A 43,762-nucleotide genomic window follows, 5' to 3' on the forward strand; every position below is an offset into this window, starting at 1 on the left:
ATTCTTCTTTATTGATTCTGAATTCTGAATTCTGGCTTCTGAATTCTTCTTTATTGATTCTGAATTCTGAATTCTGGCTTCTGAATTCTTCTTTAATAGCAAGCATATTTAGCAATACCTAGTGGTAGAGGGAGTAATTTACTCCCTTTTTTCTTTGCAAAAAGTCGAGTTTGTGCTACGAACTATACTGGATTTAATCATCCTCAAAAAAAGCGGTGTGAACAATGTGCGGAATCGTTGGATATATAGGCACTCAAGCGGCGACAGACATTTTATTGGCTGGGCTGGAAAAACTAGAGTACAGGGGCTACGATTCGGCTGGAATCGCCACTATTTGGGAAGGTGAGGTTAATTGTGTCCGGGCAAAGGGCAAACTGCATAACCTGCGTTCTAAACTAGAACAAATAAAAACCCCTGGCCAAATTGGTATTGGTCACACACGCTGGGCAACTCATGGTAAACCAGAAGAATACAACGCCCATCCCCACATGGATACGGCAAAGCGAGTGGCGGTGGTGCAAAATGGCATTATCGAAAACTACCGCGAGTTGCGCGAGGAACTCAAAGGAAAAGGACACGAATTTCGTTCTGAAACCGATACCGAAGTAATTCCCCATCTGATAGCCGAATTTTTAAAGAATCTTCCCCCCTCATCTTCCTCATCTCCCTCATCTGGCTTCCTAGAGGCAATTCGCCAAACCGTTAACCACTTGCGCGGGGCATTTGCGATCGCAGTTATTTCTGCTGACTACCCCGATGAATTGATTGTTGTTCGCCAACAAGCACCCTTAGTAATTGGCTTTGGGCAAGGGGAATTATTTTGTGCATCTGACACGCCAGCGATCGCTTCCTACACCCGTGCAGTGCTACCTCTGGAAAATGGCGAAATTGCCCGCCTCACACCTTTGGGCGTTGATATTTACAATTTTGCTGGCGACAGGTTGAAAAAACAACCCCGGCTACTCAACTTCAATCCAGCAATGGTAGAAAAGCAGGGATTCAAACACTTCATGCTCAAAGAAATTCATGAGCAACCAGGGGTAGTAAGAGCTAGTTTAGAAGCATACTTTAATCCAGCCGAATCTACCGAATCGCCAATCAATCTTGGTTTACCTGCGGATTTCTACAACGATTTAGAACAAATTCAGATTGTCGCCTGTGGTACCAGTTGGCACGCAGCATTAATCGGAAAATATTTAATCGAACAACTAGCAGGAATTTCAACTCAGGTACATTACGCTTCTGAGTATCGTTATGCACCATCACCCCTGACGGCTAACACGTTGATCATTGGCGTTACCCAATCAGGTGAAACTGCTGATACCTTAGCAGCTTTGGCGATGGAAAAAGAACGTCGTCAGGGGAAAGAACCCAAATATCAAGCGCGACTACTAGGTATTACCAATCGCCCCGAAAGCAGCCTCGGTCATCTGGTATCGCATATCATTAGTACTCTAGCGGGAATTGAAATTGGGGTTGCGGCGACGAAAACTTTTACTGCCCAACTGATGGCGTTTTATGCTTTGGCATTGGATTTAGCAGCTCGTCGTCAGACAGTTTCAAAAGACACATTAGAGAAGATTATTAACGGATTGTGGCAGATTCCCAAAGAAATTGAGGCAACTTTGGAGACTCAGGAACGTTTAACTGAACAGCTAGCCCACGAATTCGCCGAAACCCAAGATTTTATTTTTGTGGGAAGGGGAATTAACTTCCCGATTGCTTTAGAAGGGGCGTTGAAATTAAAAGAAATCAGCTATATTCACGCCGAAGGGTATCCGGCTGGAGAGATGAAACATGGCCCGATCGCTCTATTAGATGCGAAAGTACCAGTAGTTGCGATCGCAATTCCTGGTAGTGTTTACGAAAAAGTTATTTCCAATGCCCAAGAAGCCAAAGCCAGAGATTCGCGGTTAATTGGCGTGACTCCCGTCAACGATGGCGAAGCTGCGGAAATGTTTAACGATCTTCTTCCTGTCTCTCATGTGGACGAGTTACTTTCTCCCCTTCTCACAGTAGTTCCTTTGCAATTGTTGGCTTATCATATTGCCGCCCGTCGCGGCTTGGATGTCGATCAGCCAAGGAATTTAGCCAAATCTGTAACGGTGGAATAGTCTATTAATCGAGGTAGTAGCGTTTTGTATAACAATAAAAAAGTCGTATAACAAATAAAAAAGTTATACAATATATAAAAAAGTTGTACAATTTATCCTGTGGGTGTATATGTAAGCATCTACAGGAGTTTTTATGGCTAGAAGCAAGCAAGATTGGACGCAAGCTAAGTTTGAGCGTTACTCGAAGGAAGGCCGTGGTAAGGGTACTGGGAAAGACTATCAACCTTGGATAAAGATTCAGGATTTTCCCTCAAAGGGTCGTGTTTCCAGACCCCCAGGTTGGAAAACGAACCGAGAACATCATCTGTTTTCTGATAACGAGAAGCGGCTGTTTTACGTCTTCGAGTGGTCAGATATGATTGTAGATATAAGAGAGCAGTTTCCTCTAATTGAGCTTGACTTAGCAATGAGTATTGCAGAGGAAATAGGTATTAACTATCCTAAAGATCCGCAAAGCAATACTCCCGGTGTTTTAACAACGGATTTTATGCTTTCTGTCAAGCAAGGCAAAACGATAGTCCAGAAAGCACGAACATTTAAGCTAACTAAAGATTTGGGCAGTAAGTCTGTAGCTGAAAAATTTGAGTTAGAAAAGCGTTACTATGCTGCCAAAGGTATTGATTGGGGCATAATTACAGAGAAAGAAGTCCCTAAGCAGTTAGCGGAAAATGTTGAGTGGGTTCATACTGCTTATAAACTAGAAGAAAATGCAGATATAAATCTTGAAGAACTACGTGACATTGCCAACATTTTAAAATCCAGACTTCAGGAAAGTGATGCAAACATTAATCGAATAACAACAGATTTAGATAAAAATATGAATATAGAGTCTGGTACATCTCTGTATCTTTTTAGGCATCTTATTGCTAAGAAGGAAATCATTATGGATATGTTAGTCACAAAAATATCTAGTTGTCCTTCTTCTAAAGCAATTAAAAAAATTATTTTTTAGACAATAATATGTGGTGCATTAAATGAGTAATGATTTATTTGTCAATGATCTGATTGAATGGATTGATGAATCAGGTAATAGCTTCATAGAAAGAGTTCTCTGGATTGATGAAGGCTATATTATAGCCTTTGTTTTTAATATAAATACTAAAACAGGATTTCCAGAGCCTAAAAAAGTTTCGGAGATTATAGAAGCTATTTCTGATGGTCGTGTATTGAAACTTAAATCAGACCCGTGGGCAAGAATAGTAACAGAGGAAGATTTGTCTGAGAAAGAAAAAGAACTTAGAGATAGAGCTTGGCAAATAATTTCATTTATTGTTATTCAAGAACCCTCGATATATTATCGGGATTATAGAGGTGCTTTAGTTCAGCAGACTATTGAAAAATATAATGCAGGCAGAAGTAAAGGTAAATTAGTAGAAATAAGTGTTTATAAATATTTAAGAAGATTTTGGCAAAGAGGTAAAAATAAAAATGCTCTTTTGCCTGATTATGTAAATTCTGGCGGTAAAGGAAAGCCTAAAGCATCTGGAGAAAAGAAGAGAGGAAGACCAAGAAAATACGCACACGATCAAGAAATTGGTGTTGGAATAAATGTTAATGAGGAGGATAAAAAGATATTTAGATTTGCAATTGCTAAGTTTTACAATAATTCCAAAGAAAATTTTTTAACAACTGCCTATGATTTAATGATAAAAAAATATTACTCCGAAGATTTTTATTACGATGAAAATGGAGTCAAAAAAAGTATTTTGATTCCTCCAGATAAACGACCTACATTTACTCAATTTAAATACTGGTATGAAGTAGAGCAAATTGATATCAGGAAGACTATCATATCTCGTAAGGGTTCAACAAAATACGCTTTAGAACATCGAGCCATTACGGGAACTTCCCAAATGGAAACTATTGGACCTGGATCTAGATATCAGATTGATGCCACAATTGCGGATGTATATTTAATATCAATGTACAATGGCAACTGGATTATTGGTAGACCTGTTATCTATGTGGTTATTGATGTTTTTAGTCGCATGATAACGGGGGTTTACGTTGGATTAGAAGGGCCATCTTGGGCAGGGGCAATGATGGCTTTAGCCAATTCAGCCACAGATAAAATAAAGTTTTGCCGAGAATATGGTATAGAGATTTCTGAAGATGAGTGGCCATGCAGGCATATTCCTGATGCTATTTTAGGCGATCGAGGTGAATTAGCAGGGATGAAGGTAGAAACATTAATCCCTAATTTAAACGTTCGCATTGAAAATGCTGCTCCTTATCGAGCAGATTGGAAAGGATTAGTTGAAAGACAATTTCGCACTATTCATGGGTATGTAAAACCATTTGTTCCTGGTTATATAGATACTGACTTTAGACAGAGAGGAGGTCATGATTATCGCCTCGATGGTAGGCTTAACATAGATGAATTTACTAAAATAGTTATCTTTTTGATTCTCCAGCACAACAATCATGATTATTTAACTAAATATGCTAGAGATGAAATGATGATTACTGATGATGTTAATCCTATACCTAGAGAGTTATGGCAATGGGGAATTGCCAATCGTTCCGGTAAGCTGAGAACTTGTGAAGAAGATATTGTCAAGCTGAATTTAATGCCAACTGGAAAAGCAACAATTACCGCTCGTGGTATTAAATTTAAGGGAATGTATTACACCTGTGAGAAAGCAAGGAAAGAATTCTGGTTTGAAAAATCTAGAAGTAGTTTACTTTCCAAATCCGAAAAATCATTGGATATATCATATGATATCCGACAATCAAAGTTTATTTATTTGCGCTCTCCAAATGGTAGAGATTTTGAAAAGTGTTTTCTTTTAGAGTCTGAACAAAGATATTTAGATAAAAATTTATATGATATTGAATATTTATTTGCATACGAAGAATTGCAAAGGCAAAAAAACCAAGGTAAACGACTACAAGAAAAAGTCGATTTGATAGCAAATATAGAAAGTATAGTTAGTAAGGCTAAAGAAGATACCGAAGCAGTTTTAGACGATAATACAAGTAATAGGCAAAAGGTTGCAGGAATACGAGATAATAGAGCCTTGGAAAAAGACAAACGACGTAAAAATGAAGGTTTTGAACTAGCAAAAGAAGAAATTACTAATAGTACCGAGGCTACGAATAATAAAGTAAACACTCAATCTGAAGATTCAGAGTCATCTAAATTATTGAAGCCTGACCATATGGATTTACTCAGACGGAAAAGACAGGAGCGAAAACGTGGAGAAGATTGAGGGTGAACTTGTTAGGATTCCTAATGGAGAATTAGCGATTGTTGCCAGATATATAGACCAAAAACTTCCAGAATACAACGCTAATCCATTAGTTCAGTCACTACCTCCTATCCTTTCATCGGAAGATTTTATAGACAAAGTAACAAGAAGCCCAGATTTTCATGAACAAGAGAGGGAGATAGAAGCTCATTATAGATTTCATTGCATTGAGAGGCTATCTAGATATTTTGATCCTCAAGATAAAACTGTTGAATTACAGAAGGTCATTTGTAACCTAATTATGAAGGGCTATTTAGCTCGGAATATTCTGAAACCTGAATATGCAACTCGCTCTAGGCAGATTTATAATGCAATAAAAGATGGAGGAGGTAAAAACTTAGAAAATTATGTTAATCTTCCTACCTCTGCTTCCGGTCTAACCCTAATCGGGCCGTCAGGGATGGGAAAGTCTACAAATTTCCAAAATATTCTTAATCTTTATCCTCAAGTAATTCTTCATCCTGAATATACCGTTTACCAAATAGTTTGGTTGAAAGTTGACTGCCCTCATGCAGGTTCTTTGAAGGGTTTGTGTATTGATATTTTTCTTGGTGTTGATAGGCTATTGGGTACTAACTACTTTAAAAAATTTGGTTCATCGCGCAACTCTGAAGATTATATGCTGGCTCAAGTTGCCCAAATCTCTCATACTCATCATTTAGGGGTTCTAGTTATAGATGAGATGCAAAATCTTGTGACAGCAAGAAGAAGTAGCTCAGATATGTTGAACTTCTTAGTAAAAATGGACAATACTGTAGGAGTTCCAGTAATTCGAGTTGGTACAAATGAGGCTTTTCCTATTCTTCAAGGAAATTTTAGAAATGCTAGGAGAGGAACGGGAGAAGGAAGTGTAATTTGGGACAGAATGGTAAATGATGATAAATGGTATTTCTTTATGGAAGGAATGTGGGAATACCAATGGACAAAAACTTTTGTTCCTTTCTCAGATGAGATAAATGAAGTTTTTTATGACGAAAGCCAGGGAATTATTGATATTGCTATCAAACTTTACAAAATGGTTCAATGGAGAGCAGTTTCAATAGGTGGGAAAGAAATTATTACTGTTGAGCTAATTCGTCAAGCAGCTAAAGACGGACTGTATTTAGTCAAGCCAATGCTAGATGCAATTAGATCAGGAGATAAGGAGTGGATGATTAAATATAAAGATATTGCTCCTCTCGATACTACAGAATATCAAAATAAATCTCTATCTGAGCTTGATTCTAAAGATTTGCAAGAGATTCGGAGATTAGCCAGAAAGCAACAGACTCATCAGAAAGTATCACCGAAGCTAAATTATGTAATTCTTGAGCTTTTGAAGTTGGAAGTAGAACCTGCTAAAGCAAAGGAATGTGCTGAACAAGTAATTGTTTCTAGTGATGAAGATGCAGATATTACATCGTTAACAAAGAAAGCATATAAGTAGGTAGGCACAAATTAACCTAACTATGTAACAAAATGTAAAACCGCCAAAGTCCTTGTGATTGCTTCGTTACACTCCGTTTCACTCGCAATGACATACTTATAAATTTTCCCACCCACCTACTTACTCTTGCTTTGCAAGGAGGACAAGTAAATGAGAGTCTTGTTAAGGCAAATACAAGCAAGGCTAAATTAAAGCCAAAGTACCAGGAAAATGATATTCGACGAATTGTTGAAAATGCCAAGAAGGAGAAAAAATCTGCATACGATGATTTGAAATTAGCTGGTATAATCAAAAATCCAGTCGAAGATTTTATAAATATTTAGCTTCCTGATGCTTAGTTTTTTCCCAACTCTGTATCCTGATGAGCTTTTGTATAGTACTTTAGCTCGATACCATATTCGGAGTGGTAATAAAAGTTTCAAACAAACTGACTTAGAGCTATTCGGTTATAGTTCTCAACAAGTATGCAAAGTTACTTTAACTAATAACCTAAATTACTTAGTTAAAAACTTCCCTTTACGTTCTCAGCAGACAGTTGATAATTTACTGCAAAATCATACTTTATATCCTTTTTACGCAACTTTCTTAATACCACAGGAAGCTTGGTTGTTAAAAGACTCAATGAGTAAAAAACTTAGTGGGTCTATTTTAGAGGTTGCTAAGGTGGCTACTGGTTCTAGTGGTGAGTCAAAAAATTTTTTAAAATTTTGTCCTGAATGTTTAGAAGAAGATACTCAGCAATATGGTGAGCCTTACTGGCATAGAACACATCAAGTACCAGGAATTTTAGTTTGTCCAACTCATGGTGTTGTTCTTTGCGATAGTTGTGTAGCAGTTGAGTCGAAAGGCATACATTATTATGCTGCGAGCGTAGATAATTGTTTAGTAATTACAGATGTCAAAAGTTTTACAAATCAGGCTTTAAGAACGCTCTTAACACTGACAAGTGATATTAATTTGCTAATTCATAGTAATTTTACTTTTAAAGGTTTAGCTTGGCTTCGCACTCAGTACCAACGTTACTTAGTTAATAAAGGACTGCTGCAAATCTTTCCTGGTGGAAAGTTTAAGTTTGATGAGTATGCTTTTTCAAAGCTTATATTTGATTTTTATGGTCAAGAATCCTTAGAAGCCCTTAATCCAAAGTTGACCCAACATCAAGGTAAATATTTTTCTCATTGCTTGCTTGGGTGTGACTTAAATCCAGCAGTTGACCGCATCACTCATATCTTAATGGTAAAATTTTTAGCAAATTCTATAGAAGTATTTTTTCAGTAGTAAGGTTTAGATCAAAAGATTGTTACCAACATTAATATAAAGCAATAATAACTTACTAAAAATTATTATGTTTGCTTGGCGCTTTAAAGTACTCTCATATTAATCACTAAGGTAGTCTAAATAATAATTAGTTGCCTCTATCGTATATCTACTTAAAGATAGGGTGGTAAAGATGATTGTTGATTGCAGCTTACCTACGCAGATTATCTCAGAGTCACCTTTAAATCTAACAAAGTCAACAGAGGTTTTAACATCTCAGTTACCATACATAGATTTAATTTTTAACCTGATTGGTGAGACAGTACCTCTCGACCACGGCTATGAGTTATTTTCTGCGATCGCCCACTTTGAACCTCAACTTCATAAGTTAAATACAGTTGGAATTCATACTATTGCAGGTATTCCCAAGGAAGGCGTAATTCAGCTAACTAAAAATTCTAGGCTTCGGATTCGGCTACCAGTAGATCAAGTGCGTTTGGTTTATCCGTTAGCAGGTAAGTCCCTGAAAATTGGCAAGCATACAATTCGCTTGGGGATTCCTGAAATTTATTTGCTTGAGCCTGCTGATAGACTGCGATCGCGTATAGCGATTATCCAGGGTTATCAAGAACCGGAGTCATTTTTAGCAGCAGCACAGCGTCAGTTAGAACAACTGGGTATCCAGGGGAAAGCCTTTATTACCAAAAATACTGATGGTAGCCCAAAACGTAGAAGTATCAAAATCAAGCGCTTTACGGTTGTGGGTTTTGGGTTAGAAATCATTAATCTCAGCAATGAAGATTCGCTAACATTGCTGAGATATGGCATTGGGGGAAAGCGTAAGATGGGCTGTGGCGTTTTTGTGCCAGTGAAGAGAAAGGGAAACGCAAGTTAAAGCTGGTTTTGACTACTACCCAATATAAGTTTGAGACTATTTCCCAGAAACAAATAAGATGTCTGTAGTAGCTAGTGTTGTCAACCCCAAAATTTACTTAAATTTGAGCGACCCAAGCATCACTTGGATACATCGTGCTGGCATAGCAGGACTGTGGATGACGCTCAAGCAACTAGAAAAGCTATACCCAATACCTGCGGAACGACCTGGTAATTTAACTTGGTTGCTGACTCCTCGTACTATTAGCCTTGAATGGCAAGGGCAGGATTTCGTAGTTTTAGACTGGCTGCTAAAGCAATCTTTTCAGATTAATGAAGAAGGTCTAATTTCGCTGACAGGCTTAAATACGCATTCAATCAATATTGAAACCCAAATTAATATTCACTTGGGAATAACAGGAACGTTTCTCCAACATAACCAGGTTTTTAAATTTGACGGCGGTAAATCCTGGTCATTCATAGTTGATGGTATAGAAATCGATGTCGAGTATAAAAAAGCAGTTTCCTATGCTCATCAACATTTTGCTAAACAACTCTGTGATAAACAAGGTCAATTATTTGAACAATCAATTGGTGTATCAGGGTGGCTGTATCCAGGATCTGTAGTTCGTCATGTCGCTTTTACAAAAAAAACTAAGTTTGAAGAGAAACCACAACTGGCTTTTGCTCTTTTATATGCTCCTGTTGCTTGCCACTACTTTGTTTTGCGATCGCATACCAAACTGGAACATACAGAATATGCCCTAGTTATACCTGAAGTGGTTGACTTAGAAATTTATGCCCAGGAATACTGGAATTTGGGAAACTTAGATTACAAGGATTTCCATGTATCTAGCTTAGGAGATGCTGGATTAAGATTTCTTACTTACGAAACAATTATAGAACTGACTACACCCGATCAAGTAAAACGATGCCAAGTCATGTTATTTGGAACGGTAATTTGGTCAAAGCAGCAGAAAACTCGCATAGAAATAGCAGTGGTAGAAGCAACTGAAATAATAGATTTTATCTATAAGCTTAGTCGGATTTATTTTCAAGAGTACCAAATTATTAAGTATAAAAATAAAAATTTGATCATTAGCAATATGTTTAGGGGAACAATTGCTGATAACTTAGTAAAGGGCTTTCCTTGGTGGGCTAATTTATATACAATCTTTAAAAATAAAAGTTTATTGAAACTCATTACTAATGATGGAGTTTATAAGATGATTCAAAACTCTGAATGGAATCTAGAAAGTCAAAAACTATTTATTAAAGCTTGCCATGAGGCATTGAAGAAAATATACGCTAAAATTTATGGGCGAACAAATGAAGGTCAATATGCTCAAATTGAGCGAGAAAACATACGTATTTTATCGCAACTAAGACGTTGTACAAATGCTGAAAACTTCCGGAAATTCATTGCGGAGTTTTGGGGAAGAGCAGGCCAACTTTCAATTCTAGAAAAACATTGGGAAGAATTACTACCATTAACTTCTGGAATAATGGATTGGAAAGTTGCCAGAGATTTAACTTTTATTGCTCTTGCTAGTTATCCAAAAAGCAATATTGGTGAGAAAAAAATATTGGGCATATCTGATTCTAATAGTGAATAATTGCATATTTTTTGGCTTAATCAAACACGAAACATGAATTTAATAGGCAATTTTAAATGTTTCATTTATTCGGTAATATTTTGACTAGCTATGGAACCGCAGCTAATAATCGTGGGGAAAATGAAGGTAATATAACTCCCTTACAAAAATTAATTTGGAAAGGTGAAGTTCATACTACTATTTCATCTGAGGCGATTCGTTGGGCATTACGGTACTACTGGCAAAATGTTGGCTATCCGGTGAATCGACGTTGGGATCAAAACGCTCAACCAGTAGCGGATCATGTTTGGCAAGACCCCAACTTTGATGATATTCGCTTCATTGATGATGATATTTTGGGATTTATGCAGGCAGAAGCAGCAAAAGCTGAAGTGCCCGAGGAGTCTGAAGGCGAGGTCGAGGAAGCATCTCAAGATGAGAACAAAAAAAGTTCTAAAGGTAAGGATAAGCAAACTTCTCCACGTAAGGGCAAGCAAAAGCCTAAAGGGAAAATAACTGCTAGACGAGGTGTATTAGAAGTTACTCGTGCAGTATCAATGATACCCTTTACGGGAGACATTACCTTTAATGCTGTCAGTGGAGCCAAAGGACGAAATTCTCTTTATGGCACAGAGATTCATGCTACTCGTTATCAATATGGTTTTGCATTGACACCCGATAGCCTCAAAGATAAATCTCGCATCCATGCTGTTCTAGATGGTTTGATTTCGATTGGTGAAGTAGCGGGAAATCATGCCCATTTTTTGTATGATTTCTCCCCTGAAAGTATTGTACTGCGGTGGACACATGATTTTTCCCCTCGTTTTCTATATTGCTTTGAGCAAGACGAACTGGGAAATTTGTCAGTATCCAACTTAGTGCGACAGATAGAGGTAGGAGATATTGATCCCAAAGAATTATGGATTGGAGGCTTAATTTCTCAAGGTTTAGAAGATTTGGGAGCAAATGTATTTCCTGGAGTGAAGTCGGCAGTCAAAGCATTAAAACAGGTCATTGCTGAAGATTTGCAGTTGTTATCGGGGAGCGATTAACATGACGACAGTTGCTTTGAAAGTTGAAGTACCTATTGCTTGTTTTCGCCAATCCCGTGCTAGAGAATACGCTGAAACGTATCCAGTGCCACCACCTTCTACAGTGTACGGGATGTTACTTTCTCTGATTGGTGAGACAGATCGTTATAAACATTGTGGAACTCAATTAGCGATCGCGCTCTTGTCTAAACCAGAAAAATCTATTGTAATTCGGACTTTTCGCAGGTTTAAAACGAAAGATATCCACCACCCTAAGAATGCTAAACCTGATTACCAAGAGTTACTAACGAACATTGAGTTTGTAGTTTGGGTGAAAACAGACAAAGCAAAGCCTACTTTACCAGAACGTTTGCAGCAGGCATTTGCGAACCCAGCTTCTATCAATCGATTTGGTGGGCTGTGTTTAGGTGAAAGTCGGGATCTAATCAATACTGTTACCCTTTTACCTGAGAAGTATCATGGTGAGTCGCTGTGGTGGTTAGTTACAGATGAAGATGGTTCGCTAACCCTACCTTATTGGGTTGATCATGTTGGGTCTAAGAGAACGCGCTGGCAGTGTTATGAGCTTCAAGAGTCCCAAGTATGGCAACCACCGAATTTATCGTGGACTACAATTCAAACTAGTTGAAAAAGGAGGATATTTAGATTTTGACAAGGATATCTGCTTGTTGCGCCGACATAAAGAGATAAAAAGTCGCTATTCTTTACTGAATCAGCAATTGAGTCTTTTCATTATGATTAAGGATGCTTGCAATTCCTCAGAAAGTTCCAACAATAAGCCTTCTGGGCGTTGCTAAACTAACCTATCTTATTAAATTTTGCAAATTTAGTACCTCCTAATGACAGGTGCTTGTAAAATTATCTAGAAGACCTGATGGATTAATATGTTTAGCCATCGCTGTTCTTTAACATTAGATGTCGTCAGACGTTGAGCAGGTGGTTAATAACTTGACCTTACCCACATTTACAAGTGTTCTTTAACATTAGATGTCGTCAGACGTTGAGCAGATTTGGATTTGAAAGCTCATCCCTAATCCTGTTTCGTTCTTTAACATTAGATGTCGTCAGACGTTGAGCAGAAACGGTAATTGTGTATGACAGTGCTGGGCGTTGTAGTTCTTTAACATTAGATGTCGTCAGACGTTGAGCAGTTACGGACTGCTTGGTACAACGGTAGGCACCAGTCGTTCTTTAACATTAGATGTCGTCAGACGTTGAGCAGCACAACACTAAATGCATAAGCTACACCGTTGACCCCGGTTCTTTAACATTAGATGTCGTCAGACGTTGAGCAGTCTTGGAGGGTAGCGAATAGCGCATGTCCAATGTGCGTTATTTAACATTAGATGTCGTCAGACGTTAAGTAAGATTCTGCTGATCGTTGCCATAGCTTATAGTTCAAAAAACTCCCTCAACCCTCCTCATGCAAAATTTTTCCACGGATTAGTTCCCATTGCTCAATCTGCTTCTGTAGTTGCAATTTGTGATCGCCCTCAACTGCACCAAGACTACTAAACAAACCCTGACCATTCAACTGATCGCTGTAAATAGCAATCAATTCGGTCAGTGCTTTTTTATGGCTTCCATTTCCTCCTCAGTGAAAGAATTTATATCTAGGCAAATCAGTCGTCTGCCAATTCTCTCCACAAGCTCCGACCTGCTTATATCAAAATTGGAGGCGATCGCATCTAATCCTTCAATACCAGTGGGAGTAAGGGCTAGGTTGACCCTTTTCTTCACCTCGTCGTACATCTCTGGTACGTCTTTTTGTCCTTTCTGCCCTTTCTTTCCCATTAGTACCCAGCTATTACACACCTCCTAAATCATAGTCAACAGCAAGGATTACGGGTAGATTCTATAAATTGCTCAAAGATATTTAGTTATTGTGTAATACCTGAATTATTGATAATATAGGCATTGTGTAATACCTAAAATTTTGATGATAGAGGACAAAAATCCTCATAATTTTGTTTGCTGTGGAGAGAAAGGTGTGGAAGGCGATCGCCACAAACTTGAAACACCCTGAAATTTACAAAAATAATTCTTTTCAGGTTTCAACATGAGAAAGAATCTATGCTTGGCTTTTTTCCAGCCCCTTATCCAGATGAAATTTTATACAGTGTCTTGGCTCGCTACCACATTAGGAGCGGTAACACAAGTCCAAAAATAACTCTAAGGGAGCTATTTAATTCTCAAGATGTAATAGCTACTGTTGACTTACCTTCTAACCTTAATTCATTGACTCAAAATCTACAATTTATCTCGAATTATCAAGTAGAAGATTTGATATATAAATATACCCTCTATCCTTTCTACAGTGTTTTTCTGCCACCGAAAAGAGCCAGTCAGGTGATGGAGTCTATGAAAGCAGATTTCGGAGGAGATATTCATACCAGAACCGGAATTATGGCAAGTTCGTTGAAAATGCAGAGGTATCTGCGATTTTGCCCAAAATGTTTGGAAGAAGATTTACAAAACTACGGAGAGTCCTACTGGCATAGACTACACCAAACACCAGGGGTTTTGGTTTGCCCAGTTCATGGTGTGACTTTGAAAGATAGCACAATTCCCATGCAAGGTTTTAACAGGCATGAATACTATGCTGTCAGCCTAGAAAACTGTCCTGTTGTACCGATACAACAGACTTACAGTCAAGAGACTTTAAAGAAGTTGCTACTGCTGGCTCAAGATATTTTATGGTTGATAAATAGTAATCTTTTCTCTAAAGAACTAGAGTGGTTTCAAAGAAAATATATAGCTTTATTGATTGAAAAAGATTTTGCAACGGCAACCGGGCGAGTAAACCAGAAGAGACTACTAGATAATTTCTTGTTCTTTTATGGTAATGAAGTGCTTGAGGCTGTTAACTCAATGGTGAATTACGAAAATGAGCAAAACTGGCTATTCAGCATTGTCAGGAAGCATAGAAAGTCATTTCATCCCATCAGACATCTACTTGTAATTAGATTTCTGACGAATTCTATCGAGGAATTTTTCAACACGGATTACGAGTATAAACCTTTTGGTGAAGGGTCTTGGCTGTGTCTAAATGCTGCCGTAGACCATTATCTCAAGCCAGTAATAACTAATCTTGTTGTCACTCACTGTTTGGATAATAAAAAGCCGTTAGGTACTTTTTCTTGTTCCTGTGGGATGGTTTATTGCAGAACTGGCCCTGATAAAACTGATGAAGATAAGCAGCGAATTGGCAAAGTCTTGACATACGGTCAATTCTGGGAGCAAAAACTAAAAGAACTGGTAGAAATCCAAAAGTTAGGTCTACGAGAGACAGCAAGACAACTCAAGGTCGATTCCAGAACAGTAAAACGCTATACTGCCATACTTAAGCTAAAAACTTTTTGGAAATCTTCAGAGAAAAATCAGCTAGTAGACTTCGAGGAAGTTTTAGACTCAAATCTAAATTTAGCCAGTGATCACAAAATCAAATACAGGGAAGTTTGGAAAGCTTTACAACAGCAGTACCCAGAAGCGCCAAAAACTACTTTGAGGGGATTAGCTAAGGGAACCTATATTTGGCTATACAGAAACGACAAAGAGTGGCTCAACAAAAATTCGCCTTCTTTAAAAGTGCCTGTCCCTTGCTCCGGTAAAGTTGACTGGGCAGAAAGAGACAAGCAAGTTCTTGAAAAGGTAAAAAATGCTGTGCTAACATTTCTGAGTGCAGAAAAACCCGCGAGAATCACTATTTGTAGGATAGGGAAAAGTATTGGCTTACTGGCACTACTCGAAAAACATTTGGCAGAAATGCCACTGACTAAGGTTTATTTAGAATCGGTCACAGAAACTGTAGAGGATTTTCAGATTCGGCGTATTAAGTGGGCAATTAAGCGGCTTGATGATTGCGGAGAGGAAATTCAGCCTTGGAAGGTGATTAGACTGGCTGCGCTACGAGAAAATTGCTCTGAGAGAGTACAAGCAGCTCTAGAAAGTGAGCTTTATAAGCAACCGAATTAAGTTAATAACACTTTCTAGATCATAGTTCTGTTGATCAAAAGCTTCAAACAAAAAAGAGACGTGTTAAATCCACGTCTCTAAGTGATGAGAAAAATATTGAGTTCTAAGCTACATCCGCGACCAGTAAGCCGTTGACAGCAATAATCAAAAGCATCGCTGAATCAGAAGTGTTACAGCAGTGTCTTTTATCGCTATTACAGGGTTGTGCTATCCATTTGCCTTCAAGATTCTGGTAAAAAGTTCCTAGAAGTTGGGAACCGTTCCAAACTCGATACAGTTCTCCCAAATCATCTGGCACTGAGTCAATTTCAATTTCTGGCGCTACTGCGTCAGCTAAGTGGTCAACATATTCCTCAAACTCTGCTTGAGCCGAGGCTTGGTTGTCAAACTCATCTTGTACAATCATCTGAGTAACCTTATTGATGAGGTTTAACAAAAGGCGATCGCAATCTTTGGACGGAGGGCGATCGCTTTTTGGATTTCACAAAATATATTAGCTACTGTAGTATCTATAAAGCAAGAAGATATCCAAAACTTTAATTAGTCACTTCTACAGTGCTAAGGAAGTCGCTCAGAGAAATATTTAATGCAGCACAAATAGCCTCTAATACTTTAATAGAAACACTTTCAGACTCACCGTACTCTAGTTTTTTGATGTTCTGATGGGAGCATTCCCCTCCTGTGGCTGCAATTTCATCAGCTAGTTTCTGCCGCGATTTTTTACCGCGCAATCGCTTTAAAAGCTCACCCCTCTCGTTATTCCAAGCAACGAATACAACATCTGCAACATAAATATACATTTTCGTTTCTTTTTTACCCTTATCACTCATATAATAGCTACAGCAGTAAACAAGCATCAGAATTTTGGGCTACTACAGTTTACAAACAATGAGGAGATTAAGATGAAAGCGATCGCGGCATAATTGATTTAGTTTTCAGAGTTTCCCATTTTTCTCACTGGTAAGTGGTTAAAACTTGCCTATGTTTACGCTGCCCAATTAGCTCAACAGAGAGAAATTAGATATAAATCGGAAGCTTTAGTTGTTCCTGACAATAGCTAGGAAAGCAAGAAGATACTCATTGACGGCTGAGACCAAAAATGTTTAGTGTTACATAACAGGCAACAAGGATTGGAGGGATGAGCAAGTTTGGAGAAACAATCAGGCAACTTCGGGAAGCTCAAAATTTGGGACTTCGGGAGACGGCTACTATGGTCGGTATCTCGCCTGCTTACCTGAGTCGCATTGAGCGGGGTAAGGAGCATCCGCCAAAGCCAGAAGTTATAAAAGCATTAGCAAAAGTTTTAGCTGCTGATCCCGATGTCCTATTTCGGCTTTGTCCTTCTACAGACCCAGATGTGGTGACTTTGCTGAAGGAAAGACCAAAAGTACTAGAATTGGTGCGTTTGGTGATGGCTCAGGAACTTTCTGATGAGCAACTTGGTAAAGTTGAGCATTTTATTAAGCGAGATATATTAGGAGAGCCATCCTCGGATACAATACTCGCTGTCTCTGAGTAATAAAAGCCCACCTCTAATAGCGGTAAGTGAGGAGGGGAATGAGGAAAATGTCATTAGCACATGAAATCAAAACAGTTACCTATTCCTGATTTAGAAGTTGATACAGAAGATTTGACTATTTCTGATGGCTATATCCTTGACTTTATTAGTGGTGAGAAAAGTCTCAAAGATACGCCAAAAGAACAGGTGCGTCAACGGATTGCACGGGCGCTGTTTCACGAGTATGGAATTTCGGTGGAAGATATGGCGGCTGATTTTCCAGTTTCTATTAATGGGAAGCGGAAAAAGCTGGATATTGCCATTTTTCACCACGACCAGGAGCATACGGTTCAAAATTTAAGTCGGGTGGTGGTTTGTCGCCAAGAACCGAAGGTCGGCAGAAATGCAGTTAGGATTCGAGATTACGACCAAGCGGCGAAGGATTTAGAAGAATTAGAAACCATCATGGAGCATATTGACTCCTGTAAATATGGTTTGTGGACGAATGGTTTAGAGTTTTTTTACTTAGAAAAGCAAAAAACGCGGTTTGAAGACCGATTTGAGCCGATAGGAGATTGGCCTCCTGCTGATGAATCTTTGGACACACAGGAAGTAGTTTCTAGTGCGCGTACCCGCAAGGCTGATCCCGAAATGCTGCGTGTGGCTTTCCGGCGCTGCCATAATTTCATTCACGGGAATGAAGGAATGCCCAAGGATGCGGCATTTTGGCAGTTTTTATACCTGATTTTCTGCAAAATGCACGATGAGCAGAAATCACCTCGCGGTCAACGGCGATTTTGGGCAGGGCCGAAGGAACAGTTTGACACTGAAGGACGCAAGGAAATCCGCAACCGACTTATACCGTTGTTTGAGGATGTGAAAAAGAATTACAGCAATCTTTTCAGGGGAAATGAGGAAATTACCCTTTCTGACCGCGCCCTTGCTTTTATGGTTTCTGAATTAGCAAAGTATGACTTTACACGCACAGATGTAGATGCTAAGGGTGGAGCTTATCAAGAAATAGTTGGTGCGAATTTGCGCGGCGATCGCGGACAATACTTTACACCACGGGGTATTATCAAGCTGGCGGTGGCAATGCTTGACCCCCAGGAAAATGAGCGGATTTTAGACCCAGCCTGTGGAACCGGGGGATTTTTGGTGGCAGTGCTGGCGCATATGATGAAGAAGTTTCGGGAAGATGCAAATGTGCAAGTAGGATTTGAGACAACAGAGGAATTTCTGTCTGTCAATGAACGTCTGCGCCAGTTTGCCGAGAAGCAAGTGTTTGGTGCGGATTTTGACCCGTTTCTAATTAAAGCTTGCCAGATGAATATGGTGATGGCAGGAGATGGCAGAGGTCATCTTTATCACATCAACTCTGTGGATTTTCCCAACGGGCATTTAGACGGTTTAGAACCAGCTAAAAAAGAAATTCCTTTTGAATCAATTGATGTGTTGTTGACTAATCCGCCATTTGGTTCTGATATTCCGATTACGGATCAAAATACACTCAAGCAGTTTGAATTAGCTTACGCTTGGGAACGCACTGAGGATGGTAGTTTTCGCAGGACTGGCAGACTTCAGGGGAGTGTTGCGCCGGAGGTTTTGTTTGTTGAACGTTGTCTGAACTGGCTAAAACCGGGGGGAAGGATGGGGATTGTTTTGCCAGATGGTATTTTGGGCAATCCTGGAACCGAATATATCCGTTGGTGGATTCTCCGTCATTCTTGGGTATTAGCTAGTGTGGATATTCCAGTTGAAGCATTTATTGTTGAGGCGAATGTAAATATTCTCACAAGTTTGCTGTTCCTGAAGAAGAAAACCAAAGAGGAAATTAGGGCTGAGGATTTGGGAGGTAAGACGGACTATCCTGTATTTATGGCAGTGGCAGAGAAGGTAGGATTTGACCGTCGAGGAAATACGCTTTATAAACGGACTCCTGATGGTGAAGAAATTGTGGTGGTGAAAGAGAAAATAGAAAGAATTCGGATTGGAGAACGTATTATTGAACGTCCTTTAAAACGAAAAGAAAAGATACTTGATGATGACCTGCCTGTAATTGCCGAAAAATATCGAGAGTTCCGTCAACAATACCCAACTCCAGGTATATGATTTCTCGAATAGAAGCTTTTAATTATCGCTGCTTTGAAAGGCTTGATATTAAACTCGGTGAATATCATGTTTTAGCTGGTGCGAATGGCACGGGTAAAAGTACGCTGCTTGATATTCCTTTATTGTTAAGCGAAATTCTATCACAGGGATTAGTACCAGCTTTTTTGGAATCTCCTTCTATTGGCGGCAGTCCGAGAGCGCAAAATTTACAAGAATTGCTGCATTATGGCAAAGGGAATTATTTTGGTTTTGCCATAGAAGCTGATTTACCTGAAGAAATTATTGTTAAATTGCTTAAATATGCACCATCCACAGTTATAGAACATAAAAATAGATATCCTCGGAGTATTAGGTATGAAATTCGGTTTCAAATTTTTAATAAGATTGAGCTTCATGTAACTGATGAATTTTTATATATTGTTCCGCAGAAAGTTTCTGAACCCAAAGAAGGCTGGGGAATAGGAGGTAAACGCCCTCGTTATTGGCAAACAATTATTGTGCGGGAATCCGGTTCAAGAACAATTTTTAAACAAGAAGACCGAAGCCGCTCTAAAATTAACTTGCGACTGGAACCTCAAGAATTAGCTTTAGCAAATTTACCCAATGATATTGATAAATTTTCTGCATCTATTTGGTTCAGAAATCTTTTAGAAAAAGGCGTAATGCGTTATGAACCAAGTTGGTCAGTGCTGCGGAAAGCTTGTCCGCCTGGTCAGCCAAAAACTTTGCGTAAAGATGGTTATAATCTGCCTTGGTTAGTGCTGAATTTGCAACAAGAACAGCCAGATTTATTTAAGTCTTGGGTAGAACACGTCAAAATGGCTTTGCCTAATGTTGTGGCAATAAAAGCCATTCAACGTGAAGAAGATTATCATGCTTACCTCAAATTAACGTATTGGGGTAATCATGTTGTTACTTCTTCAGGATTATCTTATGGAACTCTGCATATTTTGGCGTTAACTATTTTGCCATATCTGCCTCAACCGCATAGTCTAATTTTTTTGGAAGAACCAGAAAATGGTATTCATCCCAGAGCAATTGAGGTAGTATTACAATCTTTAAGTTCGGTGTATGACTCCCAAGTTTGGGTATCTACACATTCTCCTGTAGTGTTGGCATATACTGAACTAGAATCAGTGATTGTGATGCGAAGTAGTAAAGAAAATGGTGCAGAGGCAATTCCCGGAAATAAACACCCACGTTTACAAGATTGGCAGGGAAGTATTGACCTTGGCTCCCTGTTTGCAGCAGGGGTACTGGGATGAGAGATTGTATCTTCTTGCTGGCGGATAAAAATATGGAGGCAGCTTTTACGGGTTTTTTGACAAGAAAGCAGTTCCATAGAAGTTTGGGAATTCGGCAGTTTGCATTCGACCCACAACAGGACATTATTGTTGAAGCCGGTAGTGACCCAGGTGTGTATAACCGCGCCCATGAATTAATTCGCCTTTACCAAAAAACTCATCGCTATGCTGTTGTGGTGTTAGATAATGCTTGGGATGGGTCGCCTGGGGTAGAGAGAATCTCTAATAATATTATGGAAAATCTTATTGAAACTGGTTGGGATGAAGAAAATTGTGCGGTGATTGTAATTGACCCAGAACTAGAGATTTGGATACTACAGGATAATCGCAACGTAGAAGAAGCTTTCCGATTTAAACAAGATACTTCTTTAAAAAAGTGGTTAGAACAAAAAGGTTTATGGGATGCTTCGGCGTTGAAACCTGCTGACCCGAAGAAAGCTGTTGAAGATGCTTTGAAATTCTCAAGAACTCCTCGCTCATCAGCTATTTATAAAAATATAACCAGCAAAGTCTCTGTCAAAGGATGTACAGATACAGCATTTGAAATGTTGTGCATTAAAATGCAGCAATGGTTTCCATTTGAGGAGGGTCAAGAATGAAAACTACTAAGCTAGACTTTCCAGTGATGTCCTCTTGGATGGAAAATAACGGGCGGCGTTTGGATTGTAACCCGTATCTTTCAGGGGCTTTTGAAGCAAAGGTGATACTTGAAAAGCTGACAGCGAAGAAACAACCTTTACATGAAGTTACAAAAGGAGGAATGAAAGGGATTTATCATGCTGGTCGTGAGCGTCGTCAATATGTAGATGACCCGGCTTATGGTGTTCCTTTTTTGGGAAGTACAGATATCCTTGCTGCTGACCTCTCTTTTCTATCTCTTCTGTCAAAAAAGCAAGTAGCAGCTAATCCAAATTTTGCTATTCAAGAAGGATACACTCTCATAACCCGTTCTGGAACAATTGGCAGAATGGTCTATGTGCGTTCAGATATGGCGGGAATGGCTTGTACTGAACACGCTATGAGAGTTGTTCCCGACGTTGAGAAAATTTTGCCAGGTTATTTATATGCTTATCTCAGTAGTAAATTCGGAGTTCCTCTTGTTATCTCAGGAACTTACGGTTCAATTATTCAAGGTATTGAACCTCAGCATTTAGCTGATTTACCAGTGCCAAGGTTAGGCAAAGATATTCAACAAAAAGCACATTCTTTAGTTGCTCAAGCTGCAAATAACAGAGTATTAGCATCAAACTTATTAGCCGAAGCTAGTAAAGATATTATTGCTCATTTTCAATTAAATATTCCCATACCAAATTATAAATATACCAGTCCTAGCATAAATTATGCATCATCTTTTTCAATGCTGAAACGCATTGATGCTTATTACTATGCTAAGTGGAATGAAGATGCATACCAAGAATTCAGTAAGTTACCACCAGAACAACTAGCGTGTCTTGGTGATATTACAGCAGATTTATATATACCTAATATATTTAAGAGATTTTATGCTGAAGATCCTAGATTTGGTTATGCGTATCTTACTGGTGCAGATATTTATGTTCTTGCGCCTACTTCTAACCGTTATTTATCAAAAAAGTTGTTGGATATTGATAAGTTAATTCTCCATGATGGCATGATTTTAGTTCAAGATTCTGGTCAGCTTGGAGGTTTAATTGGTCGTCCTGTTGCTGTAGGTCGATATTTAGATGGCTTTGCTTGCACAAATAATATGGTGCGGATTGTTCCTCACTCAAAGATTGATCAAGGATATGTTTTTGCAGTTCTAAATACTGAATACGGTATTAGATTGCTAACAAGAGAAGCAACTGGTTCAAGTATTCCACATTTAGATGAAAAGCGCATTAAAAAAATACAAATTCCTTGGACGGATAGTGATACACGCGAATTGTTAGGCAGAAAAGTGTTACAAGCAATAGACCTTCGTGATGAAGCGTGTGATTTAGAAAATCAAGCAAGAGCAATAGTAGAGAATGCTATACGCGATGGAGGTGTTTGATGGTTGCTAAAGTCATTCGTATCGGTGAACCTGTCAACGACTCGGAACGCCAAGCAATTAAGTTGCTCCGTGATAATTTACCTGATACTTACATAATTATCCATAACTTTGAAATTCCCCAAGGCAAAGAAAAATATGAAATTGATCTAGCCATCATCGCCCCTCACAGCATTTTTATTGTTGATGGATGTTAAAGGTATTCCCGGACTGATTGATATTTATAATTCAAAATGGTATCCAGAAGGACGAGGTAATATTGGTGCGCCATTAGCAAAGTGCAGACAAAATGCTAAGGTTATCAAATCTTTAATTTGTGATACTTTTCCCACCAAAACAGACCTCAAACAAATTCACGTCCACGCTGCAATTTTAATGACAGCCCCTAACTCTCATGTTGATGCTCATGGGAGTTCTGATGAAGATGATATCACTTACCTCAATCAAAAATGCCTGACTTATTTCAAAGGTAAAGGTCATATTCCTAGCCATCGTTCACAGGATATTCGTTCCTTTCACACTAATATTGAACAAGTAATTATCGGGAAAGCCCGTCCCAAGTCTGCGCCTACTATTTACCGTGAATGGCAAATAGAAGAGGAACTGGGAGGAACCCCAGATAAATATACAGAATACCGCGCCAAGCATATTTTTCTCGGTAAACGCGGCGGAATAGCCCGACTGCGCGTTTATGAAGTTGACCCCTACCAAGAGCATACCATCCGCGATCGCCAACGCAATCTGATTAGCAATGCTTATCGCTCAATGGTGCAAATGCCTGGTCATCCGAATATATTGAAATTAACAGAATTTTTCCCTACCGAAGCAGAAGATAAATTCATTTTAGTTATAGAAGATATCCCCGGAGAACCCCTCAGCCAGCACATCAGAAAACCGAATTTAGCACTTACTTTTGACCAAAAAATTGGCATAATACGGGATACTCTCTCAGCCCTTGACCACGCTCATAAATACGAGGTTATTCACCGCAACCTAACTGTAGATGCTATCTTAGTTACTCCTGATGGGAATGCGCGGCTAACTGCTTTTGACTACGCGAGAGTGACAAAAAACCGCAGCAGTACAATTGCAGGAGATATTGTAGACGAGCTTGATTATAACTATCAAGCACCTGAATGTTACCGCGACCCCACCGAAGCCAGTATCGCCTCAGATTTATTCTCGGCTGGGTTGGTCTTTTACGAATTATTAACAGGACAAACGGCTTTTGAGAATATTTCACAGGTTTTTGACTGCGATGCTATTTTCCCAGCAAAACCATCCTCCTATAAACCAGACCTCCCAGCAGGTATGGATGAATGGTTGCAGAAACTTTGCGCTTTTGACGTTGAAGACCGCTTCATAAGTGCAGCAGTTACACTGGTGGAACTCAACAATGTCATGACACCAAAATCACCAGTGCTACCCCCAACACCCAATACAGGGGAAAACCCTAAATCTTTAGCTGAAATAGATTTGCGGGATTTACCAGCAGAATATCTTCTTGGTAATCAATTTATTATCCAAAAGCGTCTTGGCCAGGGTGGGTTTGGGGTAGCTTACAAAGTCTTTGATTCGATGGGAGATAGGGATTTAGTAATGAAACTTATCACCCGCGACAAGCAATCAATTTACCAGCGTTTAGTACGAGAATACAAAACACTCCTAAATATTCCTGAACATCCCTATATTGTCAAAGTTATTATTGCAGGTAAATTCTCAGATGATACACCCTATATCCTATTTGATTACATTGATGGTGAAGATGTAGAAAAGCTTCTAGAAACAGAAGCCCTTTCCTTGGAAGACACTATAAAAATTGCACTACAAACCGCCGCAGGGTTGGCACATCTGCATGAAAATGGTGTTTATCATCAAGATATTAAGCCTTCTAATCTGCTGCTGACAGACAAGGGAGTTCGGATCATTGACTTTAACGTTGCTGTCTCAGAACGAGATGAAAGCATGACAGGCGGCGGAACTAGGGCGTATATCCCACCAGATTTTGACCTTACTCTAGATTTAGACCAAATTGATCAAGCCCAAAAAAGCGATCGCGACATTTATGCACTGGGGATCACTTTCTATGAGTGTATTACAGGTAAATATCCCTTCGACGACCAAGACCCCAAACTAAGGCGAGATAAACTACCCCACGATCCACGAAATTTCACTGCGTCTAAGGATTTGAGTGACGAATTAGTACAATTCTTGATCAAGGCTATTTCTCCCTACAGGGTTGATAGATTTTCTTCTGCTAAGGAATTCGGCGAAGCATTGGATGTAATCAAACACCCAAGAAAGATTTCCCAACCTACTCTGCTAACAACTGAATCCTTACCATCGACCTTAACAGATACTTCTAAACCTAATTTCAATCCTTTTGTTAGCCATTTGCTTACCTTGTACAGCCAAAGTCAGCAAACCAATGCAGGAACCAGAGGATTAGATCAAATAGGCGAGTTAACTTATGTCCCTACACTGTTAGACCAAGCATTGCAACCTGCAATTTTAGCAGGTGAGTTTAGCCTAGTGATGATTTCCGGGAACGCAGGTGATGGTAAAACAGCCTTTATTCAGCAATTAGAAAAATATGCAAAAGATAAAGAAAATGTCCAATTAAAACGCGGATTAAACGGTTCCGAGTTCCAAATAAGAGGACGAACTTTCTTTACCAATTATGACGGTAGCCAAGACGAAGGCGATAAAGTTAATAACGAGGTACTTTTAGAATTTTTAGCACCTTTCCAAGGGTCAAATGCACAAACTTGGCAAACCAACGAAACGCGGTTAATTGCAATTAATGAAGGTCGCCTAGTTGACTTTTTATCTGAACATGAAAGAATCTTTCCCAAACTCGCCAAAATAGTCAAGAATGGCATAAAAGGTGCAGATCCAGAAAACGGTGTTGCAGTCATCAACCTCAATATCCGGTCAGTTATCGCCGATTTGGGTCAACAAAATCACTCAATTTTTGATAGATTAATTCGCCGCATGACTGAACCGCGCTTCTGGGAAGCTTGCGGTAGTTGCGACCTGAAAGAAAGATGTTACATTTACCACAATGCCCGCACTTTCATGGATGGGACAGCAAGCCCGAAGGTGATTGAAAGGCTTAAAACCCTATATACTATCACCCACCTACGCGGACGCTTGCATATTACCTTGCGGGATTTGCGTTCAGCCTTAGCCTTTATGCTGGCGGGAACGAGAGATTGTGAAGGCGTTCACCAATTGTATCGCCAAAGCACCCCCGAAGCACGGCAACACATCCTTGATGGATTTTACTTTAATTCTTGGATGGGAGGTATGGGGGGTTCAGGCGATCGCTTAATTTCTCTGCTGCAAGAAATTGATGTTGGAGAAACCAGCAATCCTAGCCTTGACCGCAGTTTTGCCTTTTTAGAACCAGGTGCTAGAGAAATGGGGCGGTTTAACTTTTCAGACCGCAGCTGTAATGATGACCATTTGTTACAAAAGACATTTGAAGAACTACCTCGTGACTATGGAGGTAGAACTGAAGATGATCGTCAAAAGGCATACAAAAAATATATAGCTATACTACGACGGCGGCAATACTTTGAACGCCGAGACTCAGGATGGCAAGAAATGCTACCTTATTCTTATTTTGAAGATTTTCTCAAGTTAGTAACAGCAGAGGAAGACCTAGCCAAGGAAGTGCAACCTCTCTTACGAGCTATCAACAGGGGCGAAGGGCTAAGAAATCCATCTCGTCTTGGCAATAAACTAGCCCTACGAGTTCACCAAGTCAACAACGGTACTATCCGCAGTTACCGTATATTTGATAGTAATAGTTTTAGCATTAAACTTGGTGAAGCTGGGGCAATTACTCGCTTTATAGAATTTTTGCCACAAGCATTCTATCTTCAGTATCATTCTTCAATGAGACAGGATGCAAAGTTAAGTATAAACTTGGACGTATATGAGATGCTAAAAAGACTTGATGCGGGTTATCGTCCCAGTATTGAAGAACAACAAGGGCTTTACCGAAGTTTAGCTGTATTCAAGAATATCTTGGCTTCAGCCCCTTATCAAGAGGTTTTACTCACAGAAACCGGACAAGACTTTTATAGTATCAGCCGCGATGAAGTTGGTAATTTATCGCTGACACAAGTCCAAGAGGGAATTTAATGGGACTGGATAAAAAAGACAAAGCCTTTGCACTTGGCAAAATAACTTATGTTGACTACACACATATTGAAATCGACAGGGCTTTACTCAATTTCTTTCCTAGATTGAAATTTGATGGCTATCCCGGTAAAGTTAAAAGTTCCAGCACTAGATTGACTATAGATAAATTTTTAGAAGATTTTCTCGAAGAAGAAAATCAGGATAAGTTTGTTGGCTTTGCCGATCATCAAGATATCGTTTATAAGTGGCTAGAAACTGATTTATTGGATTTAGTTAATCGAGGAAAATCAAACCAAGCTGTTGTATCGCCTCGACCACTACACGGTAATGCATACAAATATAGAAATACAAAACACGCTAGAGATTATGGTTCATCTGAGCAAATTTATTGGATGATTTATCATGCCCGTAATGATTTGGGTCAAGCTGCAAGGGATGCGTTGAAGGATTTTATTTTTGCTGGACTTAACCAACAAACTGACCGCATTTTGCTTTCAGACCAAAGAATTGATGTAGAAACTCAGGCAATTCTACATTTTGATAAGCAAGTCAAAACAGACGCTGAAGACCGTTCCAAAGAACCTGAAAAATACTCACCCCTTTGTATTGGTCAAGCAGACTTGCTAGCAGATGATATTCTTCGTTTGCTGACCTATGAAAATTATATGCCCCGATCAGTTCTGGTGGATTACCTTAAAACGCTGTTGTCGTTCCACTTAGGGCTGTACCACCTGCGCTTGATGAAACTTTTACCAGCGTTAGTAAAGCGGCGTGGAAGTGACCCAACGTGCGATCGCTGTCCAGTCAAACCCAGAACATCTTCACCGCATGGTGATTGTCCGCACCGTATCGGGTTACTAGTTGATATGGGCGATCCCACCAATCCCCACATGACTGAATTGGCTCGTCATAGTGCAGATACTCATTACCGGCGCATACCGGGTTATATTGAAGCCCATTTAATTACCAAAAAATTGGATGAAATGGCTGAATATTTAAAAACAAGAAACAAGTTATCACCTGCTGGAAATTATTTCTCTGTTGGAGAAGTTTTACAACTTTTGCATCCTTCTAACAATAAAGAACGAGAGGATTATTTTAAATCAAGGATCACACCACTTATAGAAAGATATCAGCAAGGAGGAACAGATTCTTCCATTCCTCCAGAAGTACAGCGAATTATTAATATGAGTTTGGGAGAGTTTGATACTTATATAGAAATTCTAGTGGCTCTTCGAGGCAGTTTTCATCGGGAGGCGATTATCAAATGCTTGGATGCTTTCTTGCTAAAGAATAGTGCTTCAGGTTTGCTACGTCAATCCCGTGCTAAGGGTAGCCCTCGCTGGTTTGCTTTAGGAAGTCGATTACTTGAAGTACTATTACAAATTGCTGTTTTAGAACCCAACGGAACAAGCTTTGTGACCCGTGAAATTAGGGTTGATGAACTGCTGATATTTCTGCGCGATCGCTACGGTCTTTACATTGATCGTTTACCCCCTGGTGATGGTTTTGGACAACCCAGCATTGTAGATCAGCAGGCACTGCGAAAAAATGTTACAGCTTTCAAGACTCGTCTGAGAGAAATCGGATTTTTCCAAGACCTATCGGATGCCTATGTTACTCAAACAGTGACTCCTCGTTATACTATCAATACTGAGAATTCCAGAGGTAATAAATGAGCCAAGGTTTTCAAGAGCTTCAGCATGAGGAATTAACTCAAGCTTTAGAATCATTATTGTTACCGCTCCTGAGAAATATTCTTGCTACACGCAGTAAAGGTCATTGTATCCGAGTCGCAGATTTGGACTCACATCTGATGATGGTACTGACGCGCAGCTTGCGTCGAGAAGTTCCAGAAGCGCAAGTTTTTATTTTGAATGGTAACAGACAAAATACTGACAACCTAGATTTATATATTTCGTCTACCAAGTTAATCGAACTACGTAACCCTTTACCTGATGGTTCGTTACGACCACCATTACTTATCTTTTTACCATCGAATCTGCAAACAAATGCAGAAGACTCCTTCAACGTTGCATCGTTTGAAGAAATTTCTCTGGCTGATGTTTATCAGCAACTAGTTCAGAAACTCATTCAGCAAGTTCCGACACCTTTACAAGGTTATGTTAAAGAAATTTTGAGGTATTTAACTCAAGAGAAATGGCATTGGGCTAATGCAGTAAAGCAAGCGCGTTTTTTACAAACCGCAGTTATAAATGGGATTGCTGGGGATACCCTTGGTGCTGCATTGTATGAATTGGGTTTGGTTCCAGATTTTCATTTGTTTGATGAACCTACAACTACCACTTTCAAAATTCGCAAGAATTTAGAATCGATGAAAAAGCTTACCTTAAATTTTGACAAATCAATTTTGGGTAGAGTTTTAGATTTAGAGTTAGCTGATAAATCAGTTCAAAATAGATTAAATGAATGTTTAGTTGAAGTAGGTGTAGAAGACCCATACCTGTGGACTAAGCAAGTTGTATTAAACCGCAAAAATTGGGACATATCTTTTGATAAATGGAAATTTCAGGAAGAAGTTAGTCCTGATAAAATATCAATAGAAGTTTTAGATATTGGACTGAGTTTTGTAAAAGAAGACGAAACCAATCAAAGTTTACAAAGCCTAATTGGTCAACAAGTATTAGTTCCCAAAGAGCAAAAAAAGTTCAAAGTTGAGTTTAAAGTAGACCCCCATCCTCAGCAAATAGAGGGGTTAGACCACTTTACTGTCCAAATTATGACCCAAGATGGTTGTACTGTTGGTGGTACTAAAAAAGTCAAAGCATTGAGTACCAAAAAAGCAAATAAAAGTGCCACTTTAGATAAACTCGATAAATTTGAATTTGATGAAGGCTGGCATTTTGTCAGGATTTTGCCCTGGACAGCCAATGGCGACCCAATACCTTTAGCTGAACCAGATAATAGTTCAAGTATTACCCAGCTAAAGCCTTATGAAAGTGAATTATTTTATGTACTTCCCAATGCTGAAATTGATGCAGAACCACCAGAAATAAAGTTTTCTGAAGAAATTAGCTTAGAACACGCAAAACTAAGGCTCCAGTTTAAGGCGATCGCTGAGGGGCGTGACCCCAATGTAGTTACCCTCAAAGATGTAGTTTGGGCTGAAAAAAGTAGCAAAACTCGCAGCGCCACTCAAGAAGCCTTAGAAGTAAAATTTGGTCGTGATGGCAAATTTCGTATCCCCATAGCGCAATGCTTAAAGGATTTAGAACTTGCAATATTAACGTCTCCGCAAAGTCCTGTAGGTTGGAAATTACAGGTCAAAATGGGTCAAGTTGGTTCGCCCTCAACAGATATTATTGATTTTCCGAAATCAGCAGTAGCATCAAGTTTTTTATCAACCCGTGCTGATTATTTCGCCGACATTCTTTCGGGAGATAAAAACCTTATTTCTCAGGCGGTTAATTTCATTGCTTTGAAAGACGTTGCTTATGAGTACGCTGCGGCATACCGAGAACTGTTAGTTGACTTGTGCCGTAAAGTAGAAAAAAGCAATGCTTCAGACTGGCAATCTCTCCGTGACTTGAAAAATGTATTGTTGGTAGACACAGTGCGCTTGGAGATTACAGACTTCCGTGGACAAACACGGGAAGCTATATTATTAGGAGCAACCCATCCACTACGTGCCTTATGGCTAACAACATGGAGTCAAATTGCACAATCTTGGGTTGCCGCTGCCTACAATGGACAAGAAAAATATGTGGGTTCCGCCAGAGATGGAATTTTGCAGGGGTTTCTACCTTTAAACGTACCCCCAACTTTGCCCCTAACTGACGGTAGAGTTTTTATCACCGTTGATAATATTAATCCGTTCTGGTCGCTGTATGCTCCATCAACCGAAGAAAACACACGGGGCTTACTAGGGGAAGTCTGTGCTGCTTTAGGATTAACAGAACCTACCATTGGTGCTGCGGTCAATGCTGATGTCTTAGCTTCTCGGATTGAAAGTTATTTAGCACAAAATCCATACATCCGCACGCTTAGTATTAATGCATTTAACTCAGGTCGTGCCACCGTTCTTGCAGATGCCCTTATTTTATTGCAAAAGCGGGAAGCATTTAGAGATTTACGGTATGACATTCGCTTATTTGTCCCTGATCCAGAAGCGCCTGGGGTTGGTGAAGCCATAGAACAGCTCCTTACACCAATTTCCACCATAACGTCAGAGGTAGTTGATGCTTTTTCTACATCTAGCGGAAATTACTTGTTTCCCAAATTAAATCTGGCAGTTCATTCCGTTAATGATTTTCGTAACCCAGAATCAAAAAATAAATATCAAGCTCACATCAGTATATTAGTAGATTTATTTCCCGCAAAAGAAATCGGTTCAGCACCACCCTTCCGCTCGAAAGAGATTGCATCCTTACATGGTCTAGTTCAAGACTTTGTTGTCGAATTTCAAGATAATGAGAGTGGTACTTTCTGGCGGCGACAACCCCGTCATGGCGAAGCGCGTTCTGTTGTTGGTGCAGAAAACTTGATTGATTTATTGGCTGAGTTGCCTAAAATAATGTCCGGCGCAACCGCTACTGTCGCTACAGGGGTACCAGCTTTTGAAAATCGTCCAGTGGTAACGTTAGGTCTAAATGCAGAACAACGGGAATTATTGCACCATATTCATAATGTCTGTGATTGGGTTTTCACCATTGATCGTAATATTGGCATTGAATTTTTCGACCACGGTGGTCAGAGCGATCGCCCACCTTACTTAGTTGACTATGTTCCTAATACTACTGCTAGTCTTGGACATCGATTGGTCGTTACTTCGCGCTCTTTATCAGAACTGGAATCAGTTTTGTCGCAAGTTTTAGAGCAACATGGACTAAAAGCTGAAGGAAGTCATGCAGGGGTTATTCTTGAACAGCTGCGATCGCTCTCTGGACGACTAGCATTAAAACTAATCTCATCTGCTAATCAACAAGCAGAAGCTCTTGGACTAGCTTTAGCTCGTCTATTTTTGCAGTACCAAGGAGCATTATCAAACCAAATTATACTCCCGCTGGATGCCCATGTAGAATTGTTTCAAAAAGCGAAGCAGCAAGCAGATGAATTAGGTAACTCAGTAAGCTTGCAACGTACAGATTTAGCGCTTTTTGATCTTAATGCTAAAACTCGAACTATAGTTTGCAACCTAGTTGAAGTTAAATGCTATGCCCAGGTAGGAACTATTAGCAGTTTCAATCGATTAAAAGAGCAAATAGCAGAACAAATTAATCAATCTCAAAACGTTTTGTGCCTACACTTTAAGGCACAGGCAAGACCAGACATATTATTAAAATTTCGTGAATTTGCGACTCTACTTGAATTTTACTTAGAACGAGCTTTGCGCTATGGAGTAATTGAGAAGAATGCCGCAGAAGAAGCAAGAATTTTAATCACAACCCTAGAAGATGGTTACACGCTTGAATTTACGCGAAGTGCGCTAGTTTTTGATTTTGAAAAATCAGGCACAGATCCACCGGAATCTCACCAAGGAATTGAGTACCATCGTATTGGTATTGATTTAATTAAAGAATTAATTGCTTTAGCAAAACCTGCCGCAATAATAACTCAATCTTCTGAGGTGAAAGATATTATAAAAGAGTCACAAGAAAGGAATGTTACAGACTTAATCCCTCGTTTGATATCAGCCGCTTTTATTGTCCCATCAAGGGAACGCTCTACAACTTGGGATGATTTGATAATGGATGAGCAACAAAGCGTTTTTTTAGAAGAAGAACATCCTGAAACTTCTAACCCAGTAGTTTACTCATCAGTAAATTCTTACGAAATCCCATCAAGTATCAATGAAGAGATAGAAGCTTCCGCACTAAACAATGAAGAAACACAAGAGGTTCAGGATATCTTAAAATGTGTTGAAGTTATTAACTCACAGCCACCAGATAATTTTGCCTTACCTTTACCACTAGAGGTTGAAACTGATGAAGCACCTAAAAATAAACTGGTTTATGATGTAATGCTTGGCGTTAAATCTCCAACGCCACAGTATGGAATTCTAGGAGAAACATCTGGACGTAAGGTTGCCTTAGACTTGAATCAAACTCACACTATCAGCCTTTTTGGCGTTCAAGGAGCAGGAAAAAGTTACACGTTAGGCAGTATTGTTGAAATGGCTTGTATGCCTATTTCAAATATCAACATTCTACCAAGTCCCTTAGCAACTGTAATTTTTCATTACAGTCCAACCCAAGATTACAAACCTGAGTTTACCTCTATGGTTTCACCCAATTCCGAGTCTGCTCAAGTAACTTTGTTGCGTGAAAGATTTGGAGCAGAACCAGCTGCGCTTAAAGATGTTGTGATCCTCGTTCCTGCTTCAAAAACTCAAGAAAGAAAAGCTGAGTACCCAAATATAGAAGTTCTTCCTCTTACCTTTGCGGCATCAGAACTAAAAGCTACACACTGGAGATTTTTGATGGGTGCTGTTGGTAGTCAAAGTATGTATTTGCGCCAAGTAAACCAAATTATGAGAAGGTTGCGCGAGCAACTAACACTTCAAGAAATTATTCGAGGTGTAGAAAGCTCTTCTCTATCAGATCACCTAAAAGATTTAGCCAGAACTAGATTAGAATTTGCAGCTGAATACATTGATGATAGCCGTCGCTTGACTGATGCTGTTCGTCCTGGTCGCTTAATTATCGTGGATTTACGAGATGAGTTTATTGAAAAAGACGAAGCTTTGGGACTCTTCGTTGTTTTGTTGCAAATTCTTTCTGAGGCAACTCATAATGGAAAGCTATTCAACAAACTTGTTGTTTTTGATGAAGCGCACAAGTACATAGAAAGCCCAGACCTAGTAGCTGGACTAATCGAGGTAGTTCGAGAAATGCGACACAAGGGAACTAGTATCATGGTTGCTTCACAAGATCCACCATCAGTCCCCACATCGCTCATTGAATTATCGTCACACATAATAATGCATCGGTTTAATTCACCAGCTTGGCTAAAGCACATTCAAAAAGCTAATGTATCGCTTAACAGTCTGACTCCAGAAAATATGAGTAATCTAGGTGCTGGTGAAGCTTATATTTGGTCGGCTAAAGCTAGTGATGATGCATTTACCAAAGGAACCGTAAAAATCAGGTGTCGCCCCAGAGTCACTCAGCATGGTGGTAGTACAAAAACAGCAGTTAATCTTTAGATAACAGCCATTAGGTTTTCCACAGAGAGACAATCACATAATTCCCAAAATCAGTTTTACAGGTGAGGTTTGTATTTTGATACCCAGTTAAATTAGTTTAATAGTCTATAAAATTAATCATTATCATTCATAAAAGAATCAGTTAACAATTTTTGAACGTGAATTATGTGCTTTTTACTAAATCGAATATTGACTGGTTCTCCAAAGATTTCAACACTTAGCTCAGGATTTGGACTTGATTCTGTAACTTCTTGAGTAATCTGCTCTATTATGTCCTGCATTTCTACTGAACCATGATTAGATTTTGCGCCACAGTTAGCACATAAACACAGAATATTACCCCTGTCATCAAGCCATTTTGCACGAGTAGATGAAACCAAGTAATGTCCCTCAAAATATGGCTGGCCATCTAGCTTATAAAAGGTATAATTACAAATTTGACACTTGCCACTATACTCCACATTCAAGAAGCTTCTTACTTCATTATCTTTTGCTTCCCACTTTTTGCGTGGAACTATTTTAAATCGTTTATCTAATGGCAGTTCGTTAGCTTTATTAGTCATAATTCTCTCACTAACTCTCTGAGCATATTGGTCAATATTAGTAGGGTGACTTGGCGGTAAATCATAAGTATCTGCTTTACTAGTAATTGGACGCGAGAAGCGTTCTATAAGTGCTTGTTTGAAGTTAATAGCTTCTATGACTTCTTTAGTTTCTAAATCTTCTTTATTTTTAAATATAGGAATTTTTCCCTCTCGTCTAAGTTTATCAATTACTTCTTTATTCCTAAAAACAAAATCTATATATTCTTGCTCTACTTTGTTCCCTCCTAATATTTGTTTATATGCTTCATTTATTTTTTTCGTTAGATCGTCTATTGATCTCAGCTTCATCCCAAGTTGCTTTGTTAATGTAGGACTCAAGATAAAATCTTCAGATAAAGCGTCAATAGGCAAATCGCTGGGCTTGTATAATTTGTTGTTTTTATCTGGTATCCATGCCAGATTACGAACAAGCTTGCCCATTATTGATTCTTGCTTTATGGGTGACTCAGGATTTTTGAAGTTTTTATTAGTAGCTTTTTGAACCTCGCCATATATATGTTGACTATTACGTAGTAATAACTCGTTCCAAATATAAATTGCTTTTCCGTAGGTGGGATTTTCTAAAGCATACTTCAAGCCATCAATTTCACATTTAGGATCGAACCCATTAAGACCTCGTTGGTGATTAAGTCTTGAAGTTGAAATAATGATATTTCCAGCCTCATCAGATTTTCTGTGAAATATCCTTACTTTTTTACTTACTCCTATAATTTCCAAATAGTAATGGTCTTGCTCATTACAAGTATCATTTAAAAACCAAGCATTGGGATTTCCTTTAAAATAAAGTTCCAAATCTGAAGACCAGAAGTATATGTCCCTTGGATGCTTATATGCCTGACGACCTTCTCCTGCGTTGATAGCACGCAGGAATGGGGTTTCCTTAAGTTTGGTAACTAACTGTTCTTTTTTGGTGACTATATCCGTTTTACTTTTATTACCTGATGCAAAAACAGATTTTAACGCTCGAAGTATCTTATCAATATCACGCTCATGTTCACCTTTCTCTATTTGATGCACGTTGCTTTTTTGATATTTGGGAATAATTTTCTCCATTACTTCTGCTACAACATCAGGTTCAGAAAGGCCAAGTTGTATGAGAAACATGAGAGAATTTCGACCTACTAACTTGTTTTCTACGATTTCTCTTTTAACAGTAGGAAAATCTGTTTTATCTCCTGATGATAGTGAGAGGTAAGCATTTGGTAATCGGTCACTGCGAAATGGTTCTACATGAGTAGCATCTTGCAATCGGATAAATGGTTTATTCCGTAGAATGCCATCACCTGCTCTCCAAAGTGCTTCTTGTTTATTAAGAAATGCATAGAAACTAGCAACCCAGCCATCAGATTGCTGTTCTATAAAAAGCTTATTGAATTTACGCGCAAAATCCTCTGGTTCAATTTCTTGAACATCCAATTCTTCTGTAATATATTTGTGAATATCGGGAGTTCGTCCTTGAGTAATTTCATCAGAAAGCCATGTGTAACTGCTACCATAAAGCTGTTGTAATTGAGTTTCTGAAAGTAGTTGGCGGAAATCTTTACTGCGAGCTAACTTTGCTTGTCTGGCTGGAACATATTGACCGTTACGGATAGTAGGAAGAAGAGCTTTTTCTCTGAAAGCCTGACGTACCTCTTCAAACACTGGACTGAAAATAGGATTCTTCTCAAAATCGGATTTACGTATTGGGAGTACATTCAAACTATTGACTGTTAATAACCCCATATCACGAATTAGTGGAAGCACTTCTGCTACTAATGCAGCAGTATGCTCAATTAGTGATTGATTAAAAATGTCGTCCCGTCTGATATTATCGCGGGCTGGCGTAGTGTGATATGGACCTTGTACAAGAAATTGGAGATTGGTTTCTATTTCTGTTGGCAGAAAAACGACTAAGGGTGAACTACCTACAGAAATTATCTGTTCTTTACCTGTCTGCTTATCTTTGCTCAAAAGAAATGCTATTTCAACTTTAAGGTTTGAGTGACCTTCAACTGGTTTATCAAAGACAAGCCATTCTTGCCGACCTTTACCGATAACTATAACTTTCCTACAGTTAGGCGCAATAGGCTGCATTTCCCGCCGATAAGTTATTGTTGAACCGTCTTCTACATTCCATGAAATTTCTTCAATATGGCACAGAAATAGTAATATAGAAGGTTTAAGTGAATCAAGTTTATTGAAAATTCGGTAAAATGTATTTTTTGGTAACTCAGATTTATGATTGAACGGAAAAATAAAAACTGTTTCTCCTGGTAAAAGTTCACGAGGATTGATTGAACAAGGATAGATGTACTCCTCTATTTTGAAATGTTCGCTACCTGAATAAATTTCTGGAGACGAAGTAAAAGCATAAACTGATTTGAAACCAATACCAAACTTACCAATTTGTTTCTCATCCTCCTGCTTAGTTCCTTCAAGTATATTGCAAATACCACGAACATCCGCTTCATCGAATGACTTTCCAAAGTGGCTTACCTCTAAATGGTCAGAGTAAAGCCGAAACGTAATACTTTTAGGAACATTAGAATTTGGGTCATTTTGATTTTGGCGCGAAAGTGCATCTTCAGTATTTTGCAATAGCTCATAGATAAAGTGAGTTTGGTCGTTGTAGAGTTGTTTAGCTAAAAATTCTCCAATTCTTTTGAACTTTGTACCATAGTCAATGACATTGTGCTGTTTAATTTCGGTATAGTTACTAGGCATATTATTTATCCTTTATTATTAAAATTCCTATAGCAATTCGCTGAGTTATAATGTCTGCTTCACGGCGATTTTCTAAATCAGAACGCTTGCTTTCGTAATCTCGTTGAATACGCGATCGCTCCGATTCTTTCATCCGAATAATCCGCTCATCTTTCGCCTGATTTAGTTCAGTTTCCAAGCGCTGAAGGCGATTCTGGTAATAAGCATCAAGACTAGCCAGTTTGCGATTTAATAGTGTATTGTTTCTCTCTCGCAACTCGTTGAGTTCTTTTAAACGGTGCTGGTGTACAGTTTCATCTAGCTGTTGAATGCTTGAATCGATTAAAGACGGTAGAAGGCTGACATATTCTGCTGGCTGTATGGCGTGGCTCAACAAGCGCACCAGTGCTGCTGAAACTTCAGGTGCAAGACAGGAATTATCAAGGTTCCATGCTTTTCCTACTAGCCGCACTTCTGGGCGCACAGCAACCGTTTCCCAGAGGTCACAAACAAAAAGGTACTGTCCAAGTGGCATTGTATTGTCATGGATAGCGACTTGCGTAACAAGTGGCTCATCTATGCTTGCCAAATGAGCGATCGCCACCCGCGCTAAAGGATGAATCGGCGTGATAAATGGAATCTCCCTCTGTTCGAGAGCAGTTTTCTGGTCAAAGGTGAATAGCCAATGACGATCATCACCTTCCAGCCAACGTATGAAAGTAACTGTGGAACGGTCTGACTGTTTGAGCGATCGCACTTTTTTAAGCAGTTCCCCTCGTCCATCTTTGTTCAGGCGTAGTTGATGGAGTCCTGAATCCCGACTATCAACAGTAATTTGTCCTCCCAATGTCGGATGTTCCACAAACATTTCAATCAGCTGGCGTAAATCATCAGCAGAAACAAATTTGTCTTGAGCAACTAGCGTGTCAATATCCGAAGTAAACCCCTCATCAAGCCCCAAGAATGAACCACCTTCTGCTTCCAGGCGATGCTGTTCTTCTGCTAGGCGGAGTACATTGTCTGCCATTTGTTGTGCTTTCTGTTCAGCTTGTTCGGGGCTGAGTTTGGGGTCAAGTGCCACACGAGTTAAATCTTGTACAACATCTCCCAGCACTTCCTCTAAATCCCCAATTGTGTCTTGAAAGATGCCCAATCGTTCAAAGCAACGGAAGAAAATGCGTTCTTCAACAGTGCCTGGTGTGACAAAATTAAATATGAGTACCTTATCGCTTTGCTGACCAAAGCGGTCAATTCGTCCAATGCGTTGTTCAATCCGCATAGGATTCCAGGGGATATCGTAATTTACCAAGCGATCGCAAAATTCATAATCTAGTCCTTCACAACCTACCTCAGAAGATAAAAGGATATCGAGTGCATCTGGATGTTTGCGGGGCAAGCGAAAGCGCTCTCGTAAATGTTCTCTAATTGCATCTTCCACCTCTCCAGTAATTACCTCTACTCTGTAACCAGCACCTTGCAGTTGCTTTTGCAGATAGGCCAAGGTATGCAAAAAGAACGAGAAAACCAATACTTTGCCAGAACACTCACCCAGCAGTGTTTCCTCAATAATTTTCAATAACTGATCCAATTTTGGGTCATTTGGTGGTAAAGCAGCAGCTAGCTTACGAAGGTGCTTTGCTCTCTCTAGTAGATAGGGAAGAAGTTTAGTATCCTCATCTTCTGTCTCAATGTCGTCACTAATATCAGAGAGTTTAATTTTGCCTGTCTGGATAAATTTATTAAGTGTAGGCACAAGAGCTGGTAAACAACTCGCCGCCTGACGCTCTAAAGTATCCGTAATCAGCCGTATCACTTGTTCTTCATAGTCCAAGGAGAGCATTTCTCGACGGAATTCAATCAATGCCTGATAAAACTCTTCCTGTTCTGCTGTGAACGGTACAGAAATCGTGTGTGGTTCACGAATCGTAAATCTCCCGATATCCCGCCTACGAGTACGATTCATTACATGAGCCAGTGAATGCACCTCTTCTAAATCCCACAGGCAATTAATTCGATCTGCATCAGTTAATGTTGCACGATCTTGAAACTTTTGATACCAGTCCATAAATCGAGGATCTTGGCTTAGTACCCGCTTCCCCCAAGTTGTTGTTGCAGCATTTCCTAGTGCGTGGAGTGCTGACGTTAGCCAAGTATTTTGGGGGAGGCGACTGCGAATATGTCGAATGGCTTGATTGAGATGCTGATTAGGTTGCACCATCTCATTAAAAACTGTCTCATCAAGAAACAGGTCTGGACGTAGCAGATTGAGTAATGTGTAGAGGTTGCGATTGCCAAGATGCAGCGGGGTAGCGGAGAGAAATATCACAGCTTCGCTAATGTCGCAAAGAAATTTCACCACTTCATGAGAGCTAGTCCCTGGATTTCTAAGATGGTGTGCCTCATCAACGATAACCAAGCTAAAGCGGGGTGATGGGTTAAGTGTCGTTAATCCAGGACTGGAGCGACGCCCCTTGATTCCCTTGTGATATTTATCAATTCTTAGGAGTTCCAAGTGGACTATGACACGAGAATATTGCGGAGGCCAAACTCCATCTAAATCTGCCTCTCGCAGGCAATAAGAAAAAGTTTCTGAAGTCAGTGGTCGAAAATCTTCATCAAAACGGCGCATTTCGGCTCGCCATTTAGAAACGAGGGCTTTGGGGCAAACAATCAGAATGTTATCTAACTGTTGGCGGGTTTGGAGTTCCCGCAGTATTAAACCAGCCTCAATAGTTTTCCCGACACCAACTTCATCGGCAATTAGTAACCGGGGCTGGTCAGCACGCAGGAAACGCAGTAAAGGTTTGAACTGGAAGGGGATAAACTTGATGCGGGCTGAGTGGAGGGCGTAAAGATTATCGATTTGTGGATGAGAAAGTCTCGCTGCTGTCAATCTGGCACGAAAGCTCTGTACATCCAGCCATTGCCCTGCTTTTAATGTTTCCAATAATCCAGTGGTTTTTGAAGTAGCTCCCGCGTCAACCAGCTGCTCTTCATGGTATTCCAGAATTTGAGTGGGAGAATGGAAGATGCGGTAACGAGATCGTCCCCCTGCTGGCGGAAGAATCTCAATTACTGGTCCGGATCTTGATGGGTCAGCACGCAGGCATACAAGTTGTCCCAAATTGAAAAATGGTTGCACCTAATTTATATCTACCTTTATATAGAACAAAAGCAAGCTTTTGAACTCAATAGCGATCACCTTATACTTTAGTATTCCCACCCACAGAGGTACAAATCACAGCCAGCCGTATCAAAATTACTAGTTTGTTGACAAAAAAAGATGCTTTCGCTTGTACTATCTCCGGCTTCCTACTTTCTTTGCAAATTGCCACAAACATTGCCTCTGGCGATTAAATCTTATTTCCAAGTTTGCAGCGTTTTTTTAAGATATACGATCGCCCCTGATACCATATCCCAAAAGCGCTTCGCTATATGCTGGATTTCTGCATTCAAACGGAAGCTTGGGGTAAAAGGAATCTACCTCAGTGGTTGCAATACTTCTTGAATTCCTTTTTGGCTTGGTTCGGCTATCTGACAATGCTGCAATGAAGAATTATTGTGTAAAAAGTAGGCTACGCGAGGAGAGAAGAGGAGATGCGATCGCCCGATTAAGCGATCATGATTCTGATTTGCGTATATTGCACACTATGGAAACAAAAATTTTATGCCTGTACAAAAGCTGCGATCGCAGCATTGTGTGAACTACATGGCTATTATTTACAGTTGTACAAGGGCTTTGAGGATTGTCGTTACTTTTTTAACTAAAGCAAATTTGATAGCTGTATTATTCTAATTCAGTATTAAAGAGAAAAAGCTCATAAGATAAAGTGAGCAGCAATATTAGGGCTGATATGTTGATAAATTCAGGTTTTCTCCCCCCATAGCTGACTTAACAGGAACTTTTCATTAGTAACAGCCGTATACTCATTTACGGGGGCAGTAAATTTACTGTCTGCAACTTCTTACTGCTTGTTGGGATTTTAAAGATTTAATCTGAATTACGGATGATAAACTCTCAGCTAGACACAACCCTTGAGTATTATAAGACTGCAATTGACAGGCTAAAGCAGCTGGTACGTCTATAGATACTGAGCAGGTTCTGGAAGTGTTAAATGCTAGGAATGCTGTGCAGGTGGCTTTAAAGGATGCAACATTCATTTCTACCAGCAGGTTAAAGCAGCTTCTAGATTTAGATGCAGAACTCAGGAAACAGGCAGGACAGATTAACAAAGTTATCAAAGCTGAACAATTTGCTCTCTGGCGAGAAAGTATACATCTCCCTGCTGAAGCTTGGTGGTGGAGGTTAGAAAATCTTGCCCCTCCCCACAAGTGGGATAGTTTGGATTGGTTGTGGAAAGGTCTGGTAGTTGCTGGCTGGACTGCTAACCTCAGTTTACTGATTAATATTGCTACTCGCTTTTTCAGTGGGGGAGCAGGATTATTGGGAGCTTCTGCGGTTATTTTACCAAGTATTCTGGCATTGCTACAGGCAAGTAGTGAACTAACTAAAGCTGGTAAAGAAGGATTTGACAAATTACTCACAAAGCTAAATATTCCCCAACACTTACAACAAGAAGCTAAGTTGGGGTCAACTTTATTAATGACAATATTTTTACTTGGTTTTTGGTTGGCTCTACCGTCAATTGCTCAGTTATATAACCGTAATGGGCTAAATAATTACCAACAGGGGAAATTCGGAGCAGCAGAACAAGACTACCTCAAAGCAATTTCCTTGGATGCCGATAATGCGGATGCTCATTACAATCTCGGCAATCTTTACGAGGATTTACAAGACTTTGAGAAAGCCCGGAAGCATTACCAAATCGCAGTGGGAAGTGACATTCCTGATGCTTACAACAATCTAGCTCGCTTATATATCCAGGATAAAAAATATTCTCAGGCTACAGCTTTGCTACAAAACGGACTGGTGAAAGCTAAAGAGCAGAATAGCTCACCCGAAGTCAGATATAGCCTGTTTAAAAATTTAGGATGGGTGAGGTTTGAGCAAGGCAGATATAAAGAAGCACAAGACACCCTAAAAGCAGCAATTGGGATGGCAAATAACCCAGAAGTAGCAAAGTATATCGGGAATACTGGTGCGGCACACTGTATCTTAGCTCAGGCAATGGAGCGAGAAAAAGAACCAACCGCATTGGAGCAATGGCAGAAGTGTTGTGAACAAGGTTCTACTCTCAATGCTGAGGAGGACGCATGGTTACATCTAGCTCACCAAAAATTAAACAAGGCGGGAATATGCAAAAAGACCGGAAACTGATTAGGTTAATTGGGATCTTACTCAGCCTACCTTTTATAGCGGTAGCAACACCTGGGTTTACTCAACAGAATAGTCTAAATTTTATCTCCGAGGTTAAGGGAGATGTCAAAATTAAGTACTCTGGACGGAAGAACTATCAAAAAGCATATAGCGGTGAAATACTAAATTCCTCTGATTCTTTGCAATTGGGACGAGGTGCTTCTACGAAAGTCTTATGTAACAACTTATCAACTTGGAATGTTAGCTCTCCAGGGGAATTTTCAGTTTCTAGTGGTTGTGCATCCACTGAAAAACCCATTCTCATTAGAAGTGGTAGTAACCGCGCTCCGACTCGCGCTCCAAATGATCTGGCAATTCCCTACATCATTAGTCCGCGTGATACAGCAATTTTGAGTGACAAACTGACTCTGCGTTGGAATGCTGTCAAGGGTGCAACTAACTATCAGGTAAAGTTACGCGGGCCAGGAGTTAATTGGACAACAGAGGTGAAGCAGCCAGAGGTTGTTTATTCTGGGAAGGAAACTCTGCAACCAGGCTCTCGTTATCAGGTAATTGTGACTGCTGATAATGGAGTATCTTCTGAGAGTGAAGAACCTGCTGGATTTACTTTACTGAGTGAAGAGGATGCTAAACGGGTAAAGGCTGAAATTACACAATTGCAAAAGCAACCGCTAAGGGATGAGTCCAAAACCCTTGCTTTGGCATATCTGTATAAAAGCAACAATTTAAATGCTGCGGCAATTGATTTATTAGCAGGATTAGTTAAGCAAGGAAGTAGAACCACATCGGTTTATCAGCTTTTAGGCAGTCTCTACCAGCAAGTAGGTTTACATCAATTAGGTAAGGAACAGTATTTCACTGCACTGAAGTTAGCTAAGGCAGAAAAAAATCTGGAAGCGCAAGTAATAATCCAAACCAGCTTAGGGGAAATTGATATAGTTCTTGACAATTTGCAGCAGGCATTTGAGTCATTGCAAGCGGCTCAAAGTGGCTATCGGAACTTGGGAGATGAGCAACAAGTACAGCAACTACAGCAGAAATTAGATGACCTTACAAGAAGGCTACCTTCATGAATAACCTGCGAACTAGACAAGTAATAACCCTGACGACTTTGTTAGCAACAGCTGGGTTATGGGTGTTAATGCCAAAGCCCACAATTGGGCAATCAACCCCTCCTGTTTCAACTGCTCAGTCTGCCCAATTGGCAGAAGCAGAACGACTCAATCAACAGGTGATTCAACTTTATAACGAAGGCAAATATAGTGAAGCAATTCCCTTAGCAGAGCGTATGTTGGCTATTCATAAGCAGATATCGGGCGAAGAGCATCCCGATGTGGCAACTAGCTTGAATAATCTAGCATTACTATACAAGAGCCAGGGACGCTACGCAGATGCCGAACCCCTGTATC

The 43,762-nt window shown here is 39.7% G+C and carries 30 protein-coding genes and 1 CRISPR repeat array; of the genes, 24 read left to right on the forward strand and 6 right to left on the reverse strand.

The window, feature by feature from the left end; genetic code table 11:
* The first annotated feature begins 224 nt into the window (after positions 1–224).
* The 10 genes from glmS to cas5 all read left to right on the forward strand — a co-directional run bounded on the left by glmS (position 225) and on the right by cas5 (position 12,196).
* Entirely contained in the window at positions 225–2,114 is a 1,890-nt protein-coding gene (glmS, locus tag V7K27_RS10620; RefSeq protein ID WP_334946885.1) for a glutamine--fructose-6-phosphate transaminase (isomerizing), read from the forward strand.
* 133 nt (positions 2,115–2,247) lie between these two features.
* Entirely contained in the window at positions 2,248–3,066 is an 819-nt protein-coding gene (locus V7K27_RS10625; protein WP_334946887.1) for a TnsA endonuclease C-terminal domain-containing protein, read from the forward strand.
* Between the two features lie 22 nt (positions 3,067–3,088).
* Complete coding sequence (locus V7K27_RS10630; protein ID WP_334946888.1) at positions 3,089–5,326, forward strand: Mu transposase C-terminal domain-containing protein; 2,238 nt, start codon at positions 3,089–3,091, stop codon at positions 5,324–5,326.
* On the forward strand, positions 5,313–6,791 hold the full coding sequence (locus V7K27_RS10635; protein WP_334946889.1) for an ATP-binding protein: 1,479 nt from the start codon (positions 5,313–5,315) through the stop codon (positions 6,789–6,791). Before V7K27_RS10630 ends, V7K27_RS10635 begins: the two co-directional genes overlap by 14 nt.
* A 131-nt stretch (positions 6,792–6,922) precedes the next feature.
* Positions 6,923–7,114, forward strand: coding sequence for a hypothetical protein (locus tag V7K27_RS10640; protein WP_334946891.1), 192 nt, complete (start codon positions 6,923–6,925; stop codon positions 7,112–7,114).
* A gap of 7 nt (positions 7,115–7,121) precedes the next feature.
* Positions 7,122–8,069, forward strand: coding sequence for a TnsD family Tn7-like transposition protein (locus V7K27_RS10645; protein WP_334946893.1), 948 nt, complete (start codon positions 7,122–7,124; stop codon positions 8,067–8,069).
* A 172-nt stretch (positions 8,070–8,241) separates the two neighbouring features.
* Entirely contained in the window at positions 8,242–8,943 is a 702-nt protein-coding gene (cas6, locus tag V7K27_RS10650; RefSeq protein ID WP_334946895.1) for a type I-MYXAN CRISPR-associated protein Cas6/Cmx6, read from the forward strand.
* 58 nt (positions 8,944–9,001) lie between these two features.
* Positions 9,002–10,537: a type I-MYXAN CRISPR-associated Cas8a1/Cmx1 gene (gene cas8a1 / locus V7K27_RS10655; RefSeq protein WP_334946897.1), complete on the forward strand. Its 1,536-nt coding sequence runs from the start codon at positions 9,002–9,004 to the stop codon at positions 10,535–10,537.
* A gap of 56 nt (positions 10,538–10,593) precedes the next feature.
* On the forward strand, positions 10,594–11,568 hold the full coding sequence (locus V7K27_RS10660; protein WP_334946899.1) for a DevR family CRISPR-associated autoregulator: 975 nt from the start codon (positions 10,594–10,596) through the stop codon (positions 11,566–11,568).
* 1 nt (position 11,569) lies between these two features.
* The gene (cas5, locus tag V7K27_RS10665) at positions 11,570–12,196 is read left to right on the forward strand and encodes a type I-MYXAN CRISPR-associated protein Cas5/Cmx5/DevS (RefSeq protein ID WP_334946901.1); all 627 of its coding nucleotides are present in this window, start codon (positions 11,570–11,572) and stop codon (positions 12,194–12,196) included.
* A gap of 272 nt (positions 12,197–12,468) precedes the next feature.
* Positions 12,469–12,935: a CRISPR direct-repeat array (repeat unit 36 nt; unit sequence GTTCTTTAACATTAGATGTCGTCAGACGTTGAGCAG).
* Positions 12,936–12,979: 44 nt separating this feature from the next.
* Here the strand turns inward: cas5 and V7K27_RS10670 are convergent.
* Together V7K27_RS10670 and V7K27_RS10675 are read right to left on the reverse strand one after the other, a co-directional pair.
* Complete coding sequence (locus V7K27_RS10670; protein ID WP_334946903.1) at positions 12,980–13,126, reverse strand: hypothetical protein; 147 nt, start codon at positions 13,124–13,126, stop codon at positions 12,980–12,982.
* 5 nt (positions 13,127–13,131) lie between these two features.
* Positions 13,132–13,362, reverse strand: coding sequence for a hypothetical protein (locus V7K27_RS10675; RefSeq protein WP_334779946.1), 231 nt, complete (start codon positions 13,360–13,362; stop codon positions 13,132–13,134).
* A gap of 279 nt (positions 13,363–13,641) precedes the next feature.
* Between V7K27_RS10675 and V7K27_RS10680 the strand changes: the two genes are divergently transcribed.
* Positions 13,642–15,543, forward strand: a complete 1,902-nt coding sequence (locus V7K27_RS10680; RefSeq protein WP_334946904.1) for a TnsD family transposase — start codon at positions 13,642–13,644, stop codon at positions 15,541–15,543.
* A gap of 103 nt (positions 15,544–15,646) precedes the next feature.
* Here V7K27_RS10680 and V7K27_RS10685 read toward each other — a convergent pair whose 3' ends face one another.
* Both V7K27_RS10685 and V7K27_RS10690 read right to left on the reverse strand, forming a co-directional pair.
* Positions 15,647–15,949, reverse strand: coding sequence for a hypothetical protein (locus V7K27_RS10685; RefSeq protein ID WP_334946906.1), 303 nt, complete (start codon positions 15,947–15,949; stop codon positions 15,647–15,649).
* A gap of 130 nt (positions 15,950–16,079) precedes the next feature.
* The gene (locus V7K27_RS10690) at positions 16,080–16,373 is read right to left on the reverse strand and encodes a helix-turn-helix domain-containing protein (RefSeq protein ID WP_334946908.1); all 294 of its coding nucleotides are present in this window, start codon (positions 16,371–16,373) and stop codon (positions 16,080–16,082) included.
* A gap of 308 nt (positions 16,374–16,681) precedes the next feature.
* Between V7K27_RS10690 and V7K27_RS10695 the strand changes: the two genes are divergently transcribed.
* The 9 genes from V7K27_RS10695 to mads8 are packed head-to-tail and all read left to right on the forward strand — an operon-like array spanning position 16,682 to position 33,785.
* Positions 16,682–17,062 carry a helix-turn-helix domain-containing protein gene (locus V7K27_RS10695; RefSeq protein ID WP_322669256.1) on the forward strand — a complete coding sequence of 127 codons (381 nt, stop codon included), beginning with the start codon at positions 16,682–16,684 and terminating at the stop codon, positions 17,060–17,062.
* A gap of 60 nt (positions 17,063–17,122) precedes the next feature.
* Positions 17,123–19,153, forward strand: coding sequence for a methylation-associated defense system DNA methyltransferase MAD2 (mads2, locus tag V7K27_RS10700; RefSeq protein WP_334946911.1), 2,031 nt, complete (start codon positions 17,123–17,125; stop codon positions 19,151–19,153).
* Positions 19,150–20,418, forward strand: a complete 1,269-nt coding sequence (gene mads3, locus V7K27_RS10705) for a methylation-associated defense system AAA family ATPase MAD3 (RefSeq protein ID WP_334946913.1) — start codon at positions 19,150–19,152, stop codon at positions 20,416–20,418. The genes mads2 and mads3 overlap by 4 nt, the downstream gene beginning before the upstream one ends.
* Positions 20,415–21,056: a methylation-associated defense system protein MAD4 gene (gene mads4 / locus V7K27_RS10710; protein ID WP_334946915.1), complete on the forward strand. Its 642-nt coding sequence runs from the start codon at positions 20,415–20,417 to the stop codon at positions 21,054–21,056. Before mads3 ends, mads4 begins: the two co-directional genes overlap by 4 nt.
* On the forward strand, positions 21,053–22,471 hold the full coding sequence (gene mads5 / locus V7K27_RS10715; protein WP_334946917.1) for a methylation-associated defense system restriction endonuclease subunit S MAD5: 1,419 nt from the start codon (positions 21,053–21,055) through the stop codon (positions 22,469–22,471). Before mads4 ends, mads5 begins: the two co-directional genes overlap by 4 nt.
* Complete coding sequence (locus V7K27_RS10720; protein WP_334946919.1) at positions 22,471–22,665, forward strand: nuclease-related domain-containing protein; 195 nt, start codon at positions 22,471–22,473, stop codon at positions 22,663–22,665. Before mads5 ends, V7K27_RS10720 begins: the two co-directional genes overlap by 1 nt.
* Positions 22,655–26,620, forward strand: a complete 3,966-nt coding sequence (gene mads6 / locus V7K27_RS10725; RefSeq protein WP_442947608.1) for a methylation-associated defense system protein kinase MAD6 — start codon at positions 22,655–22,657, stop codon at positions 26,618–26,620. Before V7K27_RS10720 ends, mads6 begins: the two co-directional genes overlap by 11 nt.
* Entirely contained in the window at positions 26,620–28,299 is a 1,680-nt protein-coding gene (gene mads7 / locus V7K27_RS10730) for a methylation-associated defense system protein MAD7 (RefSeq protein ID WP_334946921.1), read from the forward strand. Before mads6 ends, mads7 begins: the two co-directional genes overlap by 1 nt.
* Positions 28,296–33,785, forward strand: a complete 5,490-nt coding sequence (gene mads8 / locus V7K27_RS10735; RefSeq protein WP_334946923.1) for a methylation-associated defense system ATP-binding protein MAD8 — start codon at positions 28,296–28,298, stop codon at positions 33,783–33,785. Before mads7 ends, mads8 begins: the two co-directional genes overlap by 4 nt.
* Before the next feature lie 113 nt (positions 33,786–33,898).
* On the opposite strand, the gene V7K27_RS10740 is transcribed toward mads8, so the two are convergent.
* Both V7K27_RS10740 and V7K27_RS10745 read right to left on the reverse strand, forming a co-directional pair.
* Positions 33,899–37,096, reverse strand: coding sequence for a sacsin N-terminal ATP-binding-like domain-containing protein (locus V7K27_RS10740; protein WP_334946925.1), 3,198 nt, complete (start codon positions 37,094–37,096; stop codon positions 33,899–33,901).
* A gap of 1 nt (position 37,097) precedes the next feature.
* Positions 37,098–40,217, reverse strand: a complete 3,120-nt coding sequence (locus V7K27_RS10745) for a DEAD/DEAH box helicase (protein ID WP_334946927.1) — start codon at positions 40,215–40,217, stop codon at positions 37,098–37,100.
* 346 nt (positions 40,218–40,563) lie between these two features.
* Here V7K27_RS10745 and V7K27_RS10750 point away from each other — a divergent pair, with 346 nt between their 5' ends.
* The 4 genes from V7K27_RS10750 to V7K27_RS10765 form a co-directional block, all read left to right on the forward strand.
* Positions 40,564–40,779, forward strand: coding sequence for a hypothetical protein (locus tag V7K27_RS10750; protein WP_334946929.1), 216 nt, complete (start codon positions 40,564–40,566; stop codon positions 40,777–40,779).
* A gap of 404 nt (positions 40,780–41,183) precedes the next feature.
* Positions 41,184–42,353, forward strand: coding sequence for a tetratricopeptide repeat protein (locus V7K27_RS10755; protein WP_334946931.1), 1,170 nt, complete (start codon positions 41,184–41,186; stop codon positions 42,351–42,353).
* Positions 42,290–43,426 (forward strand): tetratricopeptide repeat protein, encoded by a 1,137-nt coding sequence (locus V7K27_RS10760; protein WP_334946933.1) that lies wholly within the window; start codon positions 42,290–42,292, stop codon positions 43,424–43,426. The genes V7K27_RS10755 and V7K27_RS10760 overlap by 64 nt, the downstream gene beginning before the upstream one ends.
* A partial coding sequence (locus tag V7K27_RS10765; protein WP_334946935.1) for a tetratricopeptide repeat protein occupies positions 43,423–43,762 on the forward strand: 340 nt, incomplete at its 3' end. The genes V7K27_RS10760 and V7K27_RS10765, both read left to right, overlap by 4 nt.

The sequence above is a fragment of the Nostoc sp. genome, from assembly GCF_036919575.1.
In the GTDB taxonomy this organism is placed as follows: Bacteria; Cyanobacteriota; Cyanobacteriia; order Cyanobacteriales; family Nostocaceae; genus Nostoc.

Coding starts and splice junctions, on each gene's coding strand:
- V7K27_RS10630 (WP_334946888.1), top strand. CDS start 3,089: ATGAGTAATGATTTATTTGTCAATGATCTGATTGAATGGATTGATGAA.
- cas6 (WP_334946895.1), top strand. CDS start 8,242: ATGATTGTTGATTGCAGCTTACCTACGCAGATTATCTCAGAGTCACCT.
- cas8a1 (WP_334946897.1), top strand. CDS start 9,002: ATGTCTGTAGTAGCTAGTGTTGTCAACCCCAAAATTTACTTAAATTTG.
- V7K27_RS10660 (WP_334946899.1), top strand. CDS start 10,594: ATGTTTCATTTATTCGGTAATATTTTGACTAGCTATGGAACCGCAGCT.
- mads7 (WP_334946921.1), top strand. CDS start 26,620: ATGGGACTGGATAAAAAAGACAAAGCCTTTGCACTTGGCAAAATAACT.
- V7K27_RS10680 (WP_334946904.1), top strand. CDS start 13,642: ATGCTTGGCTTTTTTCCAGCCCCTTATCCAGATGAAATTTTATACAGT.
- V7K27_RS10720 (WP_334946919.1), top strand. CDS start 22,471: ATGGTTGCTAAAGTCATTCGTATCGGTGAACCTGTCAACGACTCGGAA.
- V7K27_RS10760 (WP_334946933.1), top strand. CDS start 42,290: ATGGTTACATCTAGCTCACCAAAAATTAAACAAGGCGGGAATATGCAA.
- V7K27_RS10675 (WP_334779946.1), bottom strand. CDS start 13,362: ATGGGAAAGAAAGGGCAGAAAGGACAAAAAGACGTACCAGAGATGTAC.
- mads5 (WP_334946917.1), top strand. CDS start 21,053: ATGAAAACTACTAAGCTAGACTTTCCAGTGATGTCCTCTTGGATGGAA.
- mads3 (WP_334946913.1), top strand. CDS start 19,150: ATGATTTCTCGAATAGAAGCTTTTAATTATCGCTGCTTTGAAAGGCTT.
- glmS (WP_334946885.1), top strand. CDS start 225: ATGTGCGGAATCGTTGGATATATAGGCACTCAAGCGGCGACAGACATT.
- mads8 (WP_334946923.1), top strand. CDS start 28,296: ATGAGCCAAGGTTTTCAAGAGCTTCAGCATGAGGAATTAACTCAAGCT.
- mads4 (WP_334946915.1), top strand. CDS start 20,415: ATGAGAGATTGTATCTTCTTGCTGGCGGATAAAAATATGGAGGCAGCT.
- cas5 (WP_334946901.1), top strand. CDS start 11,570: ATGACGACAGTTGCTTTGAAAGTTGAAGTACCTATTGCTTGTTTTCGC.
- mads6 (WP_442947608.1), top strand. CDS start 22,655: ATGGATGTTAAAGGTATTCCCGGACTGATTGATATTTATAATTCAAAA.
- V7K27_RS10695 (WP_322669256.1), top strand. CDS start 16,682: ATGAGCAAGTTTGGAGAAACAATCAGGCAACTTCGGGAAGCTCAAAAT.
- V7K27_RS10625 (WP_334946887.1), top strand. CDS start 2,248: ATGGCTAGAAGCAAGCAAGATTGGACGCAAGCTAAGTTTGAGCGTTAC.
- mads2 (WP_334946911.1), top strand. CDS start 17,123: ATGAAATCAAAACAGTTACCTATTCCTGATTTAGAAGTTGATACAGAA.
- V7K27_RS10645 (WP_334946893.1), top strand. CDS start 7,122: ATGCTTAGTTTTTTCCCAACTCTGTATCCTGATGAGCTTTTGTATAGT.
- V7K27_RS10690 (WP_334946908.1), bottom strand. CDS start 16,373: ATGAGTGATAAGGGTAAAAAAGAAACGAAAATGTATATTTATGTTGCA.
- V7K27_RS10740 (WP_334946925.1), bottom strand. CDS start 37,096: ATGCCTAGTAACTATACCGAAATTAAACAGCACAATGTCATTGACTAT.
- V7K27_RS10685 (WP_334946906.1), bottom strand. CDS start 15,949: ATGATTGTACAAGATGAGTTTGACAACCAAGCCTCGGCTCAAGCAGAG.